A 46,219-nucleotide genomic window follows, 5' to 3' on the forward strand; every position below is an offset into this window, starting at 1 on the left:
CATGCTGCAGCATCAGGCAACGGGATGGATTACCGCCAACCGGGAGGAGCTGTCGCGTGGGCTAGAGTGGCTGGATGAGCCTGCGAACAACCAGGCGGTCGGTCAGGCGGGCAGAGCATGGGTCAAGGCGTCTGTCGGGACATGGCACGACTGCGCAGGCCGATACGCCGCTGCATATAGTCGGCTTTTGGGCACAGCGGGAGAGAGCCGTTGACGCGCGGTGACGTGTTGCTGCTGGGCGGCGGTGGCTTCATCGGCACTGCACTTGCTGCGCGCTTGCAGCAGTCGGGGCAGTCGGTTCGTATTCTGGGCCGCCTGCAGACCTCACAGACCTCACATCTTGCGGAGGCGCTTCGCGGTTGCCGCACCGTGGTGCATCTGGCCTGCACCACAACGCCGGGGGTATCTGCCACCCGACCCGAACTGGAGCTGGGCAATATCGAACTCACGTCACAGCTGACGGCGTTGCTGCAGCATCAGCCTGAGACCCATCTGATCTTCTTTTCTTCAGGGGGTACCGTGTACGGCAATTGCGGGCCAGAGCCTGTGAATGAAGACGCGCCGCTGGCACCGCTGTCTGCCCACGGCGAAGCCAAGCTGTTGCAGGAGTCTGCCTGTGAGGTGCTGCGCGCGCAGGGCCACGCCGTCACCATCCTCCGCCCCTCCAATGCTTACGGGCCCGGCCAGACCCTGAAAGGCGGTTTTGGCCTGGTGCGAACCCTGCTGGAATGCTCGCGGCAGGACATGCCGCTGGAGATCTGGGGCGACGGCGAGAACGTGCGCGACTTCATCTACATCGGCGACGTGGTTGAAGCCGCGGCGAGGCTGATCGGCCTGCCCAAGGACAGCGGCACCTACAACCTGAGCAGTGGCAATGGGTACAGCGTCAATCAGGTGCGGGATATGGTGCAACGGGTGTGTGGCCGCCGATTGGCGACGACCTATCGCCCGGCACGATCAGTCGATGTGCGCCGCGTGGTGCTGGACAACGCGCGGTCAAAGGCGCGACTGGGCTGGCAGCCAGCGGTAGCGCTGGAAGCCGGCATTGCAAACACCTGGTCATGGCTGCAAGGGCAGCCGAATCCTCAGCGCTGAAGGTGGGGAGTATGCGGGAGTTTCTTTCTGTGATGTCTGACCAGGCTGGCATTTTTGTTTCTGGTCAGACGGCATGAGTCTCGCCAGCCAAACCCCTCTGCGCTCGGCATCACGGGCGTCAACCCCCGGTGCTGCGAACGTGTGCGCGGTGGTGGTCACCTATTTCCCGGACGACAAGCTGGAAGCCCGACTCCGCGCCGTTCTTCCGCAGGTGGCCAGACTGGTGGTGGTGGACAACACCCCTGGCGAGGCGACGCAGCTTGGGCAGCGCATGGCTGCCTTGGGGGATAGCGTTCACTGCATCATCAACGGTACCAACCAGGGAGTGGCCACCGCACTCAATCAGGGGCTTGGGCATGCGCTCGGGCAGGGCCTGCCGTGGCTGCTGACGCTGGATCAGGACAGCTGTGCCCAGCCTGACATGGTGGCGGTTCTGGCTCGCGCCCTTGAAAGCAGCCAGCCACGCCCGGCAGTGATCGGCAGCAACTACATGGATCCGGTGAACCAGCGCCTGAAGATCAGCGTGGGGAACGAGGTGGTCGGTGTGGAGCAGAAGACAGTGATCACCTCGGGCAGTCTGGTTGACGCCGCGGTGGCGCGTGACATCGGCGGATTTCGCGACGACTATTTCATCGATCAGCTGGATCATGAGTTCTGTCTTCGCATGCGTGCTCACGGGTACCGTGTGGTCATCAGTGGCCCGCCGGCCATGGTGCACAGCGTGGGGCTGACCGGCGGTGCGCGGCTGCCGGTGCTGGGTACCTTGCCCAACCATGGACCGGTACGCAAGTACTACATCGCGCGCAATACGGTAACCACGGTAGCCTTGTACTGGAGACATGAGCCGGTATGGTGCGTGCGTCGGCTGGTCCGACTGTTTCTGGGTCTGGCCGAAATGGCCTTGCTTGAAGACCGGCGCTTGCTGAAGGTTCAGGCGTTCTTCTGGGGCCTGTGGGATGGTTGGCGTGGGCGCATGGGGCCTTGCCAGAGAGACCTGGTCGGCTGAGCGTCAGCGACCGAACCCCATCCTGCGCAGAACCCCCCGAATTGCCGCGCCGAGGGCCGCACTTCGGGATACCCAGGGACTGGCGGTGATGGCCTTTAACCGGCGATAGGGCGGCACAAAGTCGCGGTCCAACTGGTGAGCGCTGGGGGCCGTGATTCCATCTGGGCCCGCGTCGACTTCGACCAGTAGCGAAGGGCGTACATGGCCCTGCGTGATTTCCTTCTGGATATCCTCGCGCTGAATGAATCCTGCCGCTACCGCCTTCCGCAGGCGGGCCAGCCACAGGTGACCCAGAGGGTGCGCATGGAACACCCAGGGCTGCGTACTCATGTCCGTGTAATGGAGCAGGGCTGTCTGGCCGGGCTCAAAGTGTTCCAGTGAATTCCATTCGGCGCGAATGTCGCTGCGAATGCGCGGTGCCACGCGCATCTCGTACATCAGTCCGGCGTAGTCGAGCCTTCCGGCATCCAGATCGGCCACGATACGCTCGATATTCCAGTCCAGCGTTTCGCAGTTCAGCAGCATCACGCTGAACTGCCCGCGGCGACCTCGCTTGCCTTCCTGAACGGTTTGCAGGTCGCAGGCGGTCAAATCGCTACCCCACACTTCTGCGATGTCCCGAAACACCAGCATGTCGGCATCCAGGTAGATGGCCCTTCCGGTGAATCCGCACAGCTCCGGAATCAGAAAGCGCTGGAACGAGAAGGGCGTTCTCGGGCGGTTGGCCAGCGCTGCCGGCATGGGAATGGTGCGGCTGAAGCTGTCAATCGAGCGCAACTCCACTGGCACTGACGCCGTTTCCTGGAGCGAGAACTCCAGGACCCTGGCAGGCAGCCACTCGGAGGGCGTCGCGGCGATGAAGATTCTGATCGGTGTTTCCACGTGAGCTCGTCGTTACCGCTACTGGCCTGTCGTCAGAAAGTACTGCGGGCTTTGTCAGCTGGGCAGGTTGGAGAGGATGACCACCACATTCTCCTTTTTGCCCTTGCGGAACTCCGAGCGGGCGATTCGCATGTTTCCGCCCAGCGGGTGGGCGTGAAACAGCGCAAGCCACTGTTCGGGAGGCAGTATCGACAGGTGGCTGTGACCGTCGTCGTAGCAGGCAATCTTGTGAAAGTGAAAGCGCCCCGAGCCAAGCGTCTTGTCAATCACCCCTGGCAACAAAGCGCCGGGCAAATGCTCAAGGAAGTCTGCGGAGACGATCAGATCGTAGCGCTGGCTCAGCTCCAGCGTGGACACATCGGCCTGGATGAAAGCCACGTTGTGCCGCTCATGCAGCACCTTTTCAAGATGGGGTGACTTCGCCCAGTCCACACCGGTCACGGTGGCCCAGTGGTTTGCGGCGGCTTCGAGAAACCGCCCGTTGCCGCAACCCAGCTCCAGAACCGTGTCGGTGCGGCGCGTCACCCGCTGGAGTTGCTCCATTTCGGGCAGCAGCCAGTTATTGGCCAGGAAGGCGGGGTTGGTGTCGTGCAGGGTCTGGTAGTAGGCGGCCCCAATATGGTCTCGGCTGGAAGTCATGGAAGGCATTTTCTAGGCAAGATGCCACTTGGCCAGCGGCTGGAGACTGATGTTGTTGAGGTACTCCCCCGCCACCCTGAACGGAAAGGGCTCGCTGAGAAACTGCTGCTCGCCGCTCTCGCTGAAGCCCAGAACCAGCAGCTGGTAGCTTCCCGGACACAGGCACTGGGGTCCCAGTTGTACCTTGAAATTCTGGCATGGTTGCGCCTTCAGGCCGCTGCGTCGGGAGTTCCATTCCACCAGCGGCCCCGCGCCGGCCTGCTGCAGGATCACGGACAGGGTCAGCGGCGTCGCCACCTGGATGTCGCCTTCGACCCGCATGCGGTCTGCAAAGTGAACCGTATCACCTGCGACCAGCGGGCCTTGGTCGCCGTGAACCTGAAAGCGAACGAGATCCGATCTGAAGCTGACCGACTTGCTGTCCACTGGCGGCGCATGCTGCTGGTAAAGCGCAATCGCTTTCTGGGGATCACCCTGGAACTCAACCCGACCCTGCTGGAGGTACAAGGACTTGCTGGCCATGCGGCTCACCTGGTTCATGCTGTGGCTAACCATGATGACGGCACACTTCTGCCGCAGTTCGTCGATGCGGGCATAGCACTTCATCCGGAAGCCAAGGTCGCCGACCGCCAGAATTTCGTCGAGCACCAGCACGTCCGGCTCAATGCAGGACGAGGCTGCAAATCCCAGCCGCGACTTCATGCCCGAGCTGTAGAACTGCACCGGAGAGTCGAAAAAATCTCCAATGTCAGCGAACTCGCGAACCGCAGCCACATAGTTCTCCAGAGGCTTGCCGTTTTTACCGAGCAGACGACCGCGAATGGTCACGTTCTCGCGACCGGACATCCGTGGCGAGAACCCGGCACTCATCTCGATGATGTGGCCCACCTCGCCGCGAATGTCAATGCTTCCGCGGTCGGGTCGGAGATTGCCGGTCAGGCATTTGAGCAGCGTGCTCTTACCCGCGCCGTTGTGACCCAGTACCGCGAGGACCTCGCCGCGGCGCACGGTCGCGTGGATGTCCTGCAGCGCCCAGAACTCCTGGCTGCGAAGCTCAGGGGTTTGGCGCCCGAGGCCGAACGATCCAAGCAGCAACTGCTGGCTGGCATAGCGGAACGACTTCTTCAGGTCGCCGGAATACTTCTTCCAGAGGCTGCGCACGTCGACAAGGTGGTCCATCAGTCGCCAATCCTTTCCAGAAGGACGGGCACCTGCCAGCGCAGCTGCAACGCAGACCAGACCATGACCGCCAGCCCCAGCAGTGACCAGCTGGCAAGCGACAACAACGGAACCGATGCCGGCAGGCTCTGCAAGCCAGCGTTGACCGACGCAAAAGGCGCTGACAGCGGGTTCATCAGGTGCACCCAATACAGAACCCGCTGCGGGTCTGTGACCTGCGCGTAAAAAATCGGGGTCACGAGAATCAGCGGTAGGGCCAGGGACTGCAGGGCTTTGCGGATGTCCGGATAGAGCGCCGACCACGGCGCGAGAAACAGGCCCAATCCGTAGGCCGTGATCTGCAGTGCCACCAGACCAGCGGCCATTGCCAGCCATGATGCCGGTTGCGCAGGCAACGCGTGGCCGAGCAGGAGCAGTACCACCAGAATCAGCACCATCCGGATACCGAGGCTGACCAGGCCCTCCAGTGCAACGGCAAAGATGAATGGCGCCGGGCCCATGCTCAGGCCCCGCATCAGCGCGCGGTTGCGCCCGACGACGTCTGCCATGTCCTGCACCAGTGCCAGCCAGAACTGCACCAGCATGACACCGCAGAATGCGGCGACGAGTTCCCAGCGCGGGTTACCATCTGAAGCGGTCGCATCGGCCATGAATTCTCGCTTGAGATAGACGAAGCCGACGGCGTACAGCGCAGGCACCAGAAATGTCCAGCCGTAACCCAAGGCGTGGTCGCGGATCTGGATGCCGATGTTGCGTTGGGCGAGCACCCAGCCAGCGCTTGCATGCGTTCGCAGGCTGTCCATCATGTGCCGCCCCTGTGGCCTTGTTGTATTTTCGACCTGATCTGGTTGGCCAGGGCCATCAGCTGCCGGGAGGCCTGCTCAGGCCTCGACATGTCGATGGCGTAGTCGTCCAGAAACCAGTTGACGAAATGGCGGTACTTCTTTTCAAGCGCTGTGCGCTCGCTTTGGAGGCAGTGGTCCCACGCAGTATCCAGCAGATCTGTTGTGGCATGGAAAGTGACACAGTCGTACTCCGCGCGGCCGAAGGTGACCACCGGCTTGCAGTGCAGAAGCGCTTCGAAGCCGACGCCGCTGTTGATGGTGTACACCGCCGTCGCGCGGCCCAGCAGGTCGTTGATATTGGCCTCGCTCCAGAACACCGATTGGTGGTCCACAAAAGTCTCGAACTGGCGCATGGCTTTTTTGTTGGCCGGGTGCGGCTTCATCACCAGCGCGACCTTGTTCGCGCGGGCCCAGTTGACTACCGCCTGAACCATGTCGATCTCCTCGATCGGAGAAAAATAGCGGATCGACTGGTCATGCGGGATCTGCAGCGGCAGAAATATGAAAGGGCGGCACTGCGCGACCCCTTGTGCATCCGGCGCGAACGGCAGTTCGCCACTGGCGAGAAGGTCGGCGCTGGAGCGCTGTGGCGACTGGCTGAACTTGCTGGCCCATCCTCCACCCAGTAACCTGTGGCGATAGGTGTCGAAAGTGTCGCTGGCCGATTTGGCTTCCCCGAGCCTCACAGGGTAGATGCTGGAGGCGGCGCTCCATCCTTTCGGGTCCACCGTGAAGACCCAGCGAAAGTACTCCTGCATGTAGAAGTACACCGGGGTCTTGCCGGAGGCCGGCCAATCCAGATGGCAGCGGTGCGGAATGAGTGCAAGGTCTGCATTGCAGGCGTCCACCCTGGCTGGATCAATCTCGTCCGCGGGAATCTCGAGGACCTCTACCGCAAGGCCCTGCGTCTCCAGTGCATGGGCCATCCGGATTGCGAACTCCTTCCAGCGCAGGCGCAAGCCCAGCGTGTCCTCCGCAAGGGCGGGTGGAACGCCTGGCGTCCTGGCCCGCTTCCAGGGCAGATCCAGTCGCGGCACGAACAGTGCCACTTGGGCCGGGCGGGGGGCGGCGCGCGCAATGCGCTGGAGAAGCCACTTCGAGGCCATCAGTGCCGAGCCACTGCCACTGAGCCCGCAAAGGAGTTGCTGCGCCGCATGATGCTGAGCGGCCTCATCGCCCAGCAGCAGGGACAAGACCAGAAACCGCACGTCGCTGTCCTTGCGTTTTCCCTTGGCTGACCAGACGATCGAGTCCTCGCTGAAATTCCAGTCAAGGTACTTTCGCTTCAGATTGAAGAAGCGGACGGACTTGGCATGGAGGCGCATCTGCCGATAAAAAACCAGCTGATCGGTGAACCAGTCCATGTGGCCTTCGGCCATCATGCTGGCGATCTCGGTCCCCAGTCCCTGTGTGAACTTCTGCACTTCAGCGCTCGAACGGAGCCAGACGGCTCCAGCGGCCACCGCCACATGTTCCCGCGCCGGGTTGTCGGTGTCCCGAAGATCGATCACGACGTCCGCATCGGCCTTGTCGGTGAAATCACCGTCGATGGGGTTGACCACCAGCGAGTCGGCATCGAGGCACAGCACTGCGCCTGCCCCGGTATCGGCCAGCACGGCCGGCAACTGCAGGAAGCGGCTGCAAGCGTAGTAAGTGCGCTGCTGATCGACCGGCCAGCCGGTCAGTTCGATCGACTCGGAAGAAACACCCAGTCGCGTGAATTCAAGCGAGGCAGCCAGTGCGGTGACCTCTGAGCAAAGCGCCTCAGAGGGATTGACCAGATGCAGCAGAAAAGCCTGCCCGGGAGAAAAAAGGTCAACACTTCTGATGAGTGCTTTGGCGTATTTGAAGTACGCCGCGTCGCAGGCGGCGAAGAGCAGCAGCTCGCCCTTGTTAACCTGGAGTGGAACCAGGCCATTCGTCAGTCGCCCGGTTTGTTGCGCCACGCGATGCACGCCTTTTCTTGCAAACGGATTTGGAAAATGCATGGCGTGGGTAATCCGCGTGCCTAGACCGGTGGGTGGGTGCGATTGGCGTAGATCAGCACCCGGTGCCCATTGCGCTCCTCGCGCAACTGCGCCACGTCAATATCGGTGAATCCCGAGCTCTGAAGCAACGACTTCAGCGTGTCCAGTGTCAGCCACTTGGCGTGGTCAAACATGCCGGCAAAGAAATCGCCTCGACCGCCTTCGCGGTAGTGCTTGTAGGGATAGCTCACACCATCGACCACGTAATGCCTGTCAGCTTCCTGTGGCGTTGCATAGTGTGTGTCCAGCAGGATGGACTGGCGCGTCAGCGGTAGCAGACGCTTGAGGTGGATGACCGGATCGGCCAGGTGATAAAGAACCCCGATGTGAATGGTGACATCTGTCGCGACCAACTGGGCCAGGTCGGCGGGCTGTTCGACGTCGCACTTGAAGACCTGCGGATTGAACCCGAACGCTGCCGACCGGACCAGAGTTTTGGCCACGTTCTCGATACGCGAATCAATGGCGGTCACATGGGCGCCGTAGCCTGCCAGGGCAACAGTGTGGATGCCTTCAAAACAACCGATTTCGAGAACCGACAGGTCCTGAAGTGGAAGGCGGCGATCCAGTTCGGTGATTCGCCGATCCGGAATGGTCTGGGGCTTTCCCCTTTTGGTGAGCGAGGCGGCCTTGCCGAACTTGCGTCCCTGGCTGTCCAGCGTGAAGCATCGCCATGGCAACAGCCTGTTCAGTCGGCGCAGGTCCTCCGCATCCAGGTTGTCGACATGGGGTGTCGGGGTGTGACCCGATACATCGGTGGAGAAGGGAAATTCACGCATCAAGAGGTGTGCCGGTCAGTTGGCCAAATTCTAAGGCGCAGGTCAGCGGTCGCCCCGCGTCGTACCCGCTCATGTCACACATGTTGCCACCGGCCATCCGGTAGCTGCGCCCAGTCGGCATGCCCGAAGCAGGCAAACGGCTGCCCGGCCAGCTGAACCGCCCGCAGTCCGATGGCTTGCACCTGCTTGGTGGCGGCAATTTCGGCCGCGATGCATTCGCCATAGTTGGCACCGTGCAGGAAGCCGTTGATGGCCAGCAGGGTCTCACGGCGAGCAAACCAGCTCAGTGCCCGCAAGTGGCCGCCCCCATCGCCCGGATTCACGCCGTGCCGCTGCATGAAATCAAGGTAGAGATCGACGCGATTGGCGGGTCGGTTGTTGATCAGATGCTCGCGCAGCGCGTGTTTCGCCACTGACTTCCGCATGACGTGCCAGGGCCTGTCCCAACCCGAGTTCCAGCTCTCTCCCACCAGGCCAATCGACGGATCGGCTGCGGCCTTGACGAATGCGTTCAGCCAGTCGGTCGCTTTGAGTATGCAGTCATCCTGCAGGAACAGGTAGCCGTCATAGGCCTTGAGGGTACGCCAGCCGAAATCCCACGCGCCGATGTTCATCCCTGTATTGGGTCGTTCGAGTACGACATCTGCCAGCCGATGCACCTGATCAGTCCAGTCAACCAGCGCGGCTCCGGCACCGTTGTCCCGGTTGATGACCAGCGCCACGTCAAACTCTGCGCCCGCGGGTGTGCCGCGCACAGCGGTCAGCAACCGGACCAGTGGTACGGTCGGACGGGGCGCATAGAACGAGACCACCACGAGATGGCGACGGGTGCTTGTCATTGCCGGCTGCCAGTGGTGTGCGGCGCGTTAATGGTGACGCTCCCCATGCTGCGCGATCAGTCGCTCACGTTCCCGCTTGGCCTGGTACACCGCCTTGTGGGCGACAAAACCTGAGGCTGCATCGGTGATGCGATTGCATGCATCCAGCGCGCGATGCAACATGCAGGGCAGCTTGTGCCGGTAACGGATGTCGCGCAGCAGGGAGGGCCTGAAAAAACCGAGCTCGACCTCTTTGGCCAGATCGGCCATCGCGAGGCTGCCATCGGTCAGCATCTGCCGGACTTCCTCCAGCCAGAAATGCCCCAGCGGGTGACCTGAAAATGCCCAGGGCTGGGTGTACATGTCGGTGTAGTGAAGAAGGCGTGTGGCAGCGTCGTGGTGTTCCAGGCTGTTCCACTCAAAAGGCACTACGGTACCGATGTCGGGGGTGCCCAGAATGCACATCTCATAGACCAGCTGCTCGTAGTTGTACAAACCTGCATCCATGTCGGCAACGATCTTTTCAATCGACCAGTCCAGACGGGCACAGTCCAGAACCATCACCGCCGATTGAATCATGCGCTTGGGGGGTGCGCCCGGTTTCTGCGTCGTCTGGTCATTGAATTTGACTTCCTTTTGCACCAGCACCCTGGCGTCACCCATGGGCAGGTGCCACAGTTCGAGAATGTCGCCGAAAACCAGCATGTCGGCATCGAGGTAAATGGCCTTGCCCTGATAGCCCGCCAACGCGGGAATGCAGAACCGGCTGAACGAAAACCCGGTTCGCTGACGATTGCGCGGGTCCCGGGGCTGCGGTACGGGCAGATCCAGCATGGGAATGACTTCCACATGCGCGGCGGTATGTCGCCGGATCGAGTGAGCCAATACCGGGACGGCCAGCGCCTGGGAGCGGTCAGCGCCGACAAAAACCCGCACGGTTTCCTGGTTCATGGGGGGGAGGGTCACAGCTGGCGATAGCCCGCGTGGGTATGTTGTGCGGTGAAGCGCTCGAGCATGGCGCTCACCATACGAAAATCAGCGCCATCCGGCAAGACGGTCCGCTGGCAGAAGGCATTTGACAACGCTTCAAGCGCCGCGCGACGGTCTTGCGCGAGGCTGGCGGTCACGAAGCCCGTCCAGTCGTCGGCACCCCGCAACAGGGTCAGCGGCCGATACTGATCGAGAGTGAGTCCTTCGGCAAAAAGAGCCACCGGCAGGCCGTGGCGTGCCGCGTCCAGCGCCACCGTCGATGGGGTGGTGATGACCGCTGCACATCGCCAGAACAGACCTGAGGCCGTGATGGATTCCCACTCGGGCAATCGGGGATCGGCGATCAGGATGTTGGGCTGATCGGGCAAGTCGCCCTGGAAGCGACGCGTCAACCAGAGTCCTGCATTGTGTGGCTTCACCAAAAACAGGACGCCCGGATGTCGCCGTGCAAGTGCATTGACATGGTGAATAAAAGCCTGGCGCTGGGTATCTGAATAACGCTTCCAGTGAAGATTTTCAAAAACCCCGATCACCGTCTGCCCGGGCGGTACCGTGTCCGGGAGCGCGGCCGGCTTGCCCTGTGCCGGCTTGGGGCAGCCCACCGGCAGGCATTTGGCCCGGGTGGATGCGGGAATCGCGGGGTGCAGTGTTTCCCTGTCGCCCCAGATGAATACATGGCGCGCCTCAAAGCGGACCTTCCGGATGGGCTGGATCGCATCGTCGTAAGTCAAGCCCACATTCTCGAAGCCATGCTGCATGGTCCAGGTCGGCAATCCGACGCGGTTGGCCATCCGGGTGAGTTGATGGTTGAATGCGTGCGGCCGCAGGTTACTCTCCGAGAAGGTCAGCAGCGCCTCGGCGGCAGGCGGGAAACGGAACGACCTGTCGAGCAGCGTCATGTGCACGAAGAGGTGCTGATCACAGTAGCGCGCCAGCAGCGCGGCGATATCGGCTCGTGCCGAGCGAACCCTATCATCACAAAGTACGAGTACGGATATGCCCATCTGCCGCGCTGCGCTGAGAATGGGAATGGTCAGGTCGATGTCCATGATCAGCTGCAATGCCACCACGAGCCGCACGCCCGGGGACCACGCTGTCATCGGGTCTCGGGTGTCCCGGGATTGCCGCGCGGATTCAAGCACCTCCAGCCATCGCGAGGCAATGTTGCTGACGCTGAAATGGCGCTGGATGAGCGCCTGGCCCTGCGCGACATCCTGCCGGGCGCGGGCCGCATCCGACAGATAAAGGCGCATACCCTCCACGAAGGCGCCGTCGTAGATGCTTCCGGACAGGTCGGCAAGTGCTGGTGTCGGTGTTGCCACCACCGGCCTGCCCGCTTGCAGCGCCAGCACTGTCCGGTTGGCAGATTTGCACACGCTGAATGCATCCAGTGAGTTGGGGATAACCACCACTGCAGCCGTTTGCAGCTGCGCCGCCATGGCGGCCTCGCTCCATTCGACGTAGCGGCTCCTTATCTTCATGGGCCGGATGTGTTGGTCGTACTTGTCGCGATGGTTGGAGACCACGACGAGCTCGACATCAAACTCACGGGCAACCTGCTCCAGATCGGACTGAATCAGCAACAGATCGAGCATGCCGAAGCGTGCATGTTCTGCACCGTGAATTCCGAACCACAGGATCTGGCGCGGGGCTGCTGCAGCCGGAGTGTCCATGCGGGATGATGGAGCTGTCCTGGCTGGCTGTGCCCCCCCGCGCCGCAGGACTGGTGACTGCAACCGTTTGAACCCGGCTGATCCGATGGCGCGGGGAATCTCCTGCCAGACGGCACGCTTCAGCTTCTTCTGGAAGGGCTCCCACAGCAGCCAGCCAAAGTCCTGCGCACGATGGACCGAGCGCCGGGCGCGCCGGAAAAGCGCGCGGAGCGAAAGGCGGTGCTGCTGTCGCTGCGCCTCGGCAAGCCTCACGGCCACCCCTGATCGCTGTTGCTCGTCCTCAATACCGTCCGGGATGACCAGCACGCTCGGCGGGTTCGCGACGTGCTGACGTACCAGCTCGGCCAGTGGAGCTGTTGAGACGACCACGGCGCAGGCCGACTGCGCGATGGCTGCAAACACGTCTCCCGGCAGAGGAGCCAGTGCCGCTGTGGACTGACCGTAGCCACTTGCGAAGATGTTGTCGCACAGGTCAAGGACCAGCGGAACACGCCGCCTTGCAGCCCTTTGCGCGAGCTCAAAGTCCTGGACTGCAAGTCCTTTCACGATGACCAGAACGTCCAGATCATCCAGATTGACGGAGTACGGGTCTGAAAAGATCCGGCATTCCACCTGGTCGGCTTCCAGCCCCAAAGTCGGCAGCACGGCCCGATACCGCACACTGGCCACTCGGTGGGCAAGTGTGGCTACTTTCCAACCCACCACCAAGCGGCGCCCACCGGGATCCAGAGATTCTTGACGCGTCAATTTCGGGGCACCGTCTACAGGCGCCAGAGGTTGACGCCCGGCAAGGCCGAAGCCACGGCAGCAAACCGGGCCTTCACATCAATGAAGCACCCCCCTTGCTTGAGCAGATTGGTATAGGCCGAAGCGGGCTTTGAGAGGAGGGTGTCATGTTCCACCGAGACCACCAGCGCATCTGCGACGGGTAGCGCATCCCACGCGAGAAGGTCCAGACCATACTCGTGGCTGGCATCTTCTGCATCTGCAACCGGATCGTGCACAAACACCTGCAGGCCATAGGATCGCAGCTCCACAATCAGGTCCCACGCCTTCGAGTTCCGGAGGTCGGGCACGTTCTCCTTGAAGGTGATGCCCAGCACATTCACCTTGGCGCCCTTGATCGGGCTCCCCGTCTGGATCAACTGCTTGACCGTCTGCTCGGCAATGAACTTGCCCATGTGGTCATTGATGCGCCGGCCCGCCAGAATGACCTCGGGGTGGTATCCCAGCATCTGGGCCTTGTAGGTCAGGTAGTACGGGTCCACGCCGATGCAGTGCCCGCCGACCAGACCGGGGCGAAAGGGCAGGAAGTTCCATTTAGTGCCTGCCGCTTCCAGCACCTCCAGGGTGTCGATGTCCATCATGTTGAAGATGACAGCCAGTTCGTTCATCAGCGCGATATTCAGGTCACGCTGGGTGTTTTCAATCACCTTGGCGGCTTCCGCCACCTTGAGTGAGGAGACGCGGTGAATGCCGGCCGCAACGACCTGTTCATAAAGCGATGCCACACGCTCCAGTGTGGCGGGGCTGTCCCCAGCGACGACCTTGACGGTGCTCGACAGGGTGTGCTGCCGGTCGCCCGGGTTGATTCGCTCAGGCGAATAGGCCACATGAAAATCGCGTTTCCATGTCAGGCCCGACACACGCTCCAGTACCGGGATGCACACCTCCTCGGTCGCTCCGGGATAAACCGTGGATTCATACACCACCGTGGCACCGCGCTTGAGATGTTTGCCGACGTCTTCGCTGGCGCGGATCAACGGCTGCAGATCTGGCTTGCGGGCGCTGTCGATGGGTGTGGGAACAGCAATGATGAATACATCGGCGCCAGCCAGCCGGGTCGCGTTGTCCGTGAAAGTGAGGTGTGTTGCCGTGCGCAGGTCCTCGCCCGAGACAGTTCCGCCCGGATCCACACCGCGCCCATAGCTCTGGATCTTTTGCGACGACAGGTCGTAACCGACGGTGGGCATCAGCCTGCCAAACGCAACGGCCAGTGGAAGCCCGACGTAGCCGAGCCCGACGATGGCGACTACTTCCATGGCGTGGCTGGCCTGCTCATCGGGTGTGGTCGTTTTTTCTGCATGGTCGGTTGATTCCGCGCGCCTCGGATGGAGAGGGGCGTCGCCATGCTACCGCATGCAGGGCGGGTGAGGCCATCTTCCCTGCCCGGAGTGTGCTGCTAGCATGCCAACCCATGGCGACCCGGTGACGCCGCAACTGACCTGGCCCTGAGCCAGAAGAGTCAATCACCTCGATCACAAGTCCGCCTTTCATCCATGCAGTCACTCGCCGTTTTTACCCTGATCGTGCTGCCGTGGATGAATCCGTTCGCTCCAGGCCCCAGTCCTGCCACCCTTCCCCTGCTGTTTTCGCTGGGCTGTGCCACCCTGCTGGCGGCTTGCCTCTGGTGTGGCCCACGGCAATTTTTGCAGACACGTCTGGCAGAGGTGACCGCATGGGCGTGGCTGGCGGCGGGACTGCTCAGCAGCGGGGTGGGTCTGCTCCAGTATTTCGGCATCGCGGACCTGTTCAGCCCATGGATCAGCCAGACACGCCCTGGCGAAGCCTTTGCCAACCTGCGTCAACGCAACCAGTTTGCCAGCCTCTGCAACATGGCCCTGGTCGGGCTGCTTTTTCTTGCCTGGCGGGCTGGTGCGTCCGGTGCGGGGCTACGGCAACCGCCGGGCCGGTGGCCATGGTTGTGGCCGTTGCTGGCCCTGGTTCTGGCCGCCGGCAATGCCGCGTCCGCATCCCGCACTGGAACGCTTCAGCTTCTTCTGGTGTGCGGCCTGTTTTGGTGGTGGGGTGGGTGGCAGCAGCCACGCAGCCGGTGGGTGATGGTCGCCGCGGTGATGGGCTATGTGGCTGCGTCCTTCTTGCTGCCGTGGCTGGCGGGACTGGACCCCTTCAACAACGGGGCTGCGGCCCGCTTCCGTGCGGGCGACGCCGTGTGCGTGAGCCGCTTGACCCTGTGGTCCAACGTCCTGCACCTGATCAGTCTGCGGCCATTGTTCGGGTGGGGCTGGGGCGAGCTGGACTATGCGCACTACATGGTGTTGTACGCTGAGCCACGGTTTTGCGAAATCTTGGGCAATGCGCACAACCTGCCGCTTCACCTCGCCGTTGAGCTGGGTATTCCGGTGGCGATGGTGGTCTGCGGGGCTTGCAGCTGTCTCGTGGTGCGCGCCCGCCCCTGGCGGGAAACCTGCCCGGCCCGCCAGATGGCCTGGGGCGTGCTGGCGGTGTTGGCGCTGCACAGCCTGCTCGAATACCCGCTCTGGTATGGACCGTTCCAGATGACCGTGGGGCTCTGTGTGCTGCTGCTGTGGCGATCCAGTCCAGGCCCTGCGTCGCTTTCGCCAGACTCACCAGACTCGTCAGACCCGCCCGTGTCGCCACAGGTCTTGCTGTTCTCGGGCGTCGCTTCGGCGGCCGTGTTGACTGCGTTGGTGCTGGCTGCCCTGGACTATCGCCGCGTCCGCCAGATTTACCTGCCGGAGCAGCAACGCGACGCGGCGTATCAAACCGATACCGTGAACAGGATCCGTGACACCCGGCTGTTCATGGACCAGGTGCGTTTTGCCGAGCTGAGCATCACGCCCTTGGCGCCGGACAATGCCCGCTGGACATTTGATACCGCCCAAGCCCTGCTGCATTTTTCGCCGGAGCCCCGCGTGATCGAAAAGCTCATCGAAAGCGCCGTCATGCTGGGGCGCGATGACGAGGCGCTGATGCATCTGGCGCGTTACCGGGCTGCGTTCCCGCAAGACTACGCCCGCTGGCAACGCACAGTGGCCATGCCGGCGGCGCAGCCACCGCAGTAGGGCCGACAGGGCTGCCCTTCCCTTCCCTGCTGCCGCTCAGGCGCTGGTGAAGCTGCCCGATTTGCCGCCGTGCTTTTCCAGCAACTTGACGTCGGTGATCGTCATGCCCCGGTCCATCGCCTTGCACATGTCGTAGATGGTAAGCAGGGCGATCTGGACGGCGGTGAGCGCTTCCATCTCGACGCCAGTCGGGCCGACAGTCTCTGCCGTGGCGCGGCAGGTGATTGCAGCGTTTGGCTCGTCGATGGAAAATTCAACAGTGGCCCGTGTGAGCGCCAGGGGGTGGCACAGCGGGATCAAGTCGCTGGTTTTCTTGGTCGCCATGATCCCTGCGATGCGCGCAATGCCCAGCACATCGCCCTTTTTGGCCGATCCGCCCAGGATCACGGCCAAGGTAGGCGGACCCATCAGGATGCGGCCCTGTGCAACGGCGATGCGGTGGGTCGCTGCCTTGGCGCTGACGTCCACCATGTGCGCCATGCCCTGGCTGTCGAAGTGGGTGAGTGGTGACTGAGAAACCATGCTGTTACAGAACATTTACAACCATCCAGCATCATAAGACCATGTGGACCAACGAGCATTCCTGGAAGGCGCGGTGCCGAGCCTCTGGAATTCACCTGACGATCAGCCTGGCGGTGGCGGCTTTTGCTGCGGCTCTGGTATTCGGACTCTGGTATCCCTATCCGTACCGCGAAATTTCCGGCGGGCGGGATCTTTTCTGGCTGGTCGTCACAGTGGATGTGGTGATGGGGCCCCTGCTGACACTGGCCATTTTTGACACCAGAAAGCCGTGGCGTGTGCTCAGACGCGACCTGGTCGTGATCGGCCTGCTGCAACTGGGCGCCCTGTTTTATGGCCTGTGGACGGTCGCTGCGGCGCGCCCGGTGCATCTGGTCTTCGAGATCGACCGCTTCCGCGTGGTGCATGCGGTTGATGTCCCGCCGCAGCTGCTGGGCCAGGCGCCCGAGCGTCTGCGCTCCCTGCCTCTGACCGGCCCGACGCTGCTGTCGGTGCGGGGCTTCCACAACGACCAGGAGAAACTCAATGTCACGATGGAGGCCATGGCCGGCATCGACATCGGGAGCCGGCCGGAACTGTGGCAGAGTTACGAGGCGGCCAAACCGCAGGTGCTTGCCGAAATGCGCCCACTGACGGAGCTCAAGGCGCGGTTCCCCCAGCAGGCAGCTGACATTGACGAGGCGCTGAAGCCCCGCCGTGAGGGCCGACTTGACAGCGCCATCGGTTTCATTCCCTTGGCTTCCCGGCTGAGCTTCTGGACGGTTCTGCTCGACACCCAAACTGCGGAGGTCATTGCTTTTGTTCCGATTGATTCCTTCTGATTCCTTCAACCGCCCCCGTCGGTTCAGCCCTTCCAGCGGCCAGCCCCGACCCGCGCGGCGAGCTTTGTCCGTGGCCGTGCTGTCGGCGATGGTGTGGTTGTCGTCCTCGGCCCTGTCGCAGGCCCAGGCACCCAATACCAACAGCGGATCGCTGCCCTCCTTGGGGGAAAGCTCTGACCTGAGCGTGCTGAAGGAGCGGCGCATCGGCGACCGGATCGCCGTCAGCGTCTACCGCGATCCGGATTACGTGGACGATCCGGTGCTGGTTGATTACGTGCAGGGCATCTGGCAGCCGCTGATGGCCGCTGCCCGGGCGCGCGGCGAGCTGAATGCCGAATTGGATGAGCGCTTTGCCTGGGAGATGTTTCTGGTGCGCGACCGCAGTGTCAATGCGTTTGCGTTGCCAGGTGGCTACTTCGGCCTGCATCTTGGCCTGATCGGCACGGTCAGCAACGTGGATGAACTGGCTGCGGTGCTCGGCCACGAACTGACCCACGTGACACAGCGCCACATCGCGCGGCTGATGACGCAGCAGTCCAGGCAGACACCGCTGGTGATTGCCGCCATGATTCTTGGCGTTCTGGCGGCAGGCAAGAATGCCGAGGTCGGCAATGCCGCCATCGTCGGTGGGCAGGCGGCACTGGCGCAGAACCAGCTCAATTTCTCGCGCGACATGGAGCGTGAAGCCGACCGCATCGGCTTTGGCGTAATGACCGATGCCGGTTTTGAAAGTCGCGGCGTTGCCAGCATGTTCGAGAAGCTGCAACAGGCCTCGCGCCTGAACGACAACGGCGCGTTTCCCTACCTGCGCTCCCACCCGCTCAACACGCAGCGCATTGCCGAGGCCCAGTCGCGCGTGCAACTAGCTGCATCCGAGGCGCCACAGCCGACGGCGCAGAAGGAACTGGCCCAAAGCCAGTCACGTGTGCTGCACGCGATGATGGCCGCCCGGGCGCGCGTGCTCGCTGCGCCGGGGGTGGACGGCCTGCGTTCCATGCTGGCCGAGGCGCAGCGCCGGCCGTTGCCACTGGCGGCGCCGCAGACGCCTGCCAGCGCCGACAACGTGCGCGATGTGGGCACCCTGTACGCTGCGGCACTCGCATCAATGCAACTGCGCGACTTCGCGGGCGCACGGACTTTCATGGGTGCGCTGCGGCCGTTTGCGGTGGGTGTCCCGCGTGCCAGTGATGCGCTGGACCTGCTGGCCATCGAGATCGACCTGCAGGCCGGAACGCCGGCGGCCCTGGCTTCGTCGGCCCGCTTTGCCAGTGCCAGCAACCGTGCCGAGGTCCTGGTGCTGGCGCGTGCGCTGCTGGCCTCACAACGGGCGCCGGAAGTTTCGGGCAAGCTGCAAACCTGGGTGACGGCCAACCCGAGGGATGCGCAGGCCTGGCAGCTGCTGGCCACAGCCTATGGCAACCAGGGTCAGGCGGTCCGGGCGATCCGGGCCGAGGCTGAAAGCCGCGCGGCCCAGCTGGACTACCCCGCCGCGCTGGACCGTCTCAAGGCTGCGCAGGCCATGATGCGCAGCAACCCGGCCAGTGCGGATTTTGTGGAGGGCTCGATTATTGACACGCGTGCGCGGCAGCTCGAGTCACTTATCAAGGAACAGGCGCTCCAGGAGAAAGTCGATCGCTAGCTGCAGCACCGAGTAGATCAGCGAACCGATCAGCGCCGCCCCAAAGCCGGCGACATTCAGGCCACTGACCAGGCTGGCAGCCGCCCAGAACATCAGGGCGTTGATGATGAAAAGAAACAGCCCCAGCGTCACCACTGTGACGGGCAGCGTGAGCAGCACCAGCAGGGGCCGCACGATCATGTTCAGTGCGCCCAGCACCGCAGCAGCCAGCAGCGCGCTGGTGAAGCTGGTCACCGTGACACCGCTGTACAGGTAGGCCACGGCCAGCAGGGCGGCCGCACTCAGGAGCCAGGAGGTGATGAGTTTCATGGTCAGAGAATACCACCCGGCTGGCCGTGGACAGGGGTGATTCCGGGGCCCGGTGTGGTGCTTTCCGATCGCTCTTCGGCGGCTCTTGGGCGTCTCGCATCCACCAGCCGTGCTGCGCCAAACTGGCGCATCAACGCTTCGGTCTGGCTGCCCAGTGTGGATTGCGCCAACTGGGTGATCACTTCATTGCCGCCACCTTCCAGCAAGGGAGTCAGTTGAGCAAACAGCCGGTCTGCCCATCGGCCGCGCCAGCTCTCGCGGGCGCTGTTGGTCACCCATTTGCTGGCGCGGTGCGTGACGCGGGGCGCGCACCCCAGCAGGATCCAGCGCCGGGGCGGGCGCGGAGGGCCCGAAGGCCCGGTTCCTTTTCCATCTCCATTCGCCAGACTGTCCAGCACCGCCCGCAGGCACTGCCGGGCGCAGTCTGCATCGTCCACGTACACAATGATGTTGTCCACGGCAGGCTCTTAGGCGAATTGCGTTGCAGCAGGGCCGTGCCGGCTCAGGTCGTCACGGCGGCTTCGGCGCCAGCACCCTTCTGGCGCCGCGTGACCAGCCAGCCGGCGCCCAGCACACCAACCACGGCCACCACGTAAGTCGCCCACTGTGCGATGGTCTGCAAGGTCTGGGCAGAGGCCGGCGTGTCGGGACCTCCGTACACCGGATCCAGCAGCGGCTCGCCCACCACCATCTTGGCGGCGGTGAAGGCCAGCACGGCGGCACCCAGTTGAATGATGACCGGGAAGCGCTCCACCAGCTTGAGCACCACGGTGCTGCCGAACACCACAATCGGCACGCTGACGAGCAGGCCGATGATGACCAGATCAAACGAGCCGTGCGCCGCACCGGCCACGGCCAGCACGTTATCGATGCCCATCAGCGCGTCAGCCACGATGATGGTTTTCATCGCGCCCCAGAACGTGGTGGCGACCGGGCCGTCATGGTGGCCGTCGTCCTGGTCCGCAAGCAGCTTGTAGGCGATCCACAGCAGGCCCAGTCCGCCCACCAGCATCAGCCCGGGAATCTTGAGCAGCCACACCACGCCGACGGTCATCACCGAGCGGACGGCAATCGCGCCGACCGTGCCCCAGGCGATGGCTTTTTTTTGCAGGTGAGGCGGCAGGTTGCGCGACGCCAGTGCGATCACGATGGCGTTGTCGCCAGCGAGCACCAGGTCTATCAGGATGATGGCCAGCAAGGCAGACCACCAGGCGGTTGAAAACAATTCCACGTTCATGCTCCAGGTCAGGTATCGGCGCGGGAATCCGGAAATGGATGTCCCGATCAGAAAAGCCTGACAGGCAATGATGGAGTGCGGTACGCAAAAAATGGTGCCGGGACGCCTCGATCAAGCCTGCTCAGGCTTTGAATCGAAGGTCTGGCTCAACATGCAGCGCTGCCGCATGTCCAACAAGCCGGAAGTGCAAACTTCGTATTGACGACTTGTTGTACCGATGTGGCCGTGAAACTGCGAATCGGATCGCAGGGCACATCGGGGGAGTTACTCCCCTTCAAGCCCGTAATTTGACAGCAAAACCGGTAATTTTGCAAACGAAGGCTTGATTCCCATCGTTTTGGGTAACGATGGCCGGCTGGAACCAGACATACCCGCGCCCTGTGCGGTGCTCGCCGTAGTCCGTAGTGGCGGGGGTATGGCTGTACCGCACTGTCGCCCACGGACCGCTGGCCCATAATGGGCGGCCCGGCCAGCAAACCCATTTGCGCTTCCGCCATGCCTGATGGCGGTGGTCTTTCCAGATTTCTGTCCCTTTCCTGTTCGTTCCATGCCTGGCATCCACATCACCGACATTGAAGCCGCCATCAACTATTGGCGCGAGAAAAAGCCGTCACCGGATGGCGTCACACTGGCGCCCGAGTTGCGCGCCCTCGCCGAGGTGTATGCGCTGCTGGTCTTCTATCACGAGGACGAAGCCGACGAGAAGAGCTTTCCGCCCAAGGCCATGGCCGCTTGGCGCGCCTGGTACGACACCACCGCCGACACCCCCTGCATCGCCATCTGCTCCACCAGCCAGGGCGACGCGCTGTGCAAGGGCTGTGGCCGCACCTTTGACGAAGTGCAGCACTGGCCCGAAATGACGCCTGCCGAAAAACGCGGCACCTGGCGCCGCATCACGCAGGAGGCGACGGCCTGGCGCTTCGGCCGCTACGCCGATCGCGCGCTTGAAAAGTCCGGCGCTGACCGCTGACGGTTTCGGGCCCTCCGATGATCCGGCTGACCCGCGCTCCCAACATCGCCATTGCCGCGCTGTGGGCCGACGCGCTCACCCAAGCCGGCATGGCCGCCAGCGTGCAGCGTTACTTTCTGGGCAGCGTCGCCGGTGAGTTGCCGCCCGATCAATGCCAACCCGAGGTGTGGCTGACCCACCGCGAGCACGAAACCCAGGCCAAAGCCTTGCTGGAGGCGCTGCAAAACCGGCCCCAGCGCCACTGGCTGTGCGCCTGCGGCGAGCAGGTAGAAGGCGGGTTCGACCAGTGCTGGCACTGCGGTGCTGACATGCCTGCTGGCACCTGATTTCAGACGCGTTGTTCGATGCCTCAGGACCAACGGAACCTCATCGGGCACACCCTTCGACAAGCTAAGTGCGAACGGGATTTATTGGGCGACTTGGGTGGGTATTTAGGCCAGCAGAGCCGTGGAACCGGCTTTGCCGGGCCACAGGCGAACGGCCCCCACGGGGGGCAGGGAGCTACGCGAAGCGAGCGACCGTGGGGGCCCTACGGATCAGACTCTTTTGGCCAGCACGGACGCCAAGCCGGTGTAACTGGCCGGCGTCATGGCCAGCAGGCGCTCTTTTTCTGAATCAGGAATCTCCAGCGAGCGGATCAGTGCGTGCAGGTCTTCGGCCTTCACGGTTTTGCCGCGTGTGACTTCCTTGAGCTTTTCGTACGCGCCCTGCACACCGTAGCGGCGCATCACGGTCTGTATGGGTTCGGCCAGCACTTCCCATGAGGCATTGAGGTCGTCACTGAGTGCCTCGCGGTTGAGCTCCAGCTTGCCGAGGCCGGTGCTAAGGGAGTGATAGGCCAGCACCGCGTAGCCCAGCGCCACGCCCATGTTGCGCAGCACGGTCGAATCGGTCAGGTCGCGCTGCCAGCGCGAAATCGGCAGTTTTTCGCTCAGGTGCCGCAGCAGTGCGTTGGCCAGGCCCAGGTTGCCCTCGGCGTTTTCAAAGTCGATCGGGTTGACCTTGTGCGGCATGGTCGACGAACCGATTTCGCCTTCTTTCAGCCGCTGCTTGAAGTAGCCCACGCTGACATAGCCCCAGATGTCGCGCGCCAGGTCGATCAGGATGGTGTTGGTGCGCGCCACGGCATCAAACAGTTCGGCCATGTAATCGTGCGGCTCGATCTGGATGCTGTAGGGCTGGAAGGTCAGGCCCAGGCCCAACGGCTCCGGGGTCTCAATCACGCCGCGGCTGAAGGTTTCCCAGTCAAAGTCGGGCCAGGCGGAGAGGTGGGCGTTGTAGTTGCCGACCGCGCCATTCATCTTGCCCATCAGCTTGATGGCGGCAATGCGGTCGCGCGCGTTGGCCAGCCGCACCACCACGTTGGCGATTTCCTTGCCCACCGTGGTGGGGCTGGCAGTCTGGCCGTGGGTGCGGCTGAGCATGGGCTCATCGGCGAAGGCGTGAGCCATGTCGCGCAGCTGGCCGATCACCTTGTCCAGCACTGGCAAGAGCACCAGGTCGCGGCTGCTCTTGAGCTGCAGGGCGTGGCTGGTGTTGTTGATGTCTTCGCTGGTGCAGGCAAAGTGCACGAACTCGCTGGCCGCCTGCAGCTCGGGCCGGGCCTCGAATTTGGACTTGATCCAGTACTCGACCGCCTTGACGTCGTGGTTGGTGGTCTTCTCGATTTCCTTGATGGCGGTGGCGTCGGCCTCGGAGAAGTTCTTCACCAGACCCAGAAGGTAAGTGCGCGCTCCGGGGCTGAGCGGCTTGAATTCAGCGAACTTGGCGTCAGACAGCGCGATAAACCAGGCGATTTCGACCTGGACCCGGCGGTGCATATAGCCCTGTTCGGACATCAGGGGGCGCAACTGGCTCAGTTTGCCGGCGTAGCGGCCGTCCAGCGGTGACAGCGCATTGATGGTGGAAAAGCTCATGGCGCAATTGTAGGGCGTGCGATTTGTCGGCCCGGCTGTCAGCAGGGGCTGTCAGCAGGGTATGGGGCTTACTCTATAGAATGCATTTCCTTCGGACCACGACCTCACTCCCACCATGAAACTCATCGGATCCGCCACCAGCCCCTACGTGCGCAAAGTACGCATCGTGATGGCCGAGAAAAAACTGGACTACCAGTTCATCCTGGAAGACGTCTGGGCCGCCAACACCACCATCCATGCGTCCAACCCGCTGGGCAAAGTGCCCTGTCTGGTGATGGAAGGCGGTGAGGCCGTGTTCGACTCCCGCGTGATCGTCGAGTACCTCGACACCCTGTCGCCTGTGGGCAAACTGATTCCCACCCAGGGGCGTGAGCGCGCCGAGGTCAAGACCTGGGAAGCGCTGTCGGACGGCCTGATTGACGCCGCCATCCTGGCCCGGCTGGAAGCCACCTGGGCCGGCCGCAGCGACAAGGAGCGCAGCAAGGCCTGGATTGCCCGGCAGATGTCCAAGATTGACCTCTCGCTCAAGGCCATGAGTACCGGTTTGGGCGACAAGAACTTCTGCAGCGGCATCCACTTCAGCCTGTCGGATGTGGCGGTCGGCTGCGCGCTCAGCTACTTGGACCTGCGTTTTGCCCAGATCAACTGGCGTGAGACCTATCCCAATCTGGCCAAACTGCAGGAAAAGCTGGCGCAGCGCCCGAGCTTCATCGAGACACAGCCGGCCTAGCCCGGCTGTCGCTGCGACTCCGCCGCGGGGTCAGAGAAATACAAGTCAAGCGGCAGACTGGTAGATCGGTCAGCCGCGCTCGCTGGAGAGCGCTATGAGTTGGCGCGCTTTTTCAGCCAGCGCATCAGGCTGCCCACCACCGGCAGCTTTTCATACAGCTCTTCAGCCGCATCCCAGTAGTCGCGGTGGTAATCGACCAACCCGTCGGTGGTGAACTTCAGGTGTGAGGTGCCGCGAATCGTTTGCAGCGTCTGGCGGTCCCAGGCTTTCATGCGGAACTCGAAGTTCCAGGTCACAAAGCATTCATCGTCCTGCGCCACCGTGCCGGTCACCACAAAGCAGGGCTTCTCCAGCGCCACATACATGTGCTCGAAGATCGCCCGGATCTCCGCCAGCCCGCGCACCTCGTTGAACGGGTCCTTGAAGTAGGCGTTCGGCGTGTAGATGCTGCCCAGTTCGCCCAGCCGCTGCGGTGACAGGCTTTCAAAGAAGCGGATCAGCCGCTCCACCCGGGCGTGGGCGGCGGGTGTGGTCGGTGTAGTGGTTGCTTCCGGTTCGTGCATGGCGCTGTTCACAGGCCGGTGAACTTTCGGATCACCGGGAAATACAGCGCGCTGGGCAGCAAGGCCAGTGTCTTCATCCAGAGCGTGAAGCGTTTGGGGAAGTGGATTTCAAACTGCCCCTGCGCCCAGCCTTTGAGGATTTCCTCGGCCGCCTGTGCGGGCTTGATCAACCCCGGCATGGTGAATTCATTCTGCGCCGTCAGCGGCGTTTCGACGAAACCGGGGCAGATCAGGCTGACGCCGATACCGCTGTCTTCCAGATCCACATACAGGGTTTCGGCCAGATTGATCAGTGCGGCTTTTGTCGGGCCGTAGGCCAGGCTTTTGGGCAGGCCGCGGTAGCCTGCCACGCTGCTGATCAGGCTGATGTGGCCCGAGCGCCGCGCCAGAAATTCCGGTAGCACCGCCTGCAGCACATAAAGCGCGCCGTTGTAGTTCACATCGTTGTGGCGCAGCATGTCGGCCAGGTCGTACTGGGTGGCGCGCTGCTCCTTGTAGTAACCGGCGCAGTACAGCACCAGGTCCAGTGGCCCCTTGCTGCGCAGCGTGTCGGCGGCGGCCTGCACGGCAGCGCAGTCGGTCACATCGAGTGGCAGGGCCTCCGCGCCCGGATGGGCTTGCACGAAAGCGTTCAAGGCCTCGGCTTTGCGCGCCGACACCACCACGCGGGCGCCGCGCTGGTGCAGGGCGTGGGCGGTGGCCTCACCGATGCCGCTGGAGGCGCCGACCAGCCACACGGTCTTGCCGTGCCAGTCGGAGATGAGGGGGTTGAGTGACATGGCGATGTCCGTTCAGCGTTTGACGAAGGACAGCGTGACCTCGCCCAGCTTGAAGCCGAACTTGCTCATCTCGGCCTTGTTCAGCATGACCTTGTCATCCATCAGGTACATCCAGTCGTCGAACTGGACTTCCACGATGCGGCCATCGACTGGCAGTTGCAGGGTGTAGCCCCAGCGGAAGGCGTTGCCTTTTTCCTGGCCGCTGGCCTCGCCCACCACGTCGTCCGCCGTGCCGGTGTAGCGGCCGTCCGGCTGGCGCTTGAGGGTCCAGACGCGACGGCTCTTGGTGCCGTCCGAGTAGGTGAAGTCTTCGTCGAGCACGCCGGTTTCTGCGCCGGGCGGGCCCTGCCATGTGCACTTCATCACCACGGTGAAACGCTTGACGACCTTGCCCGAGCGGTCGGTGAACACGCCGTAGGCGTCCAGCGTGCCGTTGAAGTACTGGCGCATGTCGAGCACCGGTTTCTCGGCGGCGTAGTCGGTGATCTGGGGGCCGGCGCAACCGGCCAGCAGTGCCAGTGACAGGGTGACAGCCGAAAGCGCGGCCAGCGGGCGTCGCAGGATGGAGATCATGGGGAAACACCTTTGGAGGGTTGGATGATGAAGAAGTACAGACCCGCCGTGGCGCCGAGCTTGAGCGCACACGGCAACACGCAGTAGGCAATGACCAGCGCGTCAAGCGCGGCAGCGTCGCGCACGCCGGGCGCGTAACCGAACACCCCCAGCAGCGGCAGCGCCAGACCGGCTGCCAGCGCGAGGTTGAGTTTGGTGGCGAAATTCCACCAGCCGAAGTAGGCGCCTTCCGACTGGCCCGACTGGCCATTGGCCTGGATCACGCCGGCCAGCATGGCGCCGGGCAGCGCCAAGTCGGTCCCCAGCGCGACGCCAGACAGCGCGCAGACCACCACAAAGGCGAGCGTGTCTCCGGCGCCCAGCTGAGTCGCCCACGCGAACACCGCAATCGCCAGAAACATGCCGATCAGCCAAGTGCGGGCCAGTCCGATGCGCTTGACCACGGCCAGCCACAGCGGGATCGACAGCGCCGCACACAAAAAGTAGCTGCCCAGAAAGGCTGGCTCCATGGCAGCAGGTGCCTGCAGCCGGTCCTGGATGAAAAACAGCACCAGCGTGGCTGGTACGGCGCTGGCGATGCCGTTGAGCATGAAGACCGCCAGCAGGCGGCGGAAATCTTTCGAGCGGAAGGGCAGCCACAGGGGCGAGCGCACTGCGTGGGTCGTCACCGGCTGTGTCGTGACCGGCTGTGCCCGCGGCTTCACGGCCCGCGTCCATGCCACCCAGCCCAGCGCCAGCATGACGAAAAAGAGACCCGTGGTGGCCGGCAGACCCAGTGCCACTGGCGTGACGGAAGCCATCACCACGCCCACCAGGCCCAGGCCTTCGCGCCACGCGACGATGCGGCTACGCTGGGCCTCGTTACCGCCCAGCATCGCCCCCCACGACTGGTGCGACACGCTCAAGGCGCTGTAGCCCACATAGGTCAGCACCAGCATCACGGTGGCCCAGACAATCAGCGCCGTGGGCTCCCGCACCAGCGGAAAAAACAGCAGCGCAAAACCCAGCGCCAGCGCCAGCGCCGCCGCCGCGCCCAGCGCCAGCACCGCGCCCGGTGAGCGTGCGAACAGCCGGTCGCTCAGGCGGCCGAGCAGCGGGTCAATGAAGGCATCGAACAGTCGCGCACCGAGCAGGATCGCGCCCAGCGTGGCCAGCGGCACGCCGAACTCACGCGCATAGTGGTTGGGCAGGATCACATACAGCGGCAGTGCCACAAAGGCCAGCGGCAGACCCAGCAGGCCATACGCAAAACCGTTGCGTGTGGTGAAGGCCTGCGGTTCTGCCGACGATGCCGCCGTGGACGCTGGCGGAGAGGTCACCCGCCTGCCCCTGCGAGCAGGGCATCGCGCAGCTTGGGCTCTGAGGTTTTCGGCGAGAGCCAGATGCCGAAGAACAGCTTGGCAAATTCGGCGTCACGGATCTCGCCGTTCGGCTTGCCATTGACCCAGAACGACGCGCCCACACCCGGCTGGTGCACGCCCAGGATGCGGTCGCCCTTCTTCACATTGGGGATCACGCGCAGCATCTCGGCCGTCCATTTGGCGGCCTGCGCGTCGGTGATGTTCACGCTGCGACGCATCTCCTTGATGGAGCGGTCGGCCACGTCCACCGCGTCAAAGGCGCGCAGGTAGTCCAGCTCCAGCGCCAGCGGCTGGCTGGTGTAGCTGGTCGGGCCAAAACCGGCAGGCGCCCACAGGCGCGCGTCGTACACCTGGAACCCCCACACCGTGAGACGCGACTTGCCCAGCAGCTGTGCTTTGGGCAGGGCGTCCTTCAGCTCGGGGCGGAAGTCGGCAGAAGCCGGTGCGCTCGTGGGCTCGCTGCTGGCCACCGTGGTGGCTGGCGTTGTATTGGCACTGGCCGGTTGGCTCTGCGCCGCGGCTGTGCCCGCAAGCGAGCAGGCCAGCAGCAGGGCCGCTAGCCGTGGTGAACCGCCAGCGGCGGTCAGCGCTTGCGCAGGGTGAACTGCATCACGTTGGTGTTGGCTTGCGCGAAAGCGGCTTCGCAGTAGGCCAGATAGAACTCCCATATGCGTATGAACCTTTTGTCAAACCCGAGTTGGAGCACCCGTGACTCTTGGGCCAGGAAATCCTCGCGCCACAGCTTGAGCGTGTGCGCGTAGTCCTGCCCGAACGAAAACTCGTCAACCACATCAAAACCGGCCGCTGCCGCCTGCGCCCTGAACTGCGTCGGGCTGGGCAGGCAACCGCCCGGGAAGATGTACTGCTGGATGAAGTCGGTGGAGCCGATGTAGCGCTCGAACAGCTCGTCGGCAATCACGATGCTCTGGATGCAGGCGTGGCCGCCCGGCTTGAGCAGGCGCGACACGGTCTGGAAGTACTCCGGCCAGTACTCGCGGCCCACGGCTTCAATCATCTCGATGGAGCAGATCGCGTCAAACCGCGCATCGACCGTGGTCTTGCCGATGTCGCGGTAATCCTGCAATCGCAAATCAGCACTGGCTGCGGAGCCGACGCGTTCCATTCGCGCCTGGGCCCAGGCCAGCTGCTCGGTGCTCAGCGTCACGCCGACCAGCGAGGCCTTGAATTCGGTGGTGGCCATCTCGGCCAGCGCGCCCCAGCCACAGCCGATTTCCAGCACGCGGTCGCCCGGCTTCACGCCAGCCATGTTGAGTGCGCGGCGCACCTTGGCCAGCTGCGCGTCTTTCATCGAGGTCTCGGGTGTCTCGAAGATGGCCGACGAGTAGTTCATCGTGCCGTCGAGCCACAGCTCGTAAAACGCATTGCCCAGGTCATAGTGGGCGTGAATGTTCTTCTGGCTGTTGGTTTTGGTGTTGCGGTTCAGCAGGTGCTTGATGCGGTAGGCCAGACGGCCCAGCCAGCTGCCGTAAATCACATCCTCGACTTCCTTGCGGTTCACAAGGAACACTTCGAGCAGGTCCGTCAGGTGCGGGGTGGTCCAGTCACCGGCAATATAGCTTTCCGCAAAACCGATGTCGCCCGAGCGCAGCGCTGCACTGCACACATTCCAGTTGTGCAGGTGCAGGCTGGCCATCGGCGCTTCGCCTGAGCCGAAGCGCTGCAGCGAGCCGTCGGGCAGTTGCACGGTCAGCGTGCCGTGTTTCAGGCGCAGCAGCAGCTTGAGCGCGGTGCGGGCGGCGCTGGGAGCGTCGCCGGGAATGGCAAAGCCCTGGGATGCGGAGGAGTTGTTCAATGTGTTCATCGCGTCACGAAGATTTCAGGGGGCTTGGGTTTACGGATAAAGGGCACACGCTTGCACCACAGCTTGAAGGCCTGCCAGTGGATGCGGCCGATCACGCCGAACATCATGGCCGGGTAGCTCCACAGGGCCTTTCGCAGGCTGGCGGCGGTGACGGGTTCGAGCGTACCGCTGACGCTGGTTTCCAGCAGCGGACCTTCGGCGTCGTCGTAGTCGATGCGCGCCACGGTTTTCTTCAGGCCATCGTTGTCGATGTGCAGAAAGCGGAAGCGGTAGCCGCCTTCCAGCGTGCAGAAAGGCGAGACGTGAAATACCTTGTCGGCAGTCAGCTCCTGGCCGTACTGCGGCTCGTCGAGCAGGTAGCAATGGCGCTCGCCAAAGGTGTTGTTGACTTCCACCACGATGGCGCGCAGCGTGCCGTCGGTGCGGTGGCAGTACCAGAAGCTCACCGGTTTGAAGGTGTAGCCCAGCACGCGCGGATAGGTGTGCAGCCAGACTTCGCCCAGCGCGTCTTCCACGCCTTCGCGCAGCAGCAGGCGGTCCAGCCATTGCAGGGCGTTGTCGCTGCCGTCGCCATGGTCACGGTCGAAGAAGCTCAGCGCTGCGGGGCGGTTGTGCGCCAGCGTGCTGCGTGTGGCGGGCTCCGTATCGGTGGGCCGGTGAAGGCTGCGCATCGGCAGCATCAGGAAATAGGTCGGGTAATTGAAGGCGTTGCGGGCAGGCTTGAGCCGGGTGTGGCGCACCTGGCCAAAGCCGATCAGCGGCTGGGCGGTGGTGAAGGCGCTGCCCGGCGTGGTCATGCGCCTGCCTTGGCGGCTGTGAGCAAGAGGCGCGCGGCCTGCAGCCCGGACTTGAGTCCGTCTTCGTGAAAGCCGTAGCCGGTCCAGGCGCCGCAGAAATAGGTGTGCTGCATGCCTTGCAGGTCGCCCAGCTGCTGCTGGGCGCGAATGGCGTCCAGATCAAACACCGGATGTGCGTAGTCAAATTCGCCCATGATGTGTTTACGCTCGATCTCGCGCACCGGATTCAGCGACACGACCACCGGCTGGGTAAAGGGCAGTGGCTGCAGCATGTTCAGCAGGTAGTGCAGACACACCCGGGCTGATTCGCGGTCGGTGTTCTCGGCGCGCTCGTAGTTCCATGCAGCCCATGCCAGCTTGCGGCTGGGCAGCACCGAGGCGTCGGTGTGCAGCACCGCGCGGTTGGGCTGGTAGCGGATGGCGCCCAGCACCTCGGCCTCGGCTTCGCTGGGTGCGCGCAGCATTTTCAGCGACTCGTCCGAGTGGGCGGCCATCACCACCTTGTCGAAGCGTTCGGCCCGGCCTTCGGTGACCACACGCACGCCATCGGCGTCGCGCTCGATGAGCTGCACCGGTGTGTTCAGGCGCTTGTCGGGAATGTTGGCGATGATCTTCTCGACGTAATGCCTCGCGCCGCCCTGCACCGTCCACCACTGGGGCCGGTCGGTGATCTGGATCAGGCCGTGGTTGTGGCAGAAGCGGATCATGGTGGCCACCGGGAACTGCAGCATCTGGTCGGTCGGGCAGGACCAGATGCAACCCATCATCGGCAGAAAGTACCAGTCACGGAACTCGTTCGAGAACTTGCGCGAGCGCAGGAAGTCGCCCAGCGGCTGCATCATATCGGCGTCAGCGCCCGATTTGGCCAGACGCGTGGTGATGCGGTTGAAGCGGACGATTTCGCCCAGCATGCGCAGAAAAGGCCAGTGCGTCAGGTTGCTGCGCTGGGCAAACACGGTGTTCAGGCTGGAGCCGCTCCACTCCAGCCCCTGGCCGGCCAGTGCATCCGGCACCTTGACGGAAAACGACATGTCCGATTTGGCCGTCTTCACGTCCAGCTCGGCAAACAAGTTGATGAGGTTCGGGTAGGTCCGCTCGTTGAAGACCAGAAAACCGGTGTCCACGCCGTGGGTGACGGGGCCGTTTGCCGTGGGCAGGGTGACGTCTACCGTGTGGGTGTGACCGCCGAAGTAGTCACCCGCTTCAAACAGGGTGACGTCGGCCAGCCCTTGAAGCGTGTGGGCGGCGGCCAGGCCCGAAATGCCGGACCCGACAACCGCGACGCGAAGACCAGTGTGGCTCATGCCAACGGCCCTCTGGCGAATCGTCCCGATGAAGCCTCATGGGGACCGAATACAAAGATGCTGCGAAGCGCCCCGGCGCGAACGAGGGAGGGAGGGAGGAGGAGGAGCGCCCCGGGATTGCATCCAGACCTTGGAGAACTGGAAGACTTCGCAACAATGAAACCGATTCTTTTGAAATGCCCGGCGCATGCGCTGGCGTTTTTCACCCCGATTGGAGCGCGCACCGATGCCGCGAGTTCCCGGAGGACCGGTGACTGGGCAGGTAAATTTTTGTTAACGTTCCCTGTGCGCATGCTGAGGCCCATGAAATTCAGGTGGGTGGCCTGTGGAAAAAAGAGGAGCAGGCCTTCCGACCCGCCTTCCGGCGCCCTCACCCCTCGGGGTGTGCGCTGTGCTCGACCCATGATAATGGAAAAATTACCGAAAAGTCAATTCGCGACTGATCGGTAATTTTCTTGCAAAGCACCCGGTCGCCATTCCGGGCTGCCCGGGGCCAGCGGTGTCCAGCGGTGTCCAGCACTTTACTGGCGGACGGCCAGTTGTTTCTCGACTTCGGCGATAAAGGTCTTGCTGCCCGGTTCCGTCATGGAGTTGAAACTCGCCACCCGGGTGCCGTCGCGCGCAATCACGTATTTGTAGAAGTTCCACTTCGGGCTGGTGCCCGACTTCTCGGCCAGTTGCCGGAACAGCGGATTGGCGTCCTTGCCGGTCACCGCGGTCTTGGTGAACATCGGGAATTTCACGCCAAAGGTGTTTTCGCAAAAATCGGCAATCTCCTTGTTGCTGCCGCCTTCCTGGGAAAAGTCGTTGGAGGGAAAGCCCAGCACCACCAGACCACGGTCCTTGTATCGGGAATACAGGTCCTCCAGCCCCTTGTACTGGGATGTGAACCCGCAGAAACTGGCGGTGTTGACCACCACCACCACCTTGCCGCTGTACTGGCACAGCGACTGGGGCTTTTCATCCTGCAGCCGCGGAAAGGTTTTCTGCAACAGCGGCGGGCAGGCCGCCGGGGCTGCGTTGACGGCTGCGCCCGCTGCCGGTGCGGCCGGCGTGGCCGAATGTGCCACTGGCGACAGTGCTGCGAGGCTGGTGCAGGCGATGGCGAGCAGGTGCCGTGTGGAAGTCGATCGGGTCATGGTGTGTTCCTTCGTGGGGGCAGGGTGCTGATCCAGCGGTTCAGAGTTTCAGGGTGTTCTGCATGGGTGTGCTGCATTCTGAGGGCGTTGCGCCTGACGCAGGGGCCGGGCCGGTCAAATCACGGTGCCGCAGTCGGGTGATACGCCAGATTCCGCCGTGCAGATTCGACCGGCACGGCCCTCGCGCAGGGTCGGTCCAGATCGGGTGGGCTCAAACGAATAAGGGAAAACGCGGGATTGAGCCCCGAAACGGGACGATTTGTCAGCAAATGACCCGTAATTCGCCGGTTGTCACAATAGCCGCCTAAAATTGGAAAGTACCGTTTCAGCCCCGTGTTTCAGCGATGTTGAAGCCCCGCATGGCCCGGCAAGACATCCGGGGCGGCTTGATCTGCGTACCTCAGCATGCCAAGGAGTTCATATGCTTTACCCCGAACTGTTCAAACAACTCGAATCTGTGCGCTGGGACATGGACAAGGACATTCCATGGGCCAGTTTTGACGCCTCCAAGCTCACCGACGAGCAGGCGCAGACCATCAAGATGAATGCCATCACCGAATGGGCGGCCTTGCCGGCGACCGAAATGTTCCTGCGCGACAACAAGGACGACAGTGATTTTTCCGCCTTTATGTCGATCTGGTTTTTTGAAGAGCAGAAGCACTCGCTGGTGCTGATGGAGTACCTCAAGCGCTTCCGGCCTGACCTGGTGCCGACCGAGGAGGAACTGCACGAGGTGCGTTTCGAGTTCGAGCCCGCGCCGGCGCTGGAAACCCTGATGCTGCATTTTTGCGGCGAAATCCGCCTCAACCACTGGTATCGCCGCGCCAGCGAGTGGCACACCGAGCCGGTCATCAAGCACATCTACACCCAGCTCAGCCAGGACGAAGCCCGCCACGGCGGCGCCTACCTGCGCTACATGAAACGCGCGATCAACAAGTTCGGCAACGAGGCCAAGACCGCCTTCACCAAGGTCGGGGTGCTGATGGCCAGCGCCCGCCGCACTGCGCAGGCCTTGCACCCGACCAATCTGCACGTGAACAAGAACCTGTTCCCGCGCGACACCATCCAGAGCCGCCTGCCCAACCCCGAGTGGCTGGAGCACTGGCTGGACACGCAGATCAAGTTCGATGCGGTTTGGGAAGGCAAGGTCGTCGACCGCATCCTGCACAACCTCAGCCTGCTGCTGAACCAGAGCTTCAAGAGCGTGCAGGAGCTGAACCGCTACCGCAAGGACATCGGCAAGGACCTCGCTGCCGCGCTGACGACCGACGGCAAGCCGCACGCCGCGTGATGACGCTGGCGCCACCGGCTTTCCTCGACAAGATCACCCCGCCCGCCGAGGCGGTGGCCCGGGTGGCCCGGCTGCCCCACCCGGTGGTGTTCACCAACGGTGTGTTTGACGTGCTGCACCGCGGGCACGTGACCTATCTGGCGCAGGCCCGCGCGCTGGGCGCCAGCCTGGTGCTGGCCCTGAACACCGATGCCTCAGCCCGGCGGCTGGGCAAAGGCCCGGATCGCCCCCTCAACAATGAACAGGACCGCGCGGTGATGATGGCGGCACTCGAATCGGTGAGCCTGGTCACCTGGTTTGACGAAGACACGCCGCTGGCGCTGATCTCGGCGCTGCGGCCCGACATCCTCGTCAAGGGCGGCGACTACGATATGGACACGCTGGCCGAAACTGCGGTGGTGAAAGCCCATGGCGGCAAGGCGCTGGCGATTCCATTTGTCGACGGTTACTCGACTACGGCGCTGGTGAAGAAAATCCGCGCGACCACTTGACGCTCGCGCGCATGCCAGGGCTCGGGGTCGTCAGGCCGCCTTGGCAATCAGCACCGCGTTGGAGCCGCCAAACGCAAACGAATTGGACATCACGGCCCGCAGGCCGGGCGCAGGGCGCGCGGTGAGCGGCACGTAGTCGAGGTCGCAGCGCGGATCAGGCGTCTTCAAAAAGGCCGTGGGTGGCAAATGACCCGTCCGCAGCGCCATCACGCTGGCGATGAACTCCATGGCACCGGCTGCACCCATCGCATGGCCGTGCACGCCCTTGCTGGAGCTCACGGCGAGGTCATTGGCCGCCTCACCGAACGCCAGCCGGATGGCGCTGGTTTCCACCACATCGCCCACCTCGGTGGCCGTGCCGTGGGCATTGAGGTAACCGATGTCGGCGGGGTTGAGGCCAGCGTCGGCCAGGGCCAGCGTCATGGCCCGCGCCTGACCGTGGGCTTCGGGCTGCGTCAGGTGGTGGGCGTCGGTGGTCGAGGCATAGCCACAGACCTCTGCAAGGATGTTGGCGCCACGGCGCCGGGCGCTTTCCCACTCCTCCAGCACCAGCATGGCCGCGCCTTCGGCCAGCACCAGACCGCTGCGGTCGGCAGAAAACGGCCGGCAGGAGGTGGCGTCGCCATCGGCATGGGGCTTGGCCAATGTGTGCATCGCCTGCCAGGCCTTGATGGTGCCGCGGTTCAGCAGCGCCTCGGCGCCGCCGGCCAGCATCGCATCGGCATAGCCATGGCGAATCTGCCGGAACGCCTCACCGATAGAAGTAGCCGACGAGGCACAGGCATTGGAGACGGTGCTGCTCGGGCCCTTGAGGCCGAACTCCATCGAGGCATGGGCGGCAATGGCGTTGTTCATGGCCAGCACCACCGTCATCGGGCGAAGCCGCGCGACTTTTTGTTCCAGCAAGGAGGTGTAGGCCGACTCTGTGGAGCCTGCGCCGCCGCTCCCGGTGCCGACAGACACGCCGAAACGGTCAGGCGCCAGCGGGTTGGCGGGGGTGTCGGTGTGGCCCAGCCCGGCCTGGGCCATGGCCTCGCGGCCGGCAATCAGCGCGAACTGGCTGACCCGGTCCATGGTGAGCAGACGCCCCTTGGGAAAGTGCGGGTCCGGGTCGAAGTCAATGGCACCGGCCAGCACCTTCTCGGTGCCGGTCGGAAAGTGGATGTCGATGGTGCGGATGCCGGAAGACGCCGTCAGCAGCGCCTTGAAGAAGTCGTCGGTGCCGGTCCCCGTTGCGGAAACGACACCCAGACCGGTGATGGCAACGCGACGCATGGGCAGGAGTCGGGGGGCGCTCAGGCCACCGGTTTGGCGGCTGGCAGCAGCGGCTCAATCAGCTGAACCATCTCGGCCAGGGTGCGCGGCGGATTGGCCTGATCGGGGATCTGGATGCCGAACTGGTCTTCGATCTGAAACAGGAATTCGATGACCGCCAGCGAGTCCAGGCCGAGACTCTCCAGCGTCGCATCCGGCAACAGCTTGTCTTCACTGATGCCAAAGGTCTTTGCGAAGAGTTGAATCAGATCGGAATTCATCGGCTGGTCAGTATTTGGTAAGCAAAAACAACATTGTCCCCGAACTGCTACGAGCGCCAGTCAGCAGAGACCGCAAGGATTTTAATAAGCGTCAAAGACTGCTCAAAACATCAAAAAAAGAGGGTTTTGCACCACATCAGGGGGTGTACATCTGCCGCACGGCGTCGGACAGGCTGAACGCGCCCAGCAACTCACCCAGGTAACTGATAGGTGCCGGGGCCACCGCCGCGGGGCCGATTTCGGCGCGCAGGCGGGCGTTGCTGAACACGGCGTCTGCCGTCAGAAACGGCAGGTAAGGCTGCAAGGCCTCGAACATCCAGCGCTGGCGGGCAAACTTTGGCTGCGGCACGAAATCGCGGCCGCGCATGTTCAGCTTGCCAATGCCGGGCATGGTCAGCGTCAGCTCGTCGGCCAGCGCCTTGAAGGTCATCGAATCTTCGCCGGTGGAGACGTGGTAACAGTCGTGCTGCAGGGTGTCTTTCAGCAGCATTTCAGCGAAAGCGCTGGCGATGAAGTCCACCGGCGCGAAATCCAACCGCGCGTGCGGGTCCAGCGGTACATCGCCCAGTTCGGCCATCACCGGGATGGACCACAGCATGTTGCGCGCCAGCTTGGCGTCGTCAATTCCGCGCGACAGCACAATGCCGGGGCGCAGGCTGACGAACGGTGCGCCGGTGGCGCGCAGCAGGGTTTCGGCATCCCGCTTGGAGCGGATGTAGTCGTTGGCGTAGCCGGCAAACGGCATGTCTTCGGTGACTACGCCCCGCGGTTCGGTGGTCACCGCAGCGGTGCCGACGAAAAAACCGCGCTGCGAGGGCGCCAGGCCCTGGAGGATGCCTGCGAACTGCTCGGCGGCCTGAATGTTGATCGGGTACACGCCCGCGTCGGCCTTGAAGGAGGTGCTGGCAGCCGAGTGAAGAATCACATCGGCCGACTTCAGCACCGCATCGCTCAGGCCGAATTGGGGGTGGACGATGTCGCCCGCCTCGGCCGACACCATTTCGGCGAACTCGGGTTTCCAGAGCACGCTTTTTTGCAGGCGGTCCAGAAGACGCTGGCGTGCCTGGCCAGCGTCGGCTGCACGGACCACCGCCGTGCTGTAAACACCCCGGGCGGCCAGAATCAGCATCAACTCGCCGCCAATCAGGCCCGTTGCGCCTGAAAGCAGTACGCGTTTTGACATGTGAAGAAATGTAAAGATGAGCGCGCGATTATAGGAGGGCGCTCCCTTTCATCTCTTTCACTCGCTTTCTGTCAAGCAGTGCATGTCTTTCTTCGACGCGTTGAGGCTGCGCGCCGCCCCGCTGTCACCCTGTCAGTCAAGCTTTGGCCGGCCCGTCGGCTGCCGGAACAGCGTCAGCCGGTACCGCATGTGCGGGTGGATGGCCACGCCAGCGTGCCACCAGTCGCGCCGTCCACTGCTCCAGGTCGTCGATGTAGGTGAACACGGCAGGCACCACCAGCAGGCTGAGCACGGTGGAGGTGATCAGCCCGCCGATCACGGCAATCGACATCGGCGAGCGGAAGCTCGGGTCGGCCGCGCCAAAGCCGATGGCAATCGGCAGCATGCCCGCGCCCATCGCAAGCGTGGTCATGATGATGGGTCGGGCCCGCTTGTGGCAGGCGTCCAGCAGCGCGTCCCAGCGCGACATCTGGTGGTCGCGCCGTGCCACGATAGCGTATTCCACCAGCAGGATGGAGTTCTTGGTGGCAATGCCCATCAGCATGATCAGGCCGATCAGCGAAGGCATCGAAAAACTCTTTTGCGCCATCAGCAGGCCCACGAAGGCGCCGCCCAGCGACAGCGGCAGCGCTGCCAGAATCGTCACCGGGTGCAGGAAGTCCTTGAACAGCAGCACCAGCACGATGTAGATGCACAGCACGCCAGTCAACATGGCGAGGCCAAAGCTGGCGAACAGCTCGCCCATGATCTCGGCGTCACCCACCTCGACCACCTTCACCCCGGGCGGCAGGTTCTGCACGGCGGGCAGCAGCTGGACTTCCTGCGTCACGTCGCCGAGTGCGCGACCGGACAGCTCCACCTCGAACTGCACGTTGCGGGAGCGGTCATAGCGGTCGATCACTGCCGGGCCGCCGGCCACTTCCAGCGTCGCCACCTGCCCCAGCATGACCGGGCCCACACCGGGTTTGGTGCTGGGCACTGCGAGACGTTCCAGCACCGAGAGGTCCTTGCGCGCATCGTCGGCCAGCTTCACGACGATGGGCACCTGCCGCTGCGACAGGTTGAGCTTGGGCAGGTCTTCCTCGTAGTCGCCCACGGTGGCAATGCGCAGGGTGTCGCCGATCGCGGCACTGGTCACGCCGAGGTCGGCTGCGCGGGCGAAGTCGGGGCGAATGGCAATTTCGGGTCGCACCAGACTGGCACTCGACGAGATGTTGCCAAGGCCGCGAATCGTGCGCAGATCTTTTTCCACGGCACGGGCGGCAGCGGTCAGCGCGTTGGGGTCTTCGGAGGTCAGCACCAGCACATAGGCCTCGCCGGAGCCGCCCAGGCCGACCTTGCTGCGCACGCCGGGCACCGATTCCAGCGCGGCCCGCATCTGGTTTTCAATCCCCTGCTTGCGCGGGCGTTCGGTGCGCGGATCCAGCAGCACCGTCAGCGTGGCCTTGCGGGTTTCGGCTGTGCCCGGCGGCGCGAAGGGGTCGCCCCCAGCCGTGCCGCCGCCAATCGTGGTGTACACGCTGCGCACATGCTTGACCTGGCTGATCGCCAGCCGTGCGTGCTCGGCAGCGGCTTTGGTCTGCGACAGGGTTGCGCCCGGTGGCAGCTCCAGATACACCTGCGTCTGCGAGTTGTCATCCGGCGGAATGAAGCCGGTGGGCAGCAGTGGAATCAGCATCACCGAACCGATGAAAAATGCAGTGGCGGCCAGCATGGTGGTGACCCGGTGCTTCATGCACCAGGCGGCCCAGCGCATGTAGATGTTCATCCACGCCGGGTCCTTGTGCGCGGTGACGATGGGCTTGAGGATGTAGGCCGCCATCATCGGCGTGAGCACGCGTGCCACCACCAGCGAGGCAAACACCGCCAGCGAGGCGGTCCAGCCGAACTGCTTGAAGAACTTGCCGGCCACGCCGCTCATGAAGGCGGTGGGCAGGAACACGGCGATCAGCGTGAAGGTGGTGGCCACCACCGCGAGGCCAATCTCGTCGGCGGCTTCCATCGCCGCCTGGTAAGGCGTTTTGCCCATGCGCAGGTGGCGCACGATGTTCTCGACCTCGACGATGGCATCGTCCACCAGAATGCCGATCACCAGCGACAGCGCCAGCAGCGTCACCACGTTGATGGAAAAGCCCAGCAGGTACATGCCGATGAAGGCAGGGATGACCGACAGCGGCAGCGCCACCGCCGACACAAAGGTGGCACGCCAGTCGCGCAGGAACAGCCACACCACCAGCACCGCCAGCAGCGCGCCTTCGTAGAGCAGCTTCATCGAGCCGTCGTACTCTTCCTGCACTGGCTTGACGAAGTTGAAGGCCTCGGTGATTTCCACGTCGGGCCGTTGCAGTCGCAGCTCCGCAATCGCCTTTTGCACCGCATCGCCCACCGCGACCTCGCTCTCGCCGCGGCTGCGTGCCACCTCGAAGCCGACCACCGGCTTGCCGTCCAGCAGCGCGGCGGCGCGGGGCTCGGCCGTGGTGTCCGTCACGGTGGCCACCTCGTCGAGCCGGATGCGGCGGCCGTCGCTCAGGGCCAGCTCCAGCCGCCCGAGCTCTGCGGCCGACTGCACCGTGGCCAGTGTGCGGATCGGCTGCTCGCTGCCGCCCAGATCAGCGCGTCCACCGGCGCCTTCGGTCTGCACCTGGCGCAGCTGGCGCGAGATGTCAGAGGCGGTAGCGCCCAGCGCCTGCAGGCGGGACGGGTCGAGCGCCACGCGCACCTCGCGCGTCACGCCACCCACGCGGTTGACCGCGCCCACGCCGCGCACCGCGAGCAGCTTGCGCGCCACGTCGTTGTCGACGAACCACGACAGGGCTTCGTCGTCCATGCTGACAGAGCGGATGGTGAAGGCCAGCACCGGCTGACCGGCCAGATCCAGCTTGGAGACCACCGGGTCGCGCACATCGCCGGGCAATTCACCACGCACCCGTGCCACGGCGGCGCGCACGTCGTCTACCGCTTCCTGCACTGGCTTTTCCAGCCGGAATTCGGCCGTGACGTTGACGCCGCCGTCCTGCACCTTGGTGTAGATGTGCTTGAGCCCCTGCACTGTGGCGATGGAGTTTTCGAGCTTGCGCGCCACCTCGGTTTCCAGCTGCGCAGGTGCGGCCCCCGGCAACGAGGCGGTGACCGTGATGGTCGGCAGGTCGATGTCGGGGAAGTTCTGGATCTTCATTGCCTTGAAGGACAGCAGCCCCGCAAACGACAACAGCACGAACAGCATCACTGCCGGTATCGGGTTCTTGATCGACCAGGAGGAGACATTCATGGCAGGTGCTCCCGGTTCACTTGGCCGCAGCCGGGGCCGAGGCTACCGAAGCAGGGGCGGGCGCGGCAGGTGTTGCCGGCGCGGTTGTAGGCGGAGGTGTGTCATTCACGCGCACCACATCGCCGTCGTTGAGGAAACCCGCGCCGCTGGCCACCAGCCGAGCGTTGGCGTCGAGTCCCGACGTGATCTCCACCCGTTGACCCGACAGGCGCCCGGTCTGCACCTTGATCTGGCTGACCTGGTTGTTGGGGTTGACGCGGAACACATAGTTGAAGCCATCGCGGATCACCAGCGCCTGCTGCGGAATCGTCAGCGCCGGCGTAGCACCCAGATCGAACTCGCCCCGCGCAAACATGCCCGCCAGCGCCATACCGGGCGCACCTTCTGCGGCCTTGGTGGGGGGCGTGAGGCCGGCCGACGCCGGCAGGTCCACGTACACCAGCGCGGTGCGGGTCTGTGGGTCCACGCTGGGCGCGATCATGCGCACCCGGCCCTTGATCTGCGCGCCGCTGGCAGCCGTCACCTGCGCCACCATGCCGGGCTTGATGCGGCCGACCTCGTAGGATGTGACTTCGGCACGCCACTCCAGCCGCCCGCCGCGGATCATGCGGAACAACTCTGTCCCGGCGCCCACCACCGCGCCGAGCGTGGCTTCGCGTGCCGAGATCACGCCGTTGTCGGGCGCCAGCACCTGGGTCTGGCGGCCCCGCAGCTGCTGTGCGTCGAGTGCTGCGCGCGCTGCTTCCACGCGGGCTTTGGCGCTCTGTTCGGCGGTGGCGTACTGGGCGATCTGCTGGGCGCTCAGGGCGCCCGAGTTTTCCAGCGTGCGGGCCCGCGCGTTGTTGGCAATCGCATCGGCCGCGTTGGCTTCGGCCTCAGCCAGATTGGCCCTGGCCTGCGCCACCTCGGTCTGCACGCTGTCAGCGGAGAACACCGCCAGCACCTGCCCGGCTTTGACCTTGTCGCCGACATTGGCCATGACCTTCACCAGACGCAGGCCGTTGGATTCCGAACCGATGATGGCTTCCTGCCAGGCGGTAATGTTGCCATTGGCACTCAGCCGCACCGGCAGGCTGGCGGTTTCCGGCACCGTGGTGGTGACGGTGAGTGCCGGCTTGACTGCTGCCGCTTTAGAAGCGTCTGGGGCGGCGGGGCGTGTAATGAAGTACACCGCCACCCCGGCGACCAGCAGGACGGCGGCGGTGGTGGCAAGCGCAACGGGAGAGAGTTTCGGAAGGTTCATGGTCAGGGTCCGTCTGGTCGTCTGGTCGTCTGGTCGTCTGGCGGTTCGGTTCTTGTGGCGTGTTGGCTTGGTGGTGTGGGGGAGTTTGGTCAGTTGACCGGGCCGCTGGTTTTTGGGGCGTTGCCCGCAACCGGCCCCTCGGTGTTGTCGGCGGTCCAGCCGCCACCCAGGGCGCGGTACAGCGACACCCAGGCCACGCGGCGTTCGCGTTGCAGGTTGACCAGCGCGCCTTGCGCGGCGAGCAGGGTGCGCCGCGCGTCTTCCAGTTCCACCAGGCTGGCGAGTCCGCTGCGGTAGCGGGCCTCGGTGCCGGCAAACGAGGCGCGGTAGCCATCGGCTGCAATGGCCGCATCGCGGCTGCGGTCGGCGGTGCTTTGCAGGTTGACCAGTGCTTCTTCCACCTCGCGCACCGCCTGCCGCACGCTGCCGCGGTATTGCGCCGTGGCGTTCTCATAGCGGGCCTTGGCCGCCTCGACGTTGGCCGCACTGGCGCCGCCATCGAACAGCGGAACCGTCAGCTGCAGGGGCCCGATGGACCAGGTGTTGTAGCGCTGTGAAACGCCATCGGTGCGGGATCGGTTGCCCGCGATGGAGCCGCTCAGCGACAGGCGCGGATAGCGTTCAGCCCGCGCGCTGCCGACATCCAGATGGGCGGCATCGACCTCGCGCGCGGCGTTGAAGATGTCGGGGCGCTGGGACAGCACCACGGCGGGCACGCTGATGACGGGCGCCAGCGTGTCGTCGCTGCGGGTGTCTGCGGCAGCCGTGGGGCTCTTCGCCAGCTTGTTGCGCAACTCCGGCTCGGGCAGCGCGGTGAGCGCGACCAGTGCCTTGATGTCGATGTCGCACTGGGCGGCCTGTGCCGTGGCGGCGCTTCGGCCCTCGGCGGCGCTGGCCTGCGCCAGGGCGGCAGTGGCAGGTGCCTGAAACCCGGCTTTTGTGGCCAGGTCAGTCAGCCGGGCCGTTTCAGCGCGCGAGGCGGCATCGGCCCGGGCGACGGCCAGCAGCTGCTCGCAGGCCCGCAGGCTGTGGTACTGGGTGGCCACTTCGGCAGCGACTGACACACGGGCCGAGTGCCACAGCGCCTGGCTGCCCTGCAGGCGCTGCTGCTCGGCGCCGCGGCTGGCGGCAGCGCCGCCGAACAGGTCGATCTCCCAGCTCGATTGCAGGCCCAGCTGCGCGGTGGTGGTGGCCGGCGGCACCATGCGGTTGAACACGGCCCCGCGTGAGCGGGACACACTGGCCGAGGCGTCCAGCGTGGGCAGCAGAGCAGCGCTGGCTGCCGCGCGGGCCGCACGGGCCTGCTCAATGTTGGATTTGGCCGAGGCCACCGTCGGGCTGACCGAATCGGCGGCCAGGATCAACTCGGCCAGCAACGGGTCCTGTTGCCGCCACCAGCGGCCCAGTTCCACCACGCTGCCCTGGTGTGGCAGCGGGGCCTGCCACTGCGGGGGCACGGGCGTGGCAACAGTGGGCCGCGGGCCATGCACCGCGCAGGCGGCCAGGCTCAGCGGCAGCAGCGCGATGGTCAGCCGGTGCCAGACAGGCCGGGGCGACCCTTGCGGCCGGGGTTGGCAGAGGGCGCTTTCGGGCGTTCTCATGACTTCTTTTTCTCCTGTTTCGCGGACTGGTTTGCAGGCCGGGTGCCGGCCTCGCGGCGCCGGCGTGCCACGTCGGTGGCGACCATCGCCTCGGCGTAGTCCGCCAGACTCACGGCCCAGCGGTCAATCGCTTCGGGGCTGCCAAACAACTGGGGCCGGATGGCGTCAATCACGTCGCGGCCGATGAACAGCTGCATCGACATTCCGGTGATGGAAAACGCGAGGCGGTGCACGTCGTCGTCGGCCTGCTGCAGGCCCATGTGCCGGCACAGCACCTCGACCAGCGCCGCAAGCGCCGGCTTGATGCCTTCGTTGATTTCTTCGGCCCACAGGCCGGTCGGTTCCAGGATTTCCCGGATATGCAGACGCGTGCACAGCTGCACCAGCTCACCCTGGCGCAGCGGCTCCAGAAAGCCGGCAAAAAAGCCTTCCAGCGACTGGCGCAGGTTGAAGTCGTGCTGGTTGTAGAGCGCAATATCGTCGGCCGGGCTGCCGAGTGGCTCGGTGAATGCGGCGCGGTAGAGACCGGCCTTGTCGCCAAAGTAATAGCGAATGGCAGCGACATTCGCCCCGGCGACGCCTGCAATCTCGCGTATCGACGTCTTGGCGTAGCCTTTCTCCGAGAACAGGCGCAGTGCGGCGTGCAGCAGATGGGCGCGCGCCTCCACGCCGTCGGAGCGCTGCTTGCGGCCCTCGGGCTCATGGGGGGCTGGGGGTGTGCCCCGGGCGGCAGGGATGCCAGGGGACGGCGGTGGCAAATTCATGCGCCCGATTAGAGCACACAAATAAAACAATCGATTGAATTAAATCAGTCGATTGATTTGAACGTGGCGTCCCACAGCGCCAGGATGGCGTCGCGCTCGGCCTGCAGGGCGGGCAGGATCACCTGTGTCGGTTCCTCATTCAGGCGCGCCCGGTGCTGTACGCGCCGCAGTTCGCGGTAGGCGCTGGCCGCGCGCTGCCCCACGCCTTCGGGCAGCAAACCCACGTCTTCCGCCCGCCGCAGCAGGCTGATGTTGCCGACGTTGTCCACCAGTTCGCTGTGCCAGGCGGCCTGCGACAGCACCAGGTACTGCACGGCGAACTCGGCATCGACCATGCCGCCGGGGCTGTGTTTGATGTCAAAGGGCTCGCCTTCGGGCGCACCTTCAGCCGGGGCTTTGGCGCGCCGGACCGGGTGGGCCTGGTGCACCTTCTGCCGCATGGCGACGATCTCGCGGCGCAGCGCCTCGTTGTCGCGCGGGGCGGTGATCACCGACTGCCGCACGCTGTCAAAGCGCTCACGCAGGGACTCATCGCCCAGCACAAAGCGCGCACGCGTCATGGCCTGGTGTTCCCAGGTCCAGGCGGTGTTGCTGCCGCGCTGCTGCTGGTAGCGTGTGTAGGCTGCAAAGGTGGTGACCAGCAGGCCCGAGTTGCCATTGGGGCGCAGCGCGGTGTCGATCTCGAACAGGTCGCCCTCGCCGGTCTTGATGGTCAGCCAGTTGATCAGCTTGCGCACATAGGCGGCATACACCTCCTGTGCGCGCTCGTCCTCGTCTTCATAGACGAACACGATGTCCAGGTCGCTGCCGTAGCCCAGCTCCTTGCCGCCCAGCTTGCCGTAGGCAATGATGGCGAACTGGGGCTTTTCGCGGTGGGTGTTCTTCAGCCGCGCCCAGCACCATTCGGCGGTGATGCGCAAAATCGCCTCGGCCAGCGCGCTGAGGTCGTCGGCCACCTGCTCCACCGTGAGCACGCCCTCCACGTCGCGCGCCAGTGTGCGGAACACCTCGGCATGGTGCGCGCGGCGCAGCAGGTTGAGGCAGGTTTCCTCGTCGTCTTCCCCGGTGCTGCGCAGCGCCTGTAACCGTTGCTGCAGCTCGCGGCTGAAGGCGGCGGCATCAAAGCGTTCGTGCATCAGCTCGTCACTGGCCAGCTCGTCAATGACGCCCGGGTGCTGCACCAGATAGCGCGCAGGCCATTTGGCCGAGCCGAGCAGGCGCAGCAGACGCTCGTGCACGGCCGGGCGCTCCAGCAACAGGGCCAGATAGCTTTCGCGCCGCAGCAGCGGTTCAATCCAGTCAATGATGCGCACCGCCGCCGCCTCGGTGACGCTGCCTTCGCGCAGCCACTGCGCGGTGCGCTGCACCAGCCGCACCAGCCGGGCGCGGGACTCTTCCTTCAGGCCCAGCACCCGCGGGTGCTGGCGCCACAGAATCAGCCGCTCGCGGAACTGCGTGGGCCACTGCTCCGACAGGTGGGCGAGCATGTCTTCCAGCAGCTGCGGCGTGCCGCTGGGGTTGCCCGGCGTCTTGACGCAGCCTTTGCAGGGCTGCTTGCCGCCCAGCAGCGTGTCGAACTCGCCAGCGACCAGTTCGCGGTGCATGTCGAGGTCGCCGAGGAAGGCACAGCAGTCGGGGTAGCCCATGGTCCGGGCAATCCAGGCCAGGTCGTCGTCACGCGTGGGCAGCACATGGGTTTGCTGGTCGTCCAGATACTGGATGCGGTGCTCCACGCGGCGCAGGAAGTCGTAGGCACGCGCCAGCGCGTCGGCGGTGTCCTGCGGCATCAGCCCGGCCCGCGCCAGTCGCTGCAGGGCGTCGAGCGTGGGCCGGGTGCGCAGCTCCGGAAACTGGCCGCCGCGCACCACCTGCAGCAGCTGCACGGTGAACTCGATCTCGCGGATACCGCCGCGTGAAATCTTCACATCGTTGGCGCGCTCCGGGTGACCGGCGCAGCGCTTGGCGGCGTGATCGCGAATCTGCCGGTGCAAGGTGCGCAGCGCATCGAAGACGTTGTAGTCAAGGTAGCGGCGAAACACAAAAGGCAGCACCGCGCTGCGCAGCGCCTGGGCGGAGCCGCTTTGCACGCAGGCCAGCGGCGCCACCACCCGGCTCTTGAGCCAGGCGAAGCGCTCCCATTCACGGCCATGCACCTGGAAATACTCTTCCAGTGCACTGAGCGACACCGCGGCCGGGCCCGAGTTGCCGTTGGGCCGCAGGGCCAGGTCCACACGGAATACAAAGCCGTGCTCGGTCGAGTCGCCGATCAGGCCGAACACCGCTTTGACCTGCTGCGCGAAGTACTCGTGGTTGGAAATGCGGCCCCGTCCGTCGGCGCGGCCAGTGGTCTCGCCGTCGTGGTCATAGACGTAAATCAGGTCGATGTCGCTGGAGACATTCAGCTCGCGTGCGCCCAGCTTGCCCATGCCCACCACCCACATGCAGGCGCGCGTACCGCCGGGGGCTTGTGGTGCGCCATGCAGTGCATCGAGCGAGCGGGCGGATTCGCGCATCGCCACGTCCAGCGTCAGCTCGGCCAGCTCGGTCATCGCGCGGGTGATCACGCCCAGCGGGGCCTGCTCGCGCGGCGCGCCGGCGACGGCG

The 46,219-nt window shown here is 64.2% G+C and carries 43 protein-coding genes (1 of these 43 running past the window's edge); 11 read left to right on the forward strand and 32 right to left on the reverse strand.

All coding sequences use genetic code 11. From position 1 onward, the window contains the following. The 3 genes from AAG793_RS14125 to AAG793_RS14135 all read left to right on the forward strand — a co-directional run. Positions 1 to 214: the 3' portion of a glycosyltransferase family 4 protein gene (locus AAG793_RS14125; RefSeq protein ID WP_341909235.1), read on the forward strand. Its footprint begins 974 nt before the window's first position; 214 of the gene's 1,188 nt are visible here — the last part of the coding sequence; the start codon falls outside the window, past its left edge; its stop codon occupies positions 212 to 214. Beyond that, entirely contained in the window at positions 211 to 1,095 is an 885-nt protein-coding gene (locus AAG793_RS14130) for an NAD-dependent epimerase/dehydratase family protein (RefSeq protein WP_341909238.1), read from the forward strand. The genes AAG793_RS14125 and AAG793_RS14130 overlap by 4 nt, the downstream gene beginning before the upstream one ends. Before the next feature lie 73 nt (positions 1,096 to 1,168). Next, entirely contained in the window at positions 1,169 to 2,101 is a 933-nt protein-coding gene (locus AAG793_RS14135; protein WP_341909240.1) for a glycosyltransferase family 2 protein, read from the forward strand. 3 nt (positions 2,102 to 2,104) lie between these two features. Here the strand turns inward: AAG793_RS14135 and AAG793_RS14140 are convergent, their stop codons facing one another. The 10 genes from AAG793_RS14140 to AAG793_RS14185 form a co-directional block, all read right to left on the reverse strand. Next, on the reverse strand, positions 2,105 to 2,983 hold the full coding sequence (locus tag AAG793_RS14140; RefSeq protein WP_341909242.1) for a hypothetical protein: 879 nt from the start codon (positions 2,981 to 2,983) through the stop codon (positions 2,105 to 2,107). Between the two features lie 54 nt (positions 2,984 to 3,037). Further along, positions 3,038 to 3,622, reverse strand: a complete 585-nt coding sequence (locus AAG793_RS14145) for a class I SAM-dependent methyltransferase (protein ID WP_341909243.1) — start codon at positions 3,620 to 3,622, stop codon at positions 3,038 to 3,040. Positions 3,623 to 3,634: 12 nt separating this feature from the next. Next, a complete protein-coding gene (locus AAG793_RS14150) occupies positions 3,635 to 4,801 on the reverse strand; it encodes an ABC transporter ATP-binding protein (protein ID WP_341909245.1) in 1,167 nt (388 codons plus the stop codon). Next, positions 4,801 to 5,604: an ABC transporter permease gene (locus AAG793_RS14155; protein WP_341909247.1), complete on the reverse strand. Its 804-nt coding sequence runs from the start codon at positions 5,602 to 5,604 to the stop codon at positions 4,801 to 4,803. The genes AAG793_RS14150 and AAG793_RS14155 overlap by 1 nt, the downstream gene beginning before the upstream one ends. Continuing rightward, complete coding sequence (locus AAG793_RS14160; RefSeq protein ID WP_341909248.1) at positions 5,604 to 7,634, reverse strand: hypothetical protein; 2,031 nt, start codon at positions 7,632 to 7,634, stop codon at positions 5,604 to 5,606. The genes AAG793_RS14155 and AAG793_RS14160 overlap by 1 nt, the downstream gene beginning before the upstream one ends. Positions 7,635 to 7,654: 20 nt before the next feature. Next, positions 7,655 to 8,452 (reverse strand): methyltransferase domain-containing protein, encoded by a 798-nt coding sequence (locus tag AAG793_RS14165; RefSeq protein WP_341909251.1) that lies wholly within the window; start codon positions 8,450 to 8,452, stop codon positions 7,655 to 7,657. Positions 8,453 to 8,526: 74 nt separating this feature from the next. After that, entirely contained in the window at positions 8,527 to 9,291 is a 765-nt protein-coding gene (locus AAG793_RS14170; protein WP_341909253.1) for a hypothetical protein, read from the reverse strand. 27 nt (positions 9,292 to 9,318) lie between these two features. Then, positions 9,319 to 10,221 carry a glycosyltransferase gene (locus AAG793_RS14175; RefSeq protein ID WP_341909255.1) on the reverse strand — a complete coding sequence of 301 codons (903 nt, stop codon included), beginning with the start codon at positions 10,219 to 10,221 and terminating at the stop codon, positions 9,319 to 9,321. A gap of 11 nt (positions 10,222 to 10,232) precedes the next feature. Next, complete coding sequence (locus AAG793_RS14180) at positions 10,233 to 12,578, reverse strand: hypothetical protein (protein WP_341909258.1); 2,346 nt, start codon at positions 12,576 to 12,578, stop codon at positions 10,233 to 10,235. A gap of 116 nt (positions 12,579 to 12,694) precedes the next feature. After that, a complete protein-coding gene (locus AAG793_RS14185) occupies positions 12,695 to 13,975 on the reverse strand; it encodes a nucleotide sugar dehydrogenase (RefSeq protein WP_341909260.1) in 1,281 nt (426 codons plus the stop codon). A 237-nt stretch (positions 13,976 to 14,212) separates the two neighbouring features. On the opposite strand from AAG793_RS14185, the gene AAG793_RS14190 reads away from it, so the two are divergent. Then, positions 14,213 to 15,760, forward strand: a complete 1,548-nt coding sequence (locus AAG793_RS14190; protein WP_341909262.1) for a Wzy polymerase domain-containing protein — start codon at positions 14,213 to 14,215, stop codon at positions 15,758 to 15,760. Between the two features lie 36 nt (positions 15,761 to 15,796). Here the strand turns inward: AAG793_RS14190 and moaC are convergent, their stop codons facing one another. After that, on the reverse strand, positions 15,797 to 16,282 hold the full coding sequence (gene moaC / locus AAG793_RS14195) for a cyclic pyranopterin monophosphate synthase MoaC (protein WP_341909263.1): 486 nt from the start codon (positions 16,280 to 16,282) through the stop codon (positions 15,797 to 15,799). Positions 16,283 to 16,323: 41 nt separating this feature from the next. Between moaC and tfpZ the strand changes: the two genes are divergently transcribed. Together tfpZ and AAG793_RS14205 are read left to right on the forward strand one after the other, a co-directional pair. After that, positions 16,324 to 17,100: a TfpX/TfpZ family type IV pilin accessory protein gene (tfpZ, locus tag AAG793_RS14200; protein WP_341909265.1), complete on the forward strand. Its 777-nt coding sequence runs from the start codon at positions 16,324 to 16,326 to the stop codon at positions 17,098 to 17,100. Between the two features lie 88 nt (positions 17,101 to 17,188). Further along, entirely contained in the window at positions 17,189 to 18,739 is a 1,551-nt protein-coding gene (locus AAG793_RS14205) for a M48 family metalloprotease (RefSeq protein WP_341909325.1), read from the forward strand. Here AAG793_RS14205 and AAG793_RS14210 read toward each other — a convergent pair. The 3 genes from AAG793_RS14210 to AAG793_RS14220 are packed head-to-tail and all read right to left on the reverse strand — an operon-like array spanning position 18,695 to position 20,279. Next, entirely contained in the window at positions 18,695 to 19,048 is a 354-nt protein-coding gene (locus AAG793_RS14210; RefSeq protein ID WP_341909267.1) for a phage holin family protein, read from the reverse strand. The genes AAG793_RS14205 and AAG793_RS14210 overlap by 45 nt on opposite strands. Before the next feature lie 2 nt (positions 19,049 to 19,050). Further along, positions 19,051 to 19,506 (reverse strand): hypothetical protein, encoded by a 456-nt coding sequence (locus AAG793_RS14215; protein WP_341909270.1) that lies wholly within the window; start codon positions 19,504 to 19,506, stop codon positions 19,051 to 19,053. Between the two features lie 44 nt (positions 19,507 to 19,550). Next, a complete protein-coding gene (locus AAG793_RS14220; RefSeq protein ID WP_341909272.1) occupies positions 19,551 to 20,279 on the reverse strand; it encodes a TerC family protein in 729 nt (242 codons plus the stop codon). Positions 20,280 to 20,832: 553 nt separating this feature from the next. Between AAG793_RS14220 and AAG793_RS14225 the strand changes: the two genes are divergently transcribed. Together AAG793_RS14225 and AAG793_RS14230 are read left to right on the forward strand one after the other, a co-directional pair. Continuing rightward, complete coding sequence (locus AAG793_RS14225; protein WP_341909274.1) at positions 20,833 to 21,255, forward strand: DUF3717 domain-containing protein; 423 nt, start codon at positions 20,833 to 20,835, stop codon at positions 21,253 to 21,255. Positions 21,256 to 21,272: 17 nt separating this feature from the next. Continuing rightward, the gene (locus tag AAG793_RS14230; RefSeq protein ID WP_341909275.1) at positions 21,273 to 21,581 is read left to right on the forward strand and encodes a DUF2007 domain-containing protein; all 309 of its coding nucleotides are present in this window, start codon (positions 21,273 to 21,275) and stop codon (positions 21,579 to 21,581) included. Between the two features lie 210 nt (positions 21,582 to 21,791). On the opposite strand, the gene purB is transcribed toward AAG793_RS14230, so the two are convergent. Further along, the gene (gene purB / locus AAG793_RS14235; RefSeq protein ID WP_341909277.1) at positions 21,792 to 23,171 is read right to left on the reverse strand and encodes an adenylosuccinate lyase; all 1,380 of its coding nucleotides are present in this window, start codon (positions 23,169 to 23,171) and stop codon (positions 21,792 to 21,794) included. Between the two features lie 115 nt (positions 23,172 to 23,286). On the opposite strand from purB, the gene AAG793_RS14240 reads away from it, so the two are divergent. Further along, a complete protein-coding gene (locus AAG793_RS14240; RefSeq protein ID WP_341909280.1) occupies positions 23,287 to 23,901 on the forward strand; it encodes a glutathione S-transferase N-terminal domain-containing protein in 615 nt (204 codons plus the stop codon). Positions 23,902 to 23,993: 92 nt separating this feature from the next. Here the strand turns inward: AAG793_RS14240 and AAG793_RS14245 are convergent, their stop codons facing one another. From AAG793_RS14245 to AAG793_RS14285, 9 genes are all read right to left on the reverse strand, one after another. Further along, positions 23,994 to 24,464 (reverse strand): nuclear transport factor 2 family protein, encoded by a 471-nt coding sequence (locus tag AAG793_RS14245; RefSeq protein ID WP_341909282.1) that lies wholly within the window; start codon positions 24,462 to 24,464, stop codon positions 23,994 to 23,996. 8 nt (positions 24,465 to 24,472) lie between these two features. Continuing rightward, positions 24,473 to 25,243 (reverse strand): SDR family NAD(P)-dependent oxidoreductase, encoded by a 771-nt coding sequence (locus AAG793_RS14250; protein WP_341909284.1) that lies wholly within the window; start codon positions 25,241 to 25,243, stop codon positions 24,473 to 24,475. Between the two features lie 12 nt (positions 25,244 to 25,255). Next, a complete protein-coding gene (locus AAG793_RS14255) occupies positions 25,256 to 25,816 on the reverse strand; it encodes a DUF3833 domain-containing protein (RefSeq protein WP_341909286.1) in 561 nt (186 codons plus the stop codon). Beyond that, positions 25,813 to 27,054, reverse strand: coding sequence for an MFS transporter (locus AAG793_RS14260; RefSeq protein ID WP_341909327.1), 1,242 nt, complete (start codon positions 27,052 to 27,054; stop codon positions 25,813 to 25,815). Before AAG793_RS14260 ends, AAG793_RS14255 begins: the two co-directional genes overlap by 4 nt. A gap of 77 nt (positions 27,055 to 27,131) precedes the next feature. Next, positions 27,132 to 27,845 (reverse strand): chalcone isomerase family protein, encoded by a 714-nt coding sequence (locus AAG793_RS14265; RefSeq protein WP_341909288.1) that lies wholly within the window; start codon positions 27,843 to 27,845, stop codon positions 27,132 to 27,134. Next, complete coding sequence (locus AAG793_RS14270; protein ID WP_341909290.1) at positions 27,761 to 28,999, reverse strand: cyclopropane-fatty-acyl-phospholipid synthase family protein; 1,239 nt, start codon at positions 28,997 to 28,999, stop codon at positions 27,761 to 27,763. Before AAG793_RS14270 ends, AAG793_RS14265 begins: the two co-directional genes overlap by 85 nt. After that, positions 28,996 to 29,796 (reverse strand): DUF1365 domain-containing protein, encoded by an 801-nt coding sequence (locus AAG793_RS14275; protein WP_341909292.1) that lies wholly within the window; start codon positions 29,794 to 29,796, stop codon positions 28,996 to 28,998. Before AAG793_RS14275 ends, AAG793_RS14270 begins: the two co-directional genes overlap by 4 nt. Then, entirely contained in the window at positions 29,793 to 31,100 is a 1,308-nt protein-coding gene (locus AAG793_RS14280) for an FAD-dependent oxidoreductase (protein WP_341909294.1), read from the reverse strand. Before AAG793_RS14280 ends, AAG793_RS14275 begins: the two co-directional genes overlap by 4 nt. Before the next feature lie 521 nt (positions 31,101 to 31,621). Next, complete coding sequence (locus tag AAG793_RS14285) at positions 31,622 to 32,239, reverse strand: glutathione peroxidase (protein ID WP_341909297.1); 618 nt, start codon at positions 32,237 to 32,239, stop codon at positions 31,622 to 31,624. A 421-nt stretch (positions 32,240 to 32,660) separates the two neighbouring features. Between AAG793_RS14285 and AAG793_RS14290 the strand changes: the two genes are divergently transcribed. Then, a complete protein-coding gene (locus AAG793_RS14290) occupies positions 32,661 to 33,530 on the forward strand; it encodes a ferritin-like domain-containing protein (protein ID WP_341909299.1) in 870 nt (289 codons plus the stop codon). Next, the gene (gene rfaE2 / locus AAG793_RS14295) at positions 33,530 to 34,021 is read left to right on the forward strand and encodes a D-glycero-beta-D-manno-heptose 1-phosphate adenylyltransferase (protein WP_341909300.1); all 492 of its coding nucleotides are present in this window, start codon (positions 33,530 to 33,532) and stop codon (positions 34,019 to 34,021) included. The genes AAG793_RS14290 and rfaE2 overlap by 1 nt, the downstream gene beginning before the upstream one ends. Positions 34,022 to 34,051: 30 nt before the next feature. On the opposite strand, the gene AAG793_RS14300 is transcribed toward rfaE2, so the two are convergent. The 8 genes from AAG793_RS14300 to glnE all read right to left on the reverse strand — a co-directional run. Then, positions 34,052 to 35,296, reverse strand: a complete 1,245-nt coding sequence (locus AAG793_RS14300; RefSeq protein ID WP_341909302.1) for a beta-ketoacyl-[acyl-carrier-protein] synthase family protein — start codon at positions 35,294 to 35,296, stop codon at positions 34,052 to 34,054. A 20-nt stretch (positions 35,297 to 35,316) separates the two neighbouring features. Further along, positions 35,317 to 35,556 carry an acyl carrier protein gene (locus AAG793_RS14305; protein WP_341909304.1) on the reverse strand — a complete coding sequence of 80 codons (240 nt, stop codon included), beginning with the start codon at positions 35,554 to 35,556 and terminating at the stop codon, positions 35,317 to 35,319. 136 nt (positions 35,557 to 35,692) lie between these two features. Further along, positions 35,693 to 36,739: an SDR family oxidoreductase gene (locus AAG793_RS14310; protein ID WP_341909306.1), complete on the reverse strand. Its 1,047-nt coding sequence runs from the start codon at positions 36,737 to 36,739 to the stop codon at positions 35,693 to 35,695. A 136-nt stretch (positions 36,740 to 36,875) separates the two neighbouring features. Next, positions 36,876 to 40,007, reverse strand: a complete 3,132-nt coding sequence (locus tag AAG793_RS14315) for an efflux RND transporter permease subunit (RefSeq protein ID WP_341909308.1) — start codon at positions 40,005 to 40,007, stop codon at positions 36,876 to 36,878. A gap of 16 nt (positions 40,008 to 40,023) precedes the next feature. After that, positions 40,024 to 41,250 carry an efflux RND transporter periplasmic adaptor subunit gene (locus tag AAG793_RS14320; RefSeq protein ID WP_341909310.1) on the reverse strand — a complete coding sequence of 409 codons (1,227 nt, stop codon included), beginning with the start codon at positions 41,248 to 41,250 and terminating at the stop codon, positions 40,024 to 40,026. An 89-nt stretch (positions 41,251 to 41,339) separates the two neighbouring features. After that, positions 41,340 to 42,851: an efflux transporter outer membrane subunit gene (locus AAG793_RS14325; RefSeq protein ID WP_341909311.1), complete on the reverse strand. Its 1,512-nt coding sequence runs from the start codon at positions 42,849 to 42,851 to the stop codon at positions 41,340 to 41,342. Further along, complete coding sequence (locus tag AAG793_RS14330; protein WP_341909313.1) at positions 42,848 to 43,615, reverse strand: CerR family C-terminal domain-containing protein; 768 nt, start codon at positions 43,613 to 43,615, stop codon at positions 42,848 to 42,850. The genes AAG793_RS14325 and AAG793_RS14330 overlap by 4 nt, the downstream gene beginning before the upstream one ends. Positions 43,616 to 43,659: 44 nt before the next feature. Next, positions 43,660 to 46,219 (reverse strand): bifunctional [glutamate--ammonia ligase]-adenylyl-L-tyrosine phosphorylase/[glutamate--ammonia-ligase] adenylyltransferase (gene glnE, locus AAG793_RS14335; RefSeq protein WP_341909315.1); only part of this gene is annotated, 2,560 nt, incomplete at its 5' end.

Origin of the sequence: Polaromonas sp. YR568, assembly GCF_943372955.1 — a bacterium.
Taxonomy (GTDB): domain Bacteria; phylum Pseudomonadota; class Gammaproteobacteria; order Burkholderiales; family Burkholderiaceae_C; genus Polaromonas.

Bases quoted from the DNA above. Each gene is read 5' to 3' on its own strand.
- AAG793_RS14135 (WP_341909240.1), top strand. From the start codon at position 1,169: ATGAGTCTCGCCAGCCAAACCCCTCTGCGCTCGGCATCACGGGCGTCA.
- AAG793_RS14145 (WP_341909243.1), bottom strand. From the start codon at position 3,622: ATGACTTCCAGCCGAGACCATATTGGGGCCGCCTACTACCAGACCCTG.
- AAG793_RS14150 (WP_341909245.1), bottom strand. From the start codon at position 4,801: ATGGACCACCTTGTCGACGTGCGCAGCCTCTGGAAGAAGTATTCCGGC.
- AAG793_RS14155 (WP_341909247.1), bottom strand. From the start codon at position 5,604: ATGGACAGCCTGCGAACGCATGCAAGCGCTGGCTGGGTGCTCGCCCAA.
- AAG793_RS14160 (WP_341909248.1), bottom strand. From the start codon at position 7,634: ATGCATTTTCCAAATCCGTTTGCAAGAAAAGGCGTGCATCGCGTGGCG.
- AAG793_RS14165 (WP_341909251.1), bottom strand. From the start codon at position 8,452: ATGCGTGAATTTCCCTTCTCCACCGATGTATCGGGTCACACCCCGACA.
- AAG793_RS14170 (WP_341909253.1), bottom strand. From the start codon at position 9,291: ATGACAAGCACCCGTCGCCATCTCGTGGTGGTCTCGTTCTATGCGCCC.
- AAG793_RS14175 (WP_341909255.1), bottom strand. From the start codon at position 10,221: ATGAACCAGGAAACCGTGCGGGTTTTTGTCGGCGCTGACCGCTCCCAG.
- AAG793_RS14185 (WP_341909260.1), bottom strand. From the start codon at position 13,975: ATGGAAGTAGTCGCCATCGTCGGGCTCGGCTACGTCGGGCTTCCACTG.
- AAG793_RS14190 (WP_341909262.1), top strand. From the start codon at position 14,213: ATGCAGTCACTCGCCGTTTTTACCCTGATCGTGCTGCCGTGGATGAAT.
- moaC (WP_341909263.1), bottom strand. From the start codon at position 16,282: ATGGTTTCTCAGTCACCACTCACCCACTTCGACAGCCAGGGCATGGCG.
- tfpZ (WP_341909265.1), top strand. From the start codon at position 16,324: ATGTGGACCAACGAGCATTCCTGGAAGGCGCGGTGCCGAGCCTCTGGA.
- AAG793_RS14205 (WP_341909325.1), top strand. From the start codon at position 17,189: ATGGTGTGGTTGTCGTCCTCGGCCCTGTCGCAGGCCCAGGCACCCAAT.
- AAG793_RS14210 (WP_341909267.1), bottom strand. From the start codon at position 19,048: ATGAAACTCATCACCTCCTGGCTCCTGAGTGCGGCCGCCCTGCTGGCC.
- AAG793_RS14225 (WP_341909274.1), top strand. From the start codon at position 20,833: ATGCCTGGCATCCACATCACCGACATTGAAGCCGCCATCAACTATTGG.
- AAG793_RS14230 (WP_341909275.1), top strand. From the start codon at position 21,273: ATGATCCGGCTGACCCGCGCTCCCAACATCGCCATTGCCGCGCTGTGG.
- purB (WP_341909277.1), bottom strand. From the start codon at position 23,171: ATGAGCTTTTCCACCATCAATGCGCTGTCACCGCTGGACGGCCGCTAC.
- AAG793_RS14240 (WP_341909280.1), top strand. From the start codon at position 23,287: ATGAAACTCATCGGATCCGCCACCAGCCCCTACGTGCGCAAAGTACGC.
- AAG793_RS14245 (WP_341909282.1), bottom strand. From the start codon at position 24,464: ATGCACGAACCGGAAGCAACCACTACACCGACCACACCCGCCGCCCAC.
- AAG793_RS14250 (WP_341909284.1), bottom strand. From the start codon at position 25,243: ATGTCACTCAACCCCCTCATCTCCGACTGGCACGGCAAGACCGTGTGG.
- AAG793_RS14255 (WP_341909286.1), bottom strand. From the start codon at position 25,816: ATGATCTCCATCCTGCGACGCCCGCTGGCCGCGCTTTCGGCTGTCACC.
- AAG793_RS14265 (WP_341909288.1), bottom strand. From the start codon at position 27,845: ATGGGAGTTCTATCTGGCCTACTGCGAAGCCGCTTTCGCGCAAGCCAA.
- AAG793_RS14270 (WP_341909290.1), bottom strand. From the start codon at position 28,999: ATGAACACATTGAACAACTCCTCCGCATCCCAGGGCTTTGCCATTCCC.
- AAG793_RS14275 (WP_341909292.1), bottom strand. From the start codon at position 29,796: ATGACCACGCCGGGCAGCGCCTTCACCACCGCCCAGCCGCTGATCGGC.
- AAG793_RS14280 (WP_341909294.1), bottom strand. From the start codon at position 31,100: ATGAGCCACACTGGTCTTCGCGTCGCGGTTGTCGGGTCCGGCATTTCG.
- AAG793_RS14285 (WP_341909297.1), bottom strand. From the start codon at position 32,239: ATGACCCGATCGACTTCCACACGGCACCTGCTCGCCATCGCCTGCACC.
- AAG793_RS14290 (WP_341909299.1), top strand. From the start codon at position 32,661: ATGCTTTACCCCGAACTGTTCAAACAACTCGAATCTGTGCGCTGGGAC.
- rfaE2 (WP_341909300.1), top strand. From the start codon at position 33,530: ATGACGCTGGCGCCACCGGCTTTCCTCGACAAGATCACCCCGCCCGCC.
- AAG793_RS14300 (WP_341909302.1), bottom strand. From the start codon at position 35,296: ATGCGTCGCGTTGCCATCACCGGTCTGGGTGTCGTTTCCGCAACGGGG.
- AAG793_RS14305 (WP_341909304.1), bottom strand. From the start codon at position 35,556: ATGAATTCCGATCTGATTCAACTCTTCGCAAAGACCTTTGGCATCAGT.
- AAG793_RS14310 (WP_341909306.1), bottom strand. From the start codon at position 36,739: ATGTCAAAACGCGTACTGCTTTCAGGCGCAACGGGCCTGATTGGCGGC.
- AAG793_RS14315 (WP_341909308.1), bottom strand. From the start codon at position 40,007: ATGAATGTCTCCTCCTGGTCGATCAAGAACCCGATACCGGCAGTGATG.
- AAG793_RS14320 (WP_341909310.1), bottom strand. From the start codon at position 41,250: ATGAACCTTCCGAAACTCTCTCCCGTTGCGCTTGCCACCACCGCCGCC.
- AAG793_RS14325 (WP_341909311.1), bottom strand. From the start codon at position 42,851: ATGAGAACGCCCGAAAGCGCCCTCTGCCAACCCCGGCCGCAAGGGTCG.
- AAG793_RS14330 (WP_341909313.1), bottom strand. From the start codon at position 43,615: ATGAATTTGCCACCGCCGTCCCCTGGCATCCCTGCCGCCCGGGGCACA.